The organism is Gardnerella bretellae (assembly GCF_048545135.1).
GTDB classification, from domain to species: domain Bacteria; phylum Actinomycetota; class Actinomycetes; order Actinomycetales; family Bifidobacteriaceae; genus Bifidobacterium; species Bifidobacterium greenwoodii.
On the sequence record NZ_JBKQXU010000005.1, the window covers coordinates 56,615 to 106,939 of the forward strand.

General features: G+C 45.9%; 26 protein-coding genes and 2 pseudogenes (1 of these 28 running past the window's edge). 20 read left to right on the forward strand and 8 right to left on the reverse strand.

Going from position 1 to position 50,325, the window contains the following annotated elements:
* Positions 1-496, forward strand: partial view of a bifunctional riboflavin kinase/FMN adenylyltransferase gene (ribF, locus tag ACJV7B_RS05105; RefSeq protein ID WP_180964335.1) — the 3' end only. The gene continues 749 nt to the left of window position 1, outside the view; the window shows 496 of its 1,245 coding nt (coding positions 750-1,245); its start codon lies beyond the left edge, outside the window; it ends in the stop codon at positions 494-496.
* A 25-nt stretch (positions 497-521) separates the two neighbouring features.
* Here the strand turns inward: ribF and radA are convergent, their stop codons facing one another.
* Positions 522-2,027 (reverse strand): DNA repair protein RadA, encoded by a 1,506-nt coding sequence (gene radA, locus ACJV7B_RS05110; protein WP_032841546.1) that lies wholly within the window; start codon positions 2,025-2,027, stop codon positions 522-524.
* A 117-nt stretch (positions 2,028-2,144) separates the two neighbouring features.
* Between radA and ACJV7B_RS05115 the strand changes: the two genes are divergently transcribed.
* Together ACJV7B_RS05115 and ACJV7B_RS05120 are read left to right on the forward strand one after the other, a co-directional pair.
* Complete coding sequence (locus tag ACJV7B_RS05115) at positions 2,145-2,747, forward strand: hypothetical protein (RefSeq protein WP_374043018.1); 603 nt, start codon at positions 2,145-2,147, stop codon at positions 2,745-2,747.
* Between the two features lie 104 nt (positions 2,748-2,851).
* On the forward strand, positions 2,852-2,941 hold the full coding sequence (locus ACJV7B_RS05120) for a 30S ribosomal protein bS22 (protein WP_004268639.1): 90 nt from the start codon (positions 2,852-2,854) through the stop codon (positions 2,939-2,941).
* Positions 2,942-3,496: 555 nt separating this feature from the next.
* Here ACJV7B_RS05120 and rpiA read toward each other — a convergent pair.
* From rpiA to ACJV7B_RS05140, 4 genes are all read right to left on the reverse strand, one after another.
* Positions 3,497-4,195 carry a ribose-5-phosphate isomerase RpiA gene (rpiA, locus tag ACJV7B_RS05125; RefSeq protein WP_004105437.1) on the reverse strand — a complete coding sequence of 233 codons (699 nt, stop codon included), beginning with the start codon at positions 4,193-4,195 and terminating at the stop codon, positions 3,497-3,499.
* Positions 4,196-4,583: 388 nt separating this feature from the next.
* Positions 4,584-5,621 (reverse strand): ribonuclease H family protein, encoded by a 1,038-nt coding sequence (locus tag ACJV7B_RS05130; RefSeq protein WP_410314572.1) that lies wholly within the window; start codon positions 5,619-5,621, stop codon positions 4,584-4,586.
* 100 nt (positions 5,622-5,721) lie between these two features.
* A complete protein-coding gene (gene pgm / locus ACJV7B_RS05135) occupies positions 5,722-7,395 on the reverse strand; it encodes a phosphoglucomutase (alpha-D-glucose-1,6-bisphosphate-dependent) (protein WP_419389115.1) in 1,674 nt (557 codons plus the stop codon).
* Positions 7,396-7,430: 35 nt separating this feature from the next.
* Entirely contained in the window at positions 7,431-8,555 is a 1,125-nt protein-coding gene (locus ACJV7B_RS05140) for a diacylglycerol/lipid kinase family protein (protein WP_419389116.1), read from the reverse strand.
* A gap of 112 nt (positions 8,556-8,667) precedes the next feature.
* On the opposite strand from ACJV7B_RS05140, the gene ACJV7B_RS05145 reads away from it, so the two are divergent.
* From ACJV7B_RS05145 to ACJV7B_RS05170, 6 genes are all read left to right on the forward strand, one after another.
* Positions 8,668-9,627 carry an alpha/beta fold hydrolase gene (locus tag ACJV7B_RS05145; protein WP_419389117.1) on the forward strand — a complete coding sequence of 320 codons (960 nt, stop codon included), beginning with the start codon at positions 8,668-8,670 and terminating at the stop codon, positions 9,625-9,627.
* Positions 9,628-9,698: 71 nt separating this feature from the next.
* The gene (locus tag ACJV7B_RS05150; RefSeq protein ID WP_419389118.1) at positions 9,699-11,543 is read left to right on the forward strand and encodes a L,D-transpeptidase; all 1,845 of its coding nucleotides are present in this window, start codon (positions 9,699-9,701) and stop codon (positions 11,541-11,543) included.
* Between the two features lie 10 nt (positions 11,544-11,553).
* Positions 11,554-13,014, forward strand: coding sequence for an App1 family protein (locus tag ACJV7B_RS05155; protein WP_419389127.1), 1,461 nt, complete (start codon positions 11,554-11,556; stop codon positions 13,012-13,014).
* A gap of 10 nt (positions 13,015-13,024) precedes the next feature.
* The gene (locus ACJV7B_RS05160; RefSeq protein WP_419389119.1) at positions 13,025-15,601 is read left to right on the forward strand and encodes a S9 family peptidase; all 2,577 of its coding nucleotides are present in this window, start codon (positions 13,025-13,027) and stop codon (positions 15,599-15,601) included.
* Between the two features lie 171 nt (positions 15,602-15,772).
* The gene (locus tag ACJV7B_RS05165; RefSeq protein ID WP_116794305.1) at positions 15,773-16,498 is read left to right on the forward strand and encodes a Crp/Fnr family transcriptional regulator; all 726 of its coding nucleotides are present in this window, start codon (positions 15,773-15,775) and stop codon (positions 16,496-16,498) included.
* A 36-nt stretch (positions 16,499-16,534) separates the two neighbouring features.
* The gene (locus tag ACJV7B_RS05170; RefSeq protein ID WP_308581679.1) at positions 16,535-18,862 is read left to right on the forward strand and encodes a transglycosylase domain-containing protein; all 2,328 of its coding nucleotides are present in this window, start codon (positions 16,535-16,537) and stop codon (positions 18,860-18,862) included.
* Positions 18,863-18,981: 119 nt separating this feature from the next.
* Here the strand turns inward: ACJV7B_RS05170 and ACJV7B_RS05175 are convergent, their stop codons facing one another.
* Positions 18,982-20,136, reverse strand: a complete 1,155-nt coding sequence (locus ACJV7B_RS05175) for a quinone-dependent dihydroorotate dehydrogenase (protein ID WP_419389120.1) — start codon at positions 20,134-20,136, stop codon at positions 18,982-18,984.
* Positions 20,137-20,311: 175 nt separating this feature from the next.
* Between ACJV7B_RS05175 and ACJV7B_RS05180 the strand changes: the two genes are divergently transcribed.
* A complete protein-coding gene (locus ACJV7B_RS05180; RefSeq protein ID WP_308581680.1) occupies positions 20,312-21,169 on the forward strand; it encodes a DeoR/GlpR family DNA-binding transcription regulator in 858 nt (285 codons plus the stop codon).
* Positions 21,170-21,258: 89 nt separating this feature from the next.
* Here ACJV7B_RS05180 and ACJV7B_RS05185 read toward each other — a convergent pair whose 3' ends face one another.
* Both ACJV7B_RS05185 and ACJV7B_RS05190 read right to left on the reverse strand, forming a co-directional pair.
* The gene (locus tag ACJV7B_RS05185) at positions 21,259-22,059 is read right to left on the reverse strand and encodes a peptide ABC transporter permease (RefSeq protein ID WP_410314637.1); all 801 of its coding nucleotides are present in this window, start codon (positions 22,057-22,059) and stop codon (positions 21,259-21,261) included.
* A 31-nt stretch (positions 22,060-22,090) separates the two neighbouring features.
* On the reverse strand, positions 22,091-22,780 hold the full coding sequence (locus ACJV7B_RS05190) for a tRNA (cytidine(34)-2'-O)-methyltransferase (RefSeq protein ID WP_419389121.1): 690 nt from the start codon (positions 22,778-22,780) through the stop codon (positions 22,091-22,093).
* Positions 22,781-23,453: 673 nt separating this feature from the next.
* On the opposite strand from ACJV7B_RS05190, the gene rpoB reads away from it, so the two are divergent.
* The 10 genes and pseudogenes from rpoB to ACJV7B_RS05240 form a co-directional block, all read left to right on the forward strand.
* Positions 23,454-27,002, forward strand: a complete 3,549-nt coding sequence (rpoB, locus tag ACJV7B_RS05195; protein WP_032841565.1) for a DNA-directed RNA polymerase subunit beta — start codon at positions 23,454-23,456, stop codon at positions 27,000-27,002.
* An 82-nt stretch (positions 27,003-27,084) separates the two neighbouring features.
* Positions 27,085-31,104, forward strand: a complete 4,020-nt coding sequence (locus tag ACJV7B_RS05200) for a DNA-directed RNA polymerase subunit beta' (RefSeq protein WP_116794299.1) — start codon at positions 27,085-27,087, stop codon at positions 31,102-31,104.
* Positions 31,105-31,538: 434 nt separating this feature from the next.
* A pseudogene (locus ACJV7B_RS05205) lies at positions 31,539-32,622 on the forward strand (ORF6N domain-containing protein).
* A gap of 256 nt (positions 32,623-32,878) precedes the next feature.
* Positions 32,879-32,995, forward strand: a pseudogene (locus ACJV7B_RS05210) (type II toxin-antitoxin system RelE/ParE family toxin); the annotation flags it as partial.
* The gene (locus ACJV7B_RS05215) at positions 32,995-33,354 is read left to right on the forward strand and encodes a helix-turn-helix domain-containing protein (RefSeq protein ID WP_419389122.1); all 360 of its coding nucleotides are present in this window, start codon (positions 32,995-32,997) and stop codon (positions 33,352-33,354) included. The pseudogene ACJV7B_RS05210 and the gene ACJV7B_RS05215, both read left to right, overlap by 1 nt.
* A gap of 595 nt (positions 33,355-33,949) precedes the next feature.
* A complete protein-coding gene (locus ACJV7B_RS05220) occupies positions 33,950-35,716 on the forward strand; it encodes a SpaH/EbpB family LPXTG-anchored major pilin (RefSeq protein WP_419389123.1) in 1,767 nt (588 codons plus the stop codon).
* Positions 35,717-36,560: 844 nt separating this feature from the next.
* Complete coding sequence (locus ACJV7B_RS05225) at positions 36,561-37,718, forward strand: class C sortase (RefSeq protein ID WP_419389128.1); 1,158 nt, start codon at positions 36,561-36,563, stop codon at positions 37,716-37,718.
* Positions 37,719-37,862: 144 nt separating this feature from the next.
* The gene (locus ACJV7B_RS05230) at positions 37,863-47,477 is read left to right on the forward strand and encodes a hypothetical protein (RefSeq protein ID WP_419389124.1); all 9,615 of its coding nucleotides are present in this window, start codon (positions 37,863-37,865) and stop codon (positions 47,475-47,477) included.
* A gap of 190 nt (positions 47,478-47,667) precedes the next feature.
* Complete coding sequence (thiD, locus tag ACJV7B_RS05235) at positions 47,668-48,666, forward strand: bifunctional hydroxymethylpyrimidine kinase/phosphomethylpyrimidine kinase (protein WP_230453929.1); 999 nt, start codon at positions 47,668-47,670, stop codon at positions 48,664-48,666.
* A 390-nt stretch (positions 48,667-49,056) separates the two neighbouring features.
* On the forward strand, positions 49,057-50,325 hold a 1,269-nt coding region (locus tag ACJV7B_RS05240), incomplete at its 3' end, for a hypothetical protein (protein WP_419389125.1).

A 50,325-nucleotide genomic window follows, 5' to 3' on the forward strand; every position in this document is an offset into this window, starting at 1 on the left:
ACCGCATCGCGTTGAAGGAACAGTGGTTCATGGAGATGAGCGCGGTCGTGAGATTGGTTTCCCAACAGTGAATCTTGGTGAAAAAATTGAAGGATATATTCCAGTTGATGGCGTATACGCTGGTTGGGTTGTTGATTTAGATTCAGATAATAAGAATGAAATGCGCCCAACAAAGAGCACTGTGCCGGATGTTAGCGTTTTGCGCCGAGATGAGCTTCATTTAGGCGTACATTCTCCATGGCGTTGGCCAGCTGCGATTTCAATCGGCACAAAGCCAACGTTTAATAAAGATGGTGAGGACGAAGCTGAGCGCACAGTTGAAGCTTACGGATTGTTCGACGATTGGAAGGATTTGTACGGACACCGCGTTTGCATTGAGTTTGCTAGTTTCTTGCGCCCACAGCAGGCTTTCGATTCTGTTGATGAGCTAAAAAATATGCTTAAAGCCAATGTTGAACAGGTGCGTGAAATTACCGACGCTGAGGCTGAAGACTAAGTTTACTTAACTTGTCTTACATCCTTTACAGCCCAAGCGCTTGCAACGCATCTCGAACGTTGCGCACTTCAACAATCTGCAATCCTGGAATATTAATTTTCTTTCGAAGCGGGCACACAACAGCGCGCTTGTATCCTATTCTGGCCGCTTCGCGCAAGCGCGGCTCCATTCTAGGAACAGGACGCACTTGACCAGTTAAGCTTATTTCGCCAATTGCGCACGTTTTTTTAGCTACAGCTTTTCCGCTTGCGGCGCTTGCCAAAGCAGCAACAATTGCAACATCGCACGAAGGCTCTTTTGCAAGCGCGCCGGCAATCGTAGAAACATACAAATCTTTTGCAAGTAAATTAACTCTTCCATGACGATACAAAACAGCCGTAAGCATTGCAATACGGTTTGCATCAACCCCAGAAACTGCGCGACGAGGTGTTGGGAGTGCAGATTGCGTTACAAGCGCCTGTATTTCAATTGGCAGGCTTCGGTGTCCTTCTAGCGTAAAAGTGACGCAAGTTCCGTCGTTTGTGCCATCTTGCGCATTTTTACCTTGATTATCGTTTTCTGTAGAAGACAAAAACAGTCCGGAAGGATCTGGCACTTCCTCAATTCCCTCGCCACTCATATCGAAGCAGCCAACTTCGTCAGTTGGTCCAAAACGATTCTTAACAGCTCTAAGCATGCGCAAAGCCGTCTGCGAATCTCCCTCAAACTGGCAGACTGTATCAACTAAATGCTCAAGAGTGCGAGGGCCTGCAATAGAGCCGTCTTTAGTAACATGACCAACCAGCATAACTGGAATATTATTCGTTTTAGCAACATCAATAAGCGCGCTCGCAACTTCGCGCACCTGAGTTGAGCCGCCGGTAATGCCTTCAACGTCTCGAGCAACGATTGTTTGCGCAGAATCGACAATGGCAAGCGTTGGCCTGTGAGCTTCAATAAGATCAAGAACAGTGTCTAAGTCTCCGGTTGTTGCAAGAAGCAAGTAGTCGTTTACAGCGTTAATTCTAGATGCGCGTAACTTTACTTGAGCAGCTGACTCTTCGCCGGAAATGTATAAAACAGGAGGATTTCCATTTAATTTCGCCTGTTTTGCAATATTTGACGCAGCTTCTAAAAGAAGAGTTGATTTTCCGATTCCAGGCTCACCTGCAATAAGAGTTACTGAACCCGGCACAAGACCGCCGCCTAAAACGCGATCAAATTCGCCAAAGCCTGTGTGAATACGAAGTGCATCGTCGGCTTCAATTTCGCTCATCGGTTGAGCTGATATTGATGAGTTTATTGCGTTTGCAAAGTTTGCTGAGTTTACTGAGTTTGCTGACAAGTATCCTGCGTTTGCTACCGTATTTCTAGCATTTCCTGCGCGCGTCATCCTCGAGGCGCGAGTGGTTTTTGAAAGCCCACTAACGCGCGCTTCTTTAAACTCGTTTACTGTGCCCCATTCGCCACATTCCGGGCAGCGTCCATACCATTTTGACCCGCTCCATCCGCATTCGGAGCATAAATAGTGCAGGGGAGATTTACTAGCCATATTTAGACGCTATATGTCTTTAGCGACAATGACGCGCTGTGCTTTATAAAGCCTCAAAAAAGCAGCGTTACAGACTTACGCGTCATCGTGCTGTGAGATAATGCAAGTATGTCGGATATGAATGTTTCAAATGCTAATGGATCAACACATCACAAGTTATTAGTTGTAGTTACGTCTGCAGCAGTAGTGGTTATTTTAGCGTTTCTTTCAGCTTTCGTGTGGCCGGGTTGGGCGCTTAATCACGATAATTCTGCAAATAAAAATCATGTTGCTGTGCCAAAAACACCATCTATACCAGCTAAAGCTTTGCCGGTTTCTTCAACAGCTTTGTTGAAGTCTATGCCGGATAGTGTTCTTGATTTTGCGCGAGTTGACGCAATTCCTAGCGCAACTTGGACTGAATCGTCGCCTTTGGAAGAATATAGCGTAAAGTATTCAACAGGTCAGAGCGATGGTGAGGTTTCGTTAACTGTTGCGCAATGGTCGAATCGTGATTCTGCAAATAAGCAATACGAAGCATTGCTCGACGGTCTTAAGGGTTCGGACGTTGCAAGCGGTAAGATTCAAGTTGCTGGTAAAACGGTTGGCAGCTACGTGCTTCGTGTTGATGAGAATGATAAAACTCAGGCGAGCGCATTATGGCAAAACGACACTGCTGTTTTTGAGGTAACTGGTTCGAAGCAGTCTGTAGAGCGTTTTTACCACAGCTTCCCAATGTAAATTTCTTCAAAAAGCACTGTTCTTTGTGACGGTACTGTCCAAAGTCGTCAAAACGGTGTAACATTAGGCAAGTTGCACACTTTAGATAGGAATGGAGGCTTCAGATGGGTTCTGTCATCAAGAAGCGCCGCAAGCGGATGAGCAAGAAGAAGCACCGCAAACTGCTGCGTAAGACTCGTCACCAGCGCAAGTAATTATGCTTATGCGTTGATGCGTGTCTGAACGTTTAGGCACGTAAATACTTTTTATAAAGCGTCGGTTTTTCCCGGCGCTTTTTTATTTATTTATATATTTCGCGGATTGTCTTGCAAATATTCGTGTGGTGAGATTTGAGATTTTTCGCACTGAGAAGACGATAAAAATAGATAGTTGCACCTACCCGCAGCTTAATTGCGATACTTTAGTTGCAATTAGTAAACCACGCACTTTACGTAACTTTCTGCACGAGTCTATGAGTTTTGTGTTGACGGTTAGTGTGTTGAGAGGCTGGAAAAATTGTGTTCAGCAATAAAAGAGGACTGAGGAAGCAACATTGTTAAAAATAGGCGAACACGGCAAAATACTTTAACAGTTAAAGCGACGAAGGACGGGGCTTGCGCAAACACAAATTTTCCAGCCTCGTCAAGAACCGAAGAACAAGAATACCAGTCAAAACTCATAGACGAAACGCAAGAATATCGCAAATAAAAACTCACAGTAATAAAAAAGTAGAGCCCGCGTTTGCGGACTCTACTTTGCGCTTAGTTTTGTTACTTATTTGGGTTTGTAAGTGTGCGAGGACCGTTTGGGTCGCCAACAATCACGGTGTCAACCATGTTCAAGAACAAGCCGTGTTCTACGACGCCGACGGTTTCAATCAAATCTTTAGCCAACTCCTGTGGATGCTCAATGCGCTCCATGTGCAAATCAACCACGAAGTTGTTCTCGTCGGTGCGCACTTCCTTGCCGTCCGCATCAAGACGCAAAACTGGCTTATATCCGCGCTTTTCGAACTTACGAATCACCTGTGCGGAACCAAACGGAATCACCTCAACTGGAAGTGGGAACTTGCCAATTGTGTCAACTACCTTGCTTGCGTCCACAATCCACACAATGCGGTCTGAGTTAATGGCCACAATCTTTTCCCAAAGAAGTGCCGCGCCGCCGCCTTTAATGCCGTTGAAGTTCTTATCGACTTCGTCGGAGCCGTCGATTGTAACGTCAATGTGGTCTACTTCGTTAATGTCGAGAATTTTAATGCCGTAGCCTTCTGCCTGCTCTTGAGTACGGCGTGAAGTGGTGACTCCCGTGAAGCTCAAGCCTTCTTCTTTAACTCTGCGGCCAAGCTCATCTACCAAAAAGCGCACGGTGGAGCCGGTGCCGAGGCCAACCATCATGCCATTTTTCACAATCTTTGCGGCTTCAATGCCGGCTGCTTTTTTAAGCGCGTCTTGTTGTGCTTTATCCATTATTCCTGCTTTCTTATGTTTTGTTATTCCCGAGTTCGTCGATGAACTTCCATCGCATTTGCGGGAGAGGCGTTTTACGCTTTATGCTGTTGCGCTTTTATGCGTGCCTCATTTTCGTACATTTCCATATTAGTCTGCGTGCAGATTTTTTGAATTGAATGAAGGACGCTCGCGCGCTCCAAATGTGAGATAGATTCCTCGCGTTTGGAGCGCCAGATACACAGAAACCCTCCAAATGTGAGAGAAGTTGCGCGCGTTTGGAGCGTTACGCAACGAATAGCCCTCCAAATGCGGGGAAAGTTGCGCGCGTTTGGAGCGTTACGCAACGAATAGCCCTCCAAATGCGGGGAAAGTTGCGCGCGTTTGGAGCGCCACATTAAAAAATAACCTATGAAAGGTAGAAGGCGGTTGGAGCAAAGTGCAAAGTGCCGTCGGGTTCAACGTATCCGCTTACGTTAATTGTGCCGGAAATAAAACGCGCCTGGCCGTTAAAAGTTGGGCTTGTGTTTGGTGGAGGAGTAAACTGCAGAACGCCAGAAACGCTTAATCCTTTAACTGGCTGCGGCTTTATTTGCGCCTTGTTTTCGGGATTGTTTTCGGGCTTATTTTCGGGATTTACTTCTGACTTGTGCGCCTCGTTTGATTCGTTTATTTTGTGCGCCTCGTTTGTTTCACCTGCTTCGTTTGTTTCACCTGCTTCGTTTGATTTTTGCGTAGAATCTTGCATATTTTCGGCAATTTTAGACGCGTCTTGAGTTTTTGCTTCGTCGCAATCGTTGCTATTTTTTACGAAATCTGGGTTTGTGTCTTCTCCAACTGCGCGCCCAATATGGTATTCCTCGCAAGAAATCTTATTTTCCATTAGCGCTTTTGCGTCTTGCGGAACGTCAGTTCCACTTGCGTATGGTGAAGAAAGTAGCGACTTCCAGCCTTCTAAAGGCAAGTATCCGCTTTTCACGCCGCTTCGGCAATCTTCTGCGTATGTGCGCGCTAATGTATCAACTTTTTCGTTTCCAGCGTTTCCAGCATGCCCTTTAACCCACACGAATTTTACAGCACCTTCGCGCTTAGTAAGTTCCGCGTCGATTGCGCGAATCAAATCTGCGTTTTTTACAGGCTCGTTTTTGGAATTTTTCCAACCGTTCTTTTTCCAGCCGTGAATCCACGTAGTTGAGCAGTTGATTGCATATTGTGAATCAGTTTCGATTGTGAGCGGCTCGCTTCCTGGGTGCGCTCGCAAAGCTTCTAAAACAGCGCATAATTCGCCGATTTGATTCGTGCCATTAGTTGCGCCTCCAGCGTCCGCGTTACCAGTGTGATGGTGCTCGCTAGTGCTACCAGCCTCGAAGCTGTGATCTGCCCATGCCCAACCCATTGAACCATTCGGATTTCCTAATGCGGAACCGTCTGTAGAAACAACTATCATGGCAAACCTTTCAAAAATGCGCCGGCTGCAAATTGCAACCAGCGCAATTAGTGTATTTTTTATTTACGCAAGATTATTACGTTACGCAAAGTCTTGCAGACTATGCTAAAGCCTTGTCGACTACGGCAGTGGCTTCTTCAAGCACTTTGTCAAGTGCTTCTGGAGAAACGAAGGATTCTGCGTAAACCTTGTAAATGTTTTCGGTACCAGATGGGCGAGCAGCGAACCAGTTGTTCTTGGTAGTCACCTTCAAGCCGCCAATCTTTGCGCCGTTTCCAGGAGCTTCCGTAAGCTTTGCGGTAATATCTTCGCCAGCAAGCTTGGTTGCTTCAACATCGTCGCCGCTCAAAGCTGCGAACTTCTGCTTCTGTTCAAGCGTGGTTGGGGTATCAACGCGCTTATACCAGCTTTCGCCAAAGCGAGCAACCTGATCCTGGTGAAGCTGAGCTGGGTTCTTGCCAGTCTTTGCAGTAATTTCAGCTGCGAGCAAGTCTGGAATCAAACCATCCTTATCGGTGGTCCACACGCGACCGTCCTTGCGCAAGAAGCTCATTCCGGAGCTTTCCTCGCCGCCGAAAGCAACTTCGCCGCTAAAGAGTGGGTCAACAAACCACTTGAAGCCAACCGGTACTTCCACAAGCTTTGCGTTAATAGAAGCAGCCACGCGGTCAATCAAGGAAGAAGACACAAGCGTCTTTCCGATTGCAGTATTCTTTGGCCAATCTGGGCGAGCGCCGCCGAACAAGTACTCAACGCACACTGCAATGTAGTGGTTCGGGTTCATAACACCCCAGTTAGGGCACACAATACCGTGGCGGTCGGCGTCCGGATCTGTGCCGCCAACCAAATCGTACTTATCCCAAGCGCCAGCGTTAAGCTGATCAACTAAGCCCTTCATTGCGTAAGGGGAGCTTGGATCCATACGAATCTTGCCATCGTGGTCAATAGTCATGAATCGCCAAGTTGGGTCAACTTCTGGACGCACAACGCCAATGTTCAGGCCGTACTTTTCGTTCATAAGTGGCCAGTAGTTTACGCTTGCGCCGCCGAGTGGGTCAATTCCCAAACGCACGCCGCTGGAACGAATCACGTCGAAGTCGATTACGTTTGCCAAGTCGCTTACGTAATGTTCGCGGTAATCGAAGCCTTCAACCAAATCAGACTTGATTGCTTCCTCGAAAGGCACGCGCTTTACGGACTTGTAGTTGTCGAGTAATTCGTTTGCGCGATTTGCAATCGCATTAGTCACGTCTGCAGGTGCAGGGCCGCCGGTTACAGGATCGTACTTAAAACCGCCGTCGGTTGGAGGATTGTGCGAAGGGGTGACAACAATGCCATCAGCCAAGCCGTCTCCGCTAAAACGCTGAGTGCCGTCGGATGCGCGATTATGAGTCAAAATAGCCTGAGAAACAACAGGAGTTGGCACGAAGTCGCCGCGAGAATCCACGCGAACGTGAACGCCGTTAGCAACCAAAACCTCAATAGCGGTTTTTTGAGCAGGCTCAGAAAGAGCGTGCGTATCGCGACCAATATAAAGAGGGCCAGTTACGCCAGCGCTCTTGCGATATTCAGCAATAGCTTGCGTAATTGCCACAATATGAGCTTCGTTAAACGAAGTTTTCAAAGCAGAACCACGGTGACCGGACGTGCCGAAAATCACGCGCTGTTCTGGAATGTTGGAATTTGGAACTTCATCATAGTAAGCGCCAACCAAAGCGTCGACGTCGACTAGATCTTCTGGGGTGGCGGGCATTCCCGCATTTTTTGCTACCATAATTTTTTATTTTGCCACGGCGCTTGTATTTTATATTATTCACTCACAGTAACGCTGGTTTTTACGCTTGCTGGCACGCGCACGCACAGTGCTTGTTTGTCAACAGTGAAGCGCAAATGCTTTGTGTAACCCAAAATGTCGCCGTCCACCTGCACTGGCGCCGCTTTTTCCAACTGCACTTCCGCGCTAAATCCTTGCGTTTGGTCAATTCTGGAGCCTGCGGATAGCGACTCCTGCTGCAGGGCGTGACCGGTTACGGTTTGGTGTACTACTCCTCGGAATAAATTAGCCCAGCCGATTAATCCGCCCGAAGTGTCAATAATTTCAAAGTCGAGTACGCCGTCGTCGTAAGCGGCTTCTGGCATTAGCGAGAACATAGGAATTTGCCCGCAGTTTCCTGCCATAAGTGTTCGGAAGGTGAGTCCTTTTAGCACGCTTTCGTCGCCGTTTGATCTTTGTAAGGTTACGGTTGCACGATACTTCGGCATAAACAAATGTTTAACTCCGGCCACAAAATAAGCAAGCCAACTAATATTTTTCTTTAGCTTCGGGTCTGTGTCGTCAATCATAAGCGCATCAAAGCCAATTCCGGCAATAATTAAAAACGCATGGCCGTGGTCCTCTTTCGGATTGTCCAGAATTGTTACTCGTCCAACATCAACCTGCCTAGATCCGTGCGAAGTAGCCACGCGCAATGCAGCTTCCACATCGTTTACAGGTATGCCCATGTTTCTTGCAAAAAGATTTCCGGTGCCAATAGGAATAATTCCCATAGCATGTCCTTTGCCGCTTACTGCGCTCGCAACTGTTCTAACTGTGCCGTCTCCGCCAACTGCCACAACAACGTTAGCTCCGTTGGAAAGTGCTTCTTGTGCGCATTCACGTCCGTCTTTGTCTAACTGCGTGTCGATTATTTCGTAAGTTAGTTTGCGCTTGTTGCAATAATTTTGAATACTTTCGCGGTAAGATTCTGCCTGCGGCTTTGAAGGATTTAGAATAAACGCGTAATGTACAGAGTCGCCGTGTCGTTTTGCGAGTTTTTTCGCTAAATGATGCCGTTTCATGGCGCGCGTAACAATCATGATGACGAATGGCGCAATAACTAGCGCAAAAACAATCACCATAAGTGCAATGGTTGCTTGGATAGGCATAATTGGCATACTCTCTATTCTTGCACATTATTTCTATTGCTACGATAAATTTTGCTTAATACTGTGAATATTTACGTTTTTTACACATTTGTTTATATGGCTAAGACTATTATTAGGCACTATGTGTGAAGCTTTTAACAACGCAAATAGTAAGTGCGATTCTTTTAAGGATTGCTCACTTTTTCAGTTGCACAATACGGTTTATAGAGATGTAAAAAATTCTGACGATTCAAACAATTCCAATATTGTTCCAATCGTTTTAATCCATGGTTTTCCGGTTGATCACCGCATGTGGGATGCTTGTGCAGATTCTTTGAACGCACAAATTGATGCCGCTCTTGAATCCGGATTGTTAAAGCATGACGTTCCTATTTTTGCTCCGGATATGGTCGGTGCCGGCTTGAGTGAGACTCCAAAAGCCGAGCGCTCTGAGTTTAACGAGGCTGATTACGCTCACGCTCTTGATGCTCTTAGTGCATCTTATGTAAAACTTATTAACGATTTGGGCTTTGAGCGCGCTGTATGGGTTGGTCTTTCGATGGGCGGCTATGTTGCTTTGGATGTTCAGCGTCTTCTTCCTAAAGCTGTTGCCGGCATTGCTTTATGCGATACTCGAGCCTGCGTTGATGCTCCTCAAGCACGCGCTAAGCGTCTTGAAATTGCAGACGTTTGTGAGCGCGACCAAACAGTTGAGCCTGTTATGCATTTTGCTCACGCAACCGAAAAAGATTCTACGGTTAAAAAGTCTCCTGAGTTTATTCAAACTTTTGAAAATTGGATTCATGACCAGAAGCCTGAAGGTTTGGCATGGCGTCAGCGCATGGCAGCCTGCCGTCCAGATATGGAAGACCAGCTGCCTTTGATTACAGCTCCGGCTGCGGTTATTAGCGGCACTTTGGATCCATCTAGTGCGCCTGAAATTATGCGTCCAATGGCTGACGCAATGAAATCTTCCTCGCACGTAGATTTTGTTGAGATTGAAGATTGTGGACATTTCAGCGCTACTGAGCATCCGTATGAGGTTGCTTCTGCCTTGGTTACTTTATTGTCTGCAGTGCAGCGTTTGCAGAGAAATCTGTAATTTCGTGCGTCGCTAGTGATAAACTGTACAAGCGTGTTTTTGCGTACAATTATTGAGCAGAGGTTATTAATATGACTGATATGCAGCACAATCCTGAAGGCGAAAATTCCTTCGATCAAATGCCGGGTCATACGCCTGATGACGCGAGCGACGATACAGTTGCTTTTGCGCAAGTCGAGCAGAATCAGGTGGATAATCAATCTGCCGATAATGATGAAAAAACTCTTGCCGAAAATCTTGGTGAAGTTGCAGACGAGTACGAAGATCAGGATTCTTTCGACAGTGGTCTTTCTGTACAAGAAATACTTATTAACAATTCTGCTGATTCTACAGCAACAGACACTTTTAAGGCTGTAACGCCTGATTCTCAATCAGCGTCCGAAAATGGCGGAAGCAGAAATGGTAAAGATGGCAATCGAGGCGGTCGTGGTGCTAACGGAGCGAAGGCAGGCTCAGCTAATCACGGCAATCGTTCTGCGCTCGCATTGCTTTATTCTCTTCTAGTTTTTGTTATTTTGATAGCTGTAGCATTCTTTGCACTACAGTGGTATTTCCACGATCGCGTATCTCCAGGCGTTAATTTTGGTGATGTTTCTGTTGCTCGTAATCTTACGGGTTATAAAGAGGATTCCGTAAAGCGCGTTGTAAGTGATGCCGTGGATGCTTCTTCTTTGGTTATTAAGGACGACCGTGGAAACAGTATTACTGCAGATTTGGGTGAGCTTGGTGTAAAAATCAATCAGCCGAATACTGTGCGAGCAATTATGCAAGCTAAGCATGATAATTTATTCACTCGCATTATGCCTTGGATTCAGCAGTCTGTTAGTTTGCAAGCTAAGGTTGATCATTCTGCAATGGATTCGTATGTGCTTACTAGGTTTGTTCGTGAGCGTGATCGTGCCGTTCCTTACAGCGCAAAATTCGACAAGAATTCCGAGTCTTACGTTGTAGAAGATGGTATTCCTGGACGCACTATTGAAACTTTGTCCGTGCGCGAAGCTGTGAAAAAAATACTGGCTCATCCTGGTAAAAGCTTAAAAGTTTCAGTTACTTCTCGCAAAACGCAAGCTCCTATTAAGCGCGATGCTGCACAGAAACTTGTTGACGAATTAAATAAGTTGCTGTCGAAAAAAATTGCGTTTAATAATGGCGACGGAAAAGATTTTACTGTTCCTAAAACAGTTCTTGCTTCTTGGATTACTGTAAAAGCTGATACTACGCGTCGTAAGCTTTCTTACACTATTGATACAGATAAAGCAGACGAGTTCTTGTCTCAGGCACTTCCTAAAGAGCTTAATCAGCAGAAAGTTAATCAGGAAGACGCAATCAATAAAGACGGAAAGTTTATTTTCACAACCATGAAGGGTTCTAATGGTGTTGAAATCACTTATGCAAAATCAGCTGCAGAAAAAGCAGTCGATGCTTTGCGTAAGGGTAATGATTTTAAGCTGACTCTTCCTACGAAAATCACTAAGTTTACGGTTGAGAAAAAGCTTGTGGAAATGCGCATTGTTGTTGATAAGTCAACTCAGACTGCGTCTGTTTATAGAAACGACGAGCTTGTGAAGACTTTCCCTGTTTGCACCGGTAGAACTGGCGCGGATGATTCAACTCCTGGCACGTTCTTCATTTACTTGCGTTACGCTTCTCAGGATATGCGCGGTAGAAATGGCGATGGTTCTTCTTACTTCTCGCCTAATGTGCGCTGGGTTAGCTATTATCACGCTGGAGAAGGATTCCACACTGCTTCTTGGAATTATGATGGTATTGCTACTGGCGATGCTGCAAATCACGGTTCTCACGGATGCATCAACATGTACGAGCAGGATGCGCGCTGGATTTATGAGAATTGCCCGCGCGGCACGATTGTTCAGATTGTAGGAACTACTCCGGATGGTCCTGTGCGCGAGAAATGAGCGTATGAGCATGTATGATGAAGGTTCTGAGGATGAAACTAGCTCATTCGATGAGAATGTAGCTACTTCTGCAGCGCCATCAAAGCATGCTGTTGCGCAAAAACCGGAAGCGCTGTTAAAACCGGCTGTACAATCGAAACCGGCAGCACCTTCGTTATCTCGTCGAATTAGCAGCACCCCAATTCCTGTACATGTTACAGCTACACTTTTTGACGCACCGTCTGAAGACGAAAAAATCAGCAATAAACCTTGGTTTGTGCGCGTAGTAAGACGTGTTATTACGTCTTGTGTTGGAATATGGATGCGATTTGCTTCTCGCATTGCTCGCCGGTCAGGGTGGTATCCAAGCGTAGAGCCGTATATTGGCTATGGAACGCATCGCTATGCTCGCTTAATTTGCCGCACAGTGTATGCTCCAAAGCGCGGGCACCGTTCAGTGTTAAAGCGCGGTATTTACGCCATGCTTGTGATTCCAGCCGTACGTGTTCGTGTTGCTCTATCAATAGACAATATTCCTGTAGAAACCGCGCAAGTCGGTGATTCTGAAGTTTATGACAAGCCGGAAGAGGCTCGTGGCTGTAGTGCTGAATATTGTATTTCTGATCGTGCAGGCTACTTGGATTTGATTACAGAACGCGCGCTTTTGCCGGGTCGTCATGTTGTTTCTTACACGCTTGAAAATCGTGAGCCGGTTAAAGCAAGCTTGTTTGCTATTGATGACAACGTGCCAATCGGAATTATTTCCGACGTTGACGACACTATTATGGTCACTCAAGCGCCTTCTCCAATTCGTGCCGCGTACAATCTGCTTATTATGAATCCGGCGCATCGTTCGCCTGTTGCTGGAATGTCGGAGTTTTTCCAGTCGCTGTCTAATTTGCGTAACGATATTCCATTTTTCTATCTTTCTACTTCTCCTTGGAATGTTGAGGCTTCAATTCGTCACTTTATTGAGCGCGAAAAGTTTCCTGAAGGCCCTCTTTTGCTCCGCGATTTAGATCCGCGTCCTAAGACTTTTATTCCAAACGGTCCGCAGCATAAGTTGGAGTTTGCCACCCAGCTTATGGATGATTTTCCAGGTATGCGTTTTGTGCTTATTGGTGACGACGGCCAAAAAGATCCAAGCACTTATGCGAATATTATTCGTCAGCATCCTGGCCGAGTGCTCGCTGTTGGCATTCGTCAGCTTCATAAGCGGGATACTGTAGACAATTTTCGACGTAAATTATCGCGTGACTTTGCGGTTGCTCTTAGTGCTTCTCGTCGTGCTTATATTTTTGCAGATGAAAGTATTCCGGAAATTCCTGAAACGGAACTTGAAAAACTTGACGATAATCTAAATGTTGTAGAAGCAAAAGGTGCTGCTGGAACATTGCAAGGAGTTCCATTTTTTGCAGCGCCTACAGGTCAAGGATTGTCGGAAGTAATGCTTCCGTTTATAAAAGAGGCTATTAAAAGCAGAGTAAGGTAAAAAAATATTTATGAGTGAAAAGATTTGCGAAACAAGCTGTAAAACAACTTCCCAAACAGTCTTTGAAAAACCTGCAGAAGCTAAGCGAATACCCTCAAAGCGCGAATTTCATGGCGATACTTATGTTGACGACTACGCTTGGATGAAAAATCGTAGCAGCAGTGAGCTTCTTGAATATATAAATTCTCAAAATGCGTACACTGCTAAGCGCGTTAAGCATTTAGAAAACTTGCGTTCTACCTTATTTAATGAATTGCGCTCTAGAGTTCAAGAAACAGACATGTCTATTCCTGTGCGAATGAATAATTACTGGTATTACGTTCGTACGCAAGAAGGAAAACAGTACGCTATTCAATGTCGTATGAAAGTTAGCGATGAAGCTAATTGGAATCCGCCTACTATAGATGAGTCTGCTGATCCGGGCGCAACTGTAGGTGAAGAAATACTGTTTGATGCAAACAAAGAAGCAGAGCTTGCTGGAAGCAAATTCTTCCGGCTTGGAGGCATGGATTTAAGCTCCGACGGATCTCGCATGCTTTACGGAGTTGATACTCAAGGCGACGAACGTTTTAGCTATTTTATGCGCGATTTTTCTTCCAGCACATGTTCTTGGTCTCCTTTGGAAGAGTCTTGGGAGAATCTTTCTTCTGCTTCACTTTCTCCGGACGGAAAATGGGTGTTTTATGTAAAAATAGACAGCGCATGGCGTCCTTACCAGGTTTGGCGGCACCGCGTTGGAACACCAACAAGCAGCGATGTAAAAGTGTTTGAAGAAAAAGACGAGCGCTTTTTTGTTGACGTTTACGAAAGCTTTGACGAACGCTACATGATGATTAGTAGCAGCTCTAAAACAACCTCTCGTGTGCTTATGCTTCCGCTAAGTACGCCTGAAGGTGATTTTCGCATGGTGATTGAGCCGTCTGAAGGCGTTGAATACGACATTTCCTTCGCATGCTTTGAAGGTGCTGGTAAAAATGGTGAGGATATTCCGGTTGCTATTGTTTGCCACAATGCTAAAAATCCTAATTTTGAGATTGATGTTATTGATATGCGAAATCTTCCAAGCGCAGATTTGGACGCAGATTCGGACGCAGATACAAGCGCAGGTGCGAACGCAGTCTCATCTAAAATTGCGACTTATAAACTAGGCGATGGCGTTTGCGTTGCTTCCGGTTCTCCTTACGGCTGTGAAAATGGAGATTTGTGGGAAGATTCGGCCAGCAAAAAGCCTATTTGCCAGCCGTATAATTGCGAACAAAATCCTGAAATATTGCGAAACTCAGTCGGCTTAAGTATAAGCGGATTGTCAATGTATAAAAATTATGTTGCGTTGGCGTATCGCGCTCAAGGATTGCCGCATCTGGCTGTAGTCAGCAAAAAGCGCGCTGCAGAAGACTTTTTAAGCGGAAAGCCGTGGCGTTTTTACGAAGTTCAGCCGCAAATTGTTTTAGATCACGAATCTACTTGCGTTAATGTTCAAAACGTAAGTATTTCGCGTGTTAATAATCTGGAATCTTGTATAACTAATCAAGCTAAATCTTCTTCGCGCGAATGTCTTTGCAAAATATCTAAAGAAGAAATCAAAAATAATCGCTTGTTCAGCATTTCTATGACTGGGAATCCTTCTTATGAAGCTCCTCGCATGCGTTACGCTTTTGGAAGTTACGCAACTTTAGGTCAGCTTCGTGAGCTTGATCCTTCAAGCGGCGAAGACTTGTTACTTAAGCGCGGGAAGATTCTTGGCGAGTTTGACGAGCATAATTACGCCGAAAAACGCATATGGATTACTGCTAGGGATGGCGAGCGTGTGCCGGTGTCTATTGTTTGGCGTCCGGATAAAATTTCGCAAAACGAATCAATGTTTATTACAGGATACGGCGCGTACGAAGTAAGTTCTGACCCTAGTTTTTCCGTTGGACGCTTGAGTTTGCTAGATCGCGGAGTGCTGTATGCTCAAGTGCATGTGCGCGGCGGCGGTGAAATGGGTCGCGCGTGGTATGAGCAGGGTAGGCGCGTTAATAAAAAGCACACTTTTGAAGATTTTGTTGACGCAACGCGCGCATTGCAGAATGCTGGTTTTGCTTCTGCTTGCCATACTGTTGCAAATGGCGGTTCTGCAGGCGGCTTGCTTATGGGTTCTATAGCAAATATGGCTCCGGAATGTTATGCGGGAATTGAAGCGGATGTGCCGTTCGTTGACGCACTTACTTCTATGCTTGATTCTTCTTTGCCGCTTACTGTAACCGAGTGGGATGAGTGGGGAAATCCGCTTAATAATGCTGAAGATTACGCTTATATGAAGTCGTATACTCCTTACGAAAACGTGCCTTGTACTGGTAGTGAAGATGGGCGCAAAAAATTAGCTGATTTCCCGAAAATCTTAATCACATCGTCTATTCACGATACTCGCGTACTTGTTACTGAACCTATGAAATGGCTCGCAAAATTGCAGGCTTCTGGGGTGGATGCTATTGCGCGTGTTGAAACTGACGGCGGCCACGGCGGTACTTCGGGCAGGTATAGGCAGTGGCAGGAGCTTGCGTATGAAAACGCCTGGTGTCTTGGTGCTATGGGCATAAACGAATAGTCTAAAACGACCGAAACTACTCAGCTGTGTGCTGTTTATGTCGCCTACGTGCCAGCATCCGTGATATTATAATTCGAAGTGATGTTCGTTTACGCACATACGTTTACGTTCATCTGTATGCGTAGGTAACTCAAAGGCGATATATCTACTTTGCTTGAGAAGGGTAAAGCAATGGTGATAAGCAAAACTAGTGCAGTGATTACAAATAGTGATAGATTGTCGCTGCAGCATACTGCATTGTTTAAGCAAGTTCCTGCGGATCAAATGAAGGAACTTTTGGTGCATCTTCAGGAGTCGATTTTTAACAAAGGTGAGTCGATTTTTAATGAGGGAGATACCGATCACAGAATGTACCTTCTTGAGCGCGGTCGCGTAAAATTAGTGCGTCATTCTAATGATAATCGTGTGCAATTGCTTAGTATTCATACTTCTGGTGAAATTTTGGGCGAAATTCCTGTTTTTGACCCAAAGGGCGGTCCTCGTACCGCTTCAGCAATCACCATTACAAGCAAAACAAAAGTTTTGTGGCTTGAAAACGATATTTTATTCGCCTGGCTAAATAATCATCCTCGAGTTGCTGTAGATATGCTGCAAGTTTTGGCTGCGAGACTGAGGGCTAATAATGAGAGAATTTCAGATTTAGTTTTTATGGATGTTCCAGCTCGTTTGGCAAAAACTCTGTTGAATTTGGCATCTAGATTTGGCGAGCCAATGAGTGACGGTTTGCTTGTGCCGCATGATTTAACTCAGGAGGAATTAGCTCAGTTGGTTGGTTCTTCTAGGGAAACTGTGAACAAGGCGCTTATGGATTTTGCAAATCGCGGGTGGATTATGCGAAAAGGACGTTCGATTATTATTTATAAGCCGGGAATGTTAATTCGAAGAGCAGGACGCTGATTATTCAAGTAGAGGCAAACCTTTAGAATAGTACGCATGCCGAAAAAGAATTCACTTACTGCTCGCCGTGTGCTAGCGCTGTTTCTTACCTACATCACTTTGTGTGTTGCTGGTGGTGTTGCTGCAAGTATTATGTTCGTTCCTGGCGTTATGAGTGTGAATAGCGTGGTGAAAACAGTTGTTCCTTCACTTCGCGTTGATGGCATCGATTTTGACGTAACTGCTTTGCCGCAAAAATCGCGACTTTATGCAGCTGATGGCAAAACAATTATCGCAACATTTTACGCGCAAAATCGCACTGTTGTGCCACTTAGACGTATTTCGCAATATATGCAGCAGGCAATGGTTGCTCGTGAAGATAGGCGATTCTTTGAGCATTCTGGCGTTGATGTTCAAGGCGTTATGCGCGCGTTTGTGAAAACATTCGTTAAAAAGTCAGATATGCAAGGCGGCTCTTCTTTAACTCAGCAGTATGTGAAAAATGTGCTTATGATTAAAGCGCGCGAAAATAACGATCCTTTGGCGGAATATCACGCTTCTGAAGGTACGATTGCGCGTAAGCTTCGCGAAATGCTCATAGCAATTCAAATGGAAAAAAAGTATTCAAAACTTGAGATTTTGCAAGGCTATCTTAATATTGCGCAATTTGGTAGCAATAATATTTACGGTGTAGAAACTGCAGCCCACCGCTACTTTAATACGAGCGCGGCAAAGCTTAATCTTGTGCAGGCTGCAACTATTGCTGCAATCACAAAAAATCCTTCTCATTACGATCCGTCTATTGAAGAAAATCAGCCAGAAGCGCAAAAGCAGCGCAATATTGTGCTTGATTTAATGCTTCGTCAAGGTTTTATAAATAAGAAGGAGCATGATTCTGCCGTAGCAATCCCGCTAAAAAATACTCTTAATGTTCAGCGAGAAGTGTCTAAGATTGGTTGCCAGGCTGCAGGTGACGCTGCATTCTTCTGCGATTACGTAACAAAGAGAATTTTGCACTCTCGCGAATTTGGAAAGACGGCTGTTGCGCGAGAAAAGCTTCTTACTGAAGGTGGTCTCGATATTTACACCACTATGGATTTGCGTGCAAGTAAGGCCGCAATGAAAGCTGCTCGTGACACGATTCCAGTAAACGATAAAAGCGGTTTTGAAGTTTCGATTGCCGCTATTAAGCCTGGAACTGGTGAGGTTTTGGCCTTTGGTAGCAATCGTATTTATGACGCGTCCGACGCTGCTAGGTCTGATCCAACTCATACTGCTCTTAACTACGCTGTTGACGAGCGAGATGGCGGTGGTCTTGGCTGGCAGATTGGTTCTACTTGGAAGCCTATTAATATGGTTGCGTGGATGCTTGCTGGAAAGTCAATCAACCAGCCTCTTCGCACGACTATTCGATACAATAATTCTGATTTTAACTGCAATAAGTTCCGCGGAGTCGGCTCATGGTTTGTGCAAAACTCCGGCGGTGGCACTGTTAGCCCAGAAACGCCTTTGCAAGGTCTTGTTCGTTCTCACAACACTACGCAGGCGTCTATGGCTCAGCAAATTAAGCTGTGCTCTATTGCAGACGCGGCTAAAATTCTTGGATACCATAATTCGCCTCTTGGTCAGGAAAGTGTGTATTCTGCTAATTCTTTGAACCCGCCAATGACCATTGGTTCTGTGCAGGCTTCTCCTTTAACTGTTGCTAATGTGTATGCAACTTTGGGCGCGGATGGTGTTGCTTGCGATCCTATTGCTATTAAGCGAGTTATTGATAAGAACGGCAAGCGTCTAAGAGTTCCTAGTGCGCATTGCCATCAGGCTATTCCAAAGGGTATTGCACAAACTGCCGCATATGCACTTAATCAGGGTGTTGTTCAACCTGGTGGTGAGGCTTCAACAACTCAGCTTGACGGCGGACGTAAAACCTTCGCAAAAACTGGTACTAACGAACAGTACTACATGACCACAGCAGGATTTGTGCCGTATCAGGTGGCTTCGTTTGTGGCCGTCGGCAATGCCGAATCGCAAAAGAGCTTCAACGGCATGACTATTAACGGTCGCACAATGGCAGCTTGGTATGGTATGTATATTGCAACGCCTGCCTGGAAGCAGTTTATGAACGACTATTTGAAGGCTGCTAATATTCCTGTTGATAACGATTACGGAAAGCCTGATCCAAAGTACACTGCCGGAGCTTCCTCAACGCACGACTCGCTTTATAAGAAGCCTGCCCAAACTGAGCAGGAAAAGCGAGATGAAGACGCTCGTCGTCAGGCCGCTAGAGAACAGCAGGAAGAGGCTAATAATCAGCAGCAGACGCAGGATCAGTATGGAACTGCTCGTCGCGATGATTACAACACTTCCACAGGAGATGCGTATTAAGTTTTAGATGATTAAAACAGCGCAAGCGGCATGCCTACTCAACGCTGCGCTGTTTTGGTTGGAATTACGCAAAAAAACGGCATAAACTACTCGCGACTGGGTAGTTTATGCCGTCACTTTTAGTCTAAATCTGCTCCAACAGCGTCGGAAACATGCTCGAATCCGTCTCGCTTCAAAAGATCCGCAAGTCCGCGCTTTAGTGTCGTAATCTGCTGCGGTCCTCTGTACATAAGAGACGTAATAAACATAACCAAATCCGCTCCAGCGCGAATCTTTTCGTATGCTTGCTTTGGTGTAAAGACGCCGCCAATTCCAGCAATAGCAAAACGATTACCAAAAGCTTTGCGCGTGCGACGAATAAGTTCGTTGCTTGCCTGGTAGGTAGGACCTCCAGAAAGTGCGCCTTGCCAATCTGCTGGAACGTCAAGTCCGGAGCGGTTCTTCTGCAAGTTCGCAATACTTACGCCATCAACCTTATGTTCGGCAAGAACATCTAGAAGCGACTTAAACTGCTCCCATCCTCCCGGCAAATTAAGCGGCATTTTAACAAGCGTTGGCTGAGGTCGCTTAATAGTATCAAGATCGCTAAAAAGTTTATCCAGCGCTTCCGGCTCTCTAAAAGGTTCACCTACGCGAGTATTTGGGCAGGAAATATTCACCTCAATAATCGAGCTACGTCCAGCCGCGCGCTCCATAGAAATGTGATAATCTTCAATGCCTTCGTTTAAGTCGCCAACTAAATCGTCGTTTGTGCGAGCAATTGAAATAGACATATTCATTGATTTAGCTTTAGTCCACGCTTTTTCTGCACGCGCAACAACCGCTTCGCTGCCGTCGTTTGCCAAACCTGCGTGTACCAAAATAGAGTCGTATTGCGGAAGACGATGATACCAAGGCTTCTGATTTCCTTCGCAAGGACGGCTTGTAGTTGAGCCAACTGTTTCAAAACCAAAGCCGGCATTGTCTAGCACGGTTGCCATTTGGCAGTTTTTATCTAATCCAGCGCTTAAGCCGAACGGGTTCGCAAAATCCAATCCCATAACATTAGTTTCAAGAACAGGATCCGTGTAGTTAAGCATTGTTCGAAGAAGCCACATAAGACCCGGCGTATTTTCGCTGAATTTGCAGAAGTCAATCATGCGTTCGTGAGCTTCGTCAGGCGGAATGTTGAACACAAAATGTGGTTTTATTACATGCTTGTAGGAGAAAGTGAACAAATCAGTCGTGGCTTTATTGACGACATTGTGCAATGAATTTTCAGAAACGTAATGCATATCTATATATTAAGGCATTATTTGTGCGTTTACCACCCTAATGCGCGTTCGTTTTTGTGCGATTTATTACAAAAATAAGATTTGAATGCGGGTAAATGTGCGTTCTTTTCGTTTTTACGCCCCAAAACGCTCAATTGCGTTTGTTTTTTGCGTATACTTGTGCGATAATGTTCGTATGATTTCTTCGCAGCGTCAACATTTGATTTTAAGCCGTCTTCGCACGCGTGGTGCAGTTCGTATTACCGCGCTATCTAAAGAGCTGAATGTTTCTGCAATGACAGTTCGCAGGGATATTGCCGAGCTTTCCGATCGAGGGCTTTTGAAGCGAGTTCACGGCGGCGCTGTAACTACTAACACTTTGCTTTCTGAGCCACTGTTTTCTGTGAAATCGCAGATGGATATTGGTTTGAAGGATGCTATTGCGCGCTTGGCTGTGGACTATGTTTCTCCGGGGGATGTTATTGCTATTGGCGGCGGCACAACGGCTTACGTGTTTGCGCAGCATTTGCTGGAGTCGCGTAGGGCTTCTGGAATTACGATTTTGACTAATTCGATTCCTGTTGCCGAGCTTGTGCAGGCGTTGGAGTCGAAGGATGTTGAGGTTATTGTAACCGGTGGCGTGATTACGCGCTCCAACTCGCTGGTTGGCCCTATTGCAGATAAAGTTGTGGCTTCGCTTCGAGTGAATACCGTGTTTCTTGGAACGCACTCTGTGTCTCTTCCTCGAGGATTCCTTATGCCGAACTCTTTGGAAGCGGCTACGGATATGGCTTTAATGGATATTGCTGACCGCACGATTATTTTGACGGATCACACTAAATGGAGCTGCACGTCGCTTTCGCTGTTTGCGCGTTTTGATCAGGTTGATACTGTTATTACTGACGATGGTTTGGATGCAGATTCGCAGCTTCGCACGCGAGAGCTTGTTAAGGATTTGGTTTTGGCTCCTGTTTGTGACGATCGTGAAATTCTTAATTCCGCTTCAGATTCTGCGGATTTTGATTTAGCACATAATTCTGTGGACGAAGACTGATGTGAATTATTGCGTGAAGTTTTGCGTGAAGCTGTAATACGCTTTTGCTTACCGCACGCTTTTTTCTTACTGCATGCTTGATGCAATACTTATCGCACGTTTACAAAAAGCGGTTCGCTATGCAATCCTGCAACGCGCTTATGCTCAACTCTAAGAACATAAGTTCCGCGATCTACCTTCGGCAAATCCTCGTCTGCAGTGCAGCCTTTTCCTGCATTCGTGTTGGTATTCCAGGTAATCTTCTTTTCAAAATGATCGCCCTTAGCCATAAGAAGCGGTTTTAAAGCAGTATCGCAAGTGTCTGAACGCCACACTGCGTTGGATAAGTAGTTGCTGCTATTTGCGTCTTTAGAGTCTTTTGCATCTTTACCATTTTTGCTATCTTTGCTATCTTTTGCGTCATCATTCGACTTACTAACAGCATCGCTACTGTTTACAGACAGCACAGAATTCATGTCGGAAGCATCAATAAGACACGAAGTATTTCCTTCATATACAAAACGCTCAGTAAGCTCAACGCTACCGCCCATCGGAACGTTTTGAGATTTCACAGAAAGCTCAATATTAATATCGTGCGCAGTGCATCGGGGAGTGAGACCAACCGGGCGCGGCTCAGGCACGGATTTTCTAGAAACATCAACTTCATGCCCTGCAATCGCTCCGCCAACTGCAGCAAGTCCCTTACCTAAGCTAATGACGCAAAATATTGCCAGCGACACAATCAAAAAAAGCACTACACACACAAAAACGCGTCTGCGAAAATACATTTTTTGCTGCGACGTGCTCATTTTTTTGCCGGATTTACGCAATTTACTGCGATTAAATATGGCGCTCGCTTTGCGCTGCACCTGTCGCTTTATTTTGCGCTGTATTCCGGATGGTGTGAACATATTATCCATTGTAATGCATAGTTTGATGTGCTTACTTGCCGCCGGCGAAACCGAGCTGTCTCCACGCTTCGTACACTGCAATAGAAGCGCAATTTGTAAGATTTAAGCTACGAAGCGAAGGTCGCATTGGAAGACGAACCTGCTCTGCCACATGCGGGCCTGCCATAACATCCATCGGATCCGGAATATCTCCAGGTTCTGGACCAAAAAGCAGAATATCGTTCGGCTTGTACTCAATTTCAGTGTAAAGTTTCGTAGCATTTGCGGTAAAAGCAATAATTCGCGAATTAGGCATCGACTCAACTAAATTCTCAAAATTCGGGTGCAAAACAACGTGAGCCATATCGTGATAATCCAAGCCTGCGCGACGCAATTTAGTATCGTGCAAATTAAAACCGAGCGGCTCAACCAAGTGCAATATAGTGCCAGTTACAGCGCAAAGACGAATTGCGGAACCGGTATTTCCTGGAATACGAGGGGAGTAGAAGCAAAGATGAGGCGTGTGCGTTTCTGCTCGCGCGGCATCGTCTGCGCTGAGCATGGCGTCCATAACGCTAATTGGATTTCCATGAGCGTCGGTTACAAGCTCGTCCGGACCGTAGTTTGACTTGCGGTATCCGTACTCGTACATTTGCTCTACGCGGCTTGCGGCGGCTTTGTGCGCGTCGGTTTGCTCTTCGGTTTTTGCCGCTGCTTCTTGCGTATTCTCGCTGTTATCCATTCTATTCCTTAGCTTTTAAGTATTCCTTACGTAACTTCGTAATCGTAACGTATTTAGTTTACTCGCAACTTGTATCGTTTGCCGTTGCGCGGGTTTTGTGTAATCCTACTTAATGTTGCGCGAGTTTTAGGGGATTTCTCTCCTCGCACGTCCCGTCCTTCGGGCGCTCTGGCTGTTAAAGACGTTTAGTGTGTTCGCCTTTCTTAAAGAATGTAGCTTCTCAGTCCTCTTTTAGTGCTCGTAAAGAAATCCCCCAAACTCTGCATGCTAATTCGTTAATAACCGTGCCAATCGCAGAGATTTTTCGATTTTTCTTCTTCGCTCGACGAATCAGCAGCCTTCGGCTCTGACGTTCGCCTCGCTCAGTGCGAAAAATCTCAAATCTCACCACACGAATATTCGTTCCACTGAAGTAGAGAATATTAAGCATCCAAAAAATTGCAAGCGCTAGAGCAGACTTTTTTATTAATAAGGAAGTCTGGAGCTTTCGCTAGAATAGACAGTCTGTGTAAGGTGTGTCATATAGCGGGCATGCTCATGGAACCGAAGAAGGCGCCCGCGAATCAAAATATGCTTAAATAAGCACCAAATTTGCCGCGATTTTCTTCAGTTTTCAAATATTGATATTAACTAGCGAGTGATAAAGGAACGTCCATTGGCTGCTGAACAAGCTATGACGAGCACCACGAAAGTCATCGCACGTGCTGACGAGCATGATATTAAACTGCACAAAGCGTCAGATCGTGTGAATTTTGGCTCCATTTGTGAGCCTATTGATGTGCCATACCTCCTCGGCGTGCAAACCGACAGCTTTGATTGGTTGATCGGCTCTGAGCGCTGGAAGAAGCGCGTCGCTGAAGACGAGGCAAACGGAACTCACACCGTGCCTCATGTTTCCGGTCTTGACGAAGTCTTCCAGGAGATTTCCCCAATCGAGAACTTTGCTGAGACAATGAGCCTCACATTCTCCGACCCATACTTTGAAGAGCCACGCCACACTGTGCTCGAGTGCAAGGAAAAGGATTACACCTATTCTGCTCCACTTTATGTGAACGCTGAGTTTGAAAACGGCGAAACTGGCGAAATTAAGAGCCAGACTGTTTTCATGGGTGATTTCCCACTTCAAACTCCTCACGGCACCTTCATTATTGGCGGAACCGAGCGAGTAATCGTTTCTCAGCTTGTGCGCTCCCCAGGCGTGTACTTCGACCGTGCGCAAGATCGCACTTCCGACAAGGATGTTTTCGGTGCGAAAATTATCCCAAGCCGAGGCGCATGGTTGGAATTTGAGATCGACAAGCGCGACGTTTTAGGCGTTCGCGTAGACCGAAAGCGTAAGCAGTCCGCAATCGTATTCCTTATGGCAATCGGCATGACGAAAGACGAAATTGCCGAAGCTTTCCAAGGATATCCTCTTGTTTTGGATGCGCTCGCAAAAGAGCCTATCGATACGCAAGACGATGCACTTACCGACTTGTATCGTAAGATTCGCCCGGCTGACACTGCAACTCCAGAAGCTGGCCGCAATCTTCTCGATTCCTTCTACTTCAACACAAAGCGTTACGATTTGGCTCGCGTTGGTCGCTATAAGATCAACCGCAAGCTTGGTCTCGAAGCAGACTACAGTGATCGCAGCTTGAACCGCGAAGATATTATCGCCACTATCAAGTATTTGGTAACCTTACACGCAGGCGAAAAAACCTTCCCAGGTAAGCGCGACGGTCAAGACGTGCAGTTGCGTGTTGACGTTGACGATATTGATCATTTCGGCAACCGTCGTATTCGTCAGGTTGGAGAGCTTGTGCAGAATCAGCTTCGTACCGGCTTAAGCCGCATGGAGCGCGTTGTGCGCGAACGTATGACAACTCAGGATGCGGAAGCAATTACTCCACAGTCCTTGATTAACATTCGTCCAGTAAACGCAACTATTAAGGAATTCTTCGGAACTTCCCAGCTCAGCCAGTTTATGGATCAAAACAATCCATTGGCAGGCGTTACGAACAAGCGTCGTCTTTCCGCACTCGGCCCTGGTGGTCTTTCTCGCGATCGCGCTTCCATGGAAGTTCGAGACGTGCACCCATCCCACTTCGGACGTATGTGCCCAATCGAATCCCCAGAAGGTCCAAACATCGGTCTTATCGGTTCTTTGGCAACCTTCGGACGCATCAACCCATTCGGCTTCATCGAAACCCCATACCGCAAGGTTGTTAACGGTCACGTAACTAACGAAGTCGAATACATGACTGCAGACCGTGAAGCTGAGCACGTTATTGCTCAGGCAAACCAGGAACTCGACGAAAACGGCAACTTCGTTGGCACTCAGGCACTTGCCCGCGTGGACGAAGAAGAAGCAGTCGATGTGCCTGTAAGCACTGTAGATTACATGGACGTTTCCCCACGCCAGATGGTTTCCCTCGGCGCTTCCTTGATTCCATTCTTGGAGCACGACGAAGGCCACCGTGCTTTGATGGGTACGAACATGCAGCGTCAGGCTGTGCCGCTTATTAAGTCCGAGCGACCACTTGTTGGTACTGGCTCTGAATGGCGTGCAGCAGTTGATTCTGGCGACGTAATCTTGGCAGAAAAGCCAGGTGTTGTAACCTACGTTTCTGCAGATATTATTCGCGTTATGAACGACGATGGAACTCAGTCCAGCTACAAGCTTTCTAAGTTCCAGCGTTCTAACCAGACTACTTGCTACAACCAGGTGCCACTTATTAAAGATGGCGAGCGTGTTGAAGCTGGTACTGTTTTGGCAGATGGTCCTGCAACCGAAAAGGGTGAACTTGCATTGGGTAAGAATTTGCTCGTTGCATTCATGCCTTGGAACGGTTACAACTACGAGGATGCTGTGATTATTTCCCAGCGTCTTGTGCAAGACGATACGCTTTCTTCTATTCATATTGAAGAATACGAAATCGATGCTCGCGAAACCAAGCTTGGTTCCGAAGAGATTACTCGCGATCTTCCAAACGTTGGCGAAGATGCGATTGCAAATCTCGACGAGCGTGGCATTATTCGCATCGGTGCTGAAGTTGAAGCCGGCGACATTTTGGTTGGTAAGGTAACTCCTAAGGGTGAAACCGAGCTTACTCCAGAAGAGCGTTTGCTCCGCGCAATCTTCGGCGAAAAGAGCCGCGAAGTGCGCGATACTTCTTTGCGCGTGCCACACGGCGAAACCGGTACTGTTATTGCAGTTAAGGAAATCACTCGTGAAGACGCTGAAGACGACGGCGACGAGCTTCCAAACGGCGTGAACCAAATGATTCGCGTCTACATCGCTCAGCATCGTAAGATTACGCAAGGCGATAAGCTTTCCGGCCGCCACGGCAACAAGGGTGTTATTTCCCGCATTTTGCCAGAAGAAGATATGCCATTCTTGGCTGATGGTACTCCAGTTGACATCATGCTTAACCCGTTGGGCGTGCCTTCTCGAATGAACTTGGGCCAGGTGCTCGAGCTTCACTTGGGTTGGATTGCTCACGCTGGCTGGGATATTAACTTGGATCCAGACCTTGAGGCTGCTTGGAAGAAGTACGTGCCGCAGGGCGCTGAGCATGGCGATCCATGCACTCCAGTTGCAACCCCAGTATTCGACGGCGTTCGCCCAGAAACTTTGAAGGGCTTGCTTTCTACAACGCTCGCAAATCGCGATGGTGAAAAGCTTGTTGGCTCTGACGGCAAAGCAACTTTGTTCGACGGTCGCACTGGCGAGCCATTCCCGAAGCCAATTTCTGTGGGCTACATGTACATTTTGAAGCTGCATCATTTGGTTGATGATAAGATTCACGCTCGTTCCACTGGTCCTTACTCCATGATTACCCAGCAGCCGTTGGGTGGTAAGGCTCAGTTCGGCGGCCAGCGCTTCGGCGAAATGGAAGTGTGGGCGCTCGAGGCTTACGGTGCTGCTTACACATTGCACGAAATGATGACCACGAAGTCTGATGACGTCGACGGTCGCGTGCGAGTGTATGGCGCTATTGTTAAGGGCGATAACCTCCCACCAGCAGGCATTCCTGAATCCTTCAAGGTGTTGCTTAAGGAAATGCAGTCGCTTTCCCTTAATGTTGAAGTGTTGAACGCTGAAGGCGTTGCAATCGACATGAAGGATGAAGAGGACGACCCAGTTTCATCTTCCGACGATCTTGGCTTCAATATTGGCGCTCGACCAGATTCGTCCGCCAAGGAAGACCAGATTGCTGTTGAACCTGAATACCAGTGATTCGGTAACCGATTCGGTAACGAACACACTTTAAGAAATTAAGAAACATTAGAAAACAATTTCATGAGACAGGACGATAAGAGTGCTGGACGTCAACGCATTTGACAAACTGAGGATTGGACTGGCCACCGCCGAAGATATCCGTAGCTGGAGCCACGGCGAAGTAAAGAAGCCAGAAACCATTAATTACCGTACCCTAAAGCCAGAGAAGGACGGTCTGTTCGGTGAGCAGATCTTCGGTCCAACTCGCGACTGGGAGTGCGCGTGCGGCAAGTATAAGCGCGTGCGCTTTAAGGGAATCGTGTGCGAGCGATGCGGTGTAGAAGTTACCCGCAGCCGCGTTCGCCGCGAACGCATGGGTCATATTGAGCTTGCAGCTCCGGTAACACACATTTGGTTCTTCAAAGGTGTGCCAAGCCGTTTGGGCTACTTGCTCGACATTGCACCTAAGGATCTTGAAAAAGTAATCTACTTCGCAGCCTACATGGTTACGAAAGTCGACGAAGAGCAGCGTCATCAAGATCTTCCAGATTTGCAAGACGAATTCGATACTGAAATCGGCAATCTTCGCAAGCGTCGCGATAACGAAATCGAAGCGCGCGCTAAGAAGGTTGAAGAAGACTTGCACGAGCTGGAAGAATCTGGCGACGGTAAGGGTGCTGCAAAATCTAAGTTGCGCGCTAGTGCAGAACGCGAAATGTCTGCTATTCGCACTCGCTACGACGAGCAGATTCAGCGTTTGAACGCCGTGTTTGACCGCTTCAAGGGCTTGCGTGCCGGAGACATGGAAGGCGACGTTGACTTGTGGCGCGAGATGGAAGATCGCTACGGCGACTACTTCGAAGGCTGCATGGGTGCTGAAGCTATTAAGAAGCGTTTGCAGGACTTCGATTTGAAGTCTGCCGCAGAAGAGCTTCGCGCAGAAATCGACAACGGAACCGGTCAGCGCAAGGCTCGCGCTTTGAAGCGACTGAAGGTTGTAAACGCATTCTTGACTACTGGAAACAAGCCAGAAGCTATGGTTTTGGACGTAATTCCAGTAATCCCACCAGATTTGCGACCAATGGTTCAGCTTGATGGTGGTCGTTTCGCAACTTCCGATTTGAACGATTTGTACCGTCGCGTAATCAACCGTAACAACCGTTTGAAGCGACTTATTGAGCTCGGCGCTCCTGAAATCATGCTTAATAACGAAAAGCGCATGCTTCAGGAAGCAGTCGACTCGCTCTTCGACAACGGTCGCCGCGGACGCCCAGTAACCGGCGCATCCAACCGACCATTAAAGTCGCTTTCCGACATGCTTAAGGGTAAGCAAGGCCGATTCCGCCAGAACTTGCTCGGTAAGCGTGTTGATTATTCCGGACGTTCCGTAATCGTCGTTGGCCCAAGCCTTCGCATGCATCAGTGCGGTTTGCCAAAGCCAATGGCATTGGAGCTTTTCAAGCCGTTCGTTATTAAGCGTTTGGTAGATCAGGGCTTCGCTCAGAATATGAAGAGCGCAAAGCGTTTGGTTGACCGCGGCGACTCCGAAGTTTGGGGCGTGCTTGAGGAAGTTATTTCCGAGCATCCTGTGCTTCTTAACCGCGCACCTACACTTCACCGCTTGGGTATTCAAGCATTCGAGCCAATTTTGGTTGAAGGTAAAGCAATCCACCTGCCACCACTTGCCTGCGCAGCATTCAACGCAGACTTCGATGGTGACCAGATGGCAGTGCATCTTCCGCTTTCTGCAGAAGCTCAGGCTGAAGCGCGCACTTTGATGATGGCTTCCGACAATATCTTGAAGCCAGCAGACGGTCACACCGTTACAATGCCTTCTCAGGATATGATTTTGGGTCTTTACTACTTGTCTACCGTAATTGAGGGAGCCAAGGGTCAAGGCCGAGTCTTCTCCTCGCTTGCTGAAGCTGAAATGGCTCTCGACAAGCATGAGATTGACATGCAAGCTAAGGTGCTGATTCGCGTTCCTGCAGACTTCGTTTTGCCAAAGAATTGGGAGCCTTCCGAGCTTAAGGTTGTTGATCCTGAGCCAGGCAGCCCAGACGTTGTGCGCGAAGAGCGTTTTAAGGACGGAACTGTACTGTTTGCAACTTCTTGTGGACGCATTTTGTTCAACGGAACTTTGCCAGTCGACTATCCGTTCGTAAACGAGCAGGTGCCGAAGGGCGTGCTTTCTAAGATTGTCGACGAAATCGCAACCCGCTATTCTACAGCTCAAGTTGCTGCAACACTCGACGCTTTGAAGGATCTCGGCTTTACTCGCGCTCCATGGTCTGGCGTAACAATGGCATTCTCCGACATTGTTCTTCCTCCAAATCGCGAGCAAATTGCGCAAGATTACGAGGATCAGGCTGCAAAAATCAACTCCCAGTACGATATGGGTCTTCTTACCGATGAAGAGCGTCGTCAAGAGTTGATTAACTTGTGGACTGAATGCACCGACAAGGTTGCAGACGCAATGCGCGAAAACTTCCACGACGACAACAACGTGAACATCATGGTTCAGTCTGGCGCACGTGGTAACTGGATGCAGATTCGTCAGATTGCTGGTATGCGAGGCCTCGTGGCAAACCCTAAGGGTGAGATTATTCCTCGACCTGTTAAGTCAAACTACCGCGATGGTCTGTCCGTGTTGGAGTACTTCATCTCCCAGCACGGCGCTCGTAAGGGTCTGGCAGATACCGCACTTCGTACGGCAGAATCTGGCTACTTGACTCGTCGTCTTGTGGACGTTTCGCAGGAAGTAATCGTGCGTGAAGAAGATTGCGGCACTAAGCGCGGTCTTATGATGAAGATTGCTGATCGCGACGAAAACGGCAATTTGACGCTTGTTAAGGCTGCTGACGGTGGTCCATACTCGCGCTTGCTTGCTGCAGATGTTCTCGATCCTGCCGACGGCACAACAGTTTTGGCAAAGTGTGGAGATGCGCTTTCTATGGACGTTTTGCGTGATTTGGTTGCGCATGGCGTTGAGGAAGTTAAGGCGCGTTCTGTGCTTACTTGCGAATCTAAGCGCGGCGTTTGCGCAAAGTGCTACGGCTGGTCCTTGGCTACGAGCCGACTCGTGGATGTTGGCGAGGCTGTTGGTATTGTGGCAGCACAGTCCATTGGTGAGCCTGGTACGCAGCTTACGCTTCGTTCCTTCCACTCTGGTGGTGTTGCTTCGGCTTCCGATATTACGCAGGGTCTTCCTCGTGTTACGGAGCTTTTCGAGGCTCGTACTCCTAAGGGTGAGGCTCCAATCGCTGAGTTCCCAGGCGTTGTGAAGGTTGAGGATACCGACCACGGCCGTCAGGTGACTTTGACTCCAGACGACACTACGGTTGAGCCAATCGTTTACCCTGTGACGCGTCGTGCGCCAATGCTTGTAAAGGATGGCGAGCATGTTGACGTTGGTACGCAGCTGATTGAAGGTTCTGTGGATCCTAAGAAGATTCTTCGAATCCTTGGTCCTCGTGCGGCTCAGGTGAATATTGTGGAAGAAGTTCACAACGTTTACCGTTCTCAGGGCGTTGATATTCACGACAAGCACATTGAAGTTATTGTGCACCAGATGCTTCGCCGTATTACGGTGATTGATTCTGGTGACACTGAGCTTCTTCCTGGTGAGCTTGTGGATCAGGCAAAGTTCCGCGAGGCAAACTTGGCTGCTGTTAAGAACGGTGGCAAGCCTGCTGCTGGTCGACCAGAGCTTATGGGTATTACCAAGGCTTCTTTGGCTACGGATTCTTGGCTTTCTGCCGCATCCTTCCAGGAGACTACGCGCGTGCTTACTGAGGCCGCCTTGAGCCAGAAGGAAGATGACCTTAAGGGCTTGAAGGAGAACGTTATTATCGGTAAGCTCATCCCAGCTGGTACTGGTTTGGCGCGTTATCGCAACGCTAACGTTGAGCCGGATCCTCAGGTGCGCGACTCCATTTACCCTAACTTCGGTTTGGGTGGTGCGGATAGCACGCCTTCGAACTTCGGTGAGAGCGATATGGGCGATGTTGACTTCTCCAACATTGATTTTGGCGACATGAAGCTCGGCGACGACTTTAATCCAGATGACTTCCTTGATGATCAAGGCGGTCAGGGCGATTATGGCGACGAAGCTGAGTGATTGCGATAATCTGATATAAATTGGGGCTTCAAGCTTTCGGGCTTGAAGCTCCTTTTTGTTACTGGCGCAGTTGGTGTTCTGCGCGCGTGTCTCTTGCGTAATCTTACGTAACTACTTATTTTCGTGCGTTCAATACCTTTTTCGTGCGCTCAATACCTTTTATCCACAATGCGTTAATCTGATTGCGAAATTATTGTCAAGTCGAATAACCTCAGTCGTATGATTGCAGCAAATACTAGTACTATCAGCATGGTTTCAAGCGCTGAACAAGAGCATCGATGCATCATACCTATTAATTCAGCTCAAAGACTAATAAATCTACGCACGATGTTGTTTATTTGTTACTGGCGCAGTTGATTTAAAAAAGTTACGCAGTAAAAGTTACGCAGTGCGTGGCGGATTGGAAAAGATATTTAGATAATGTTGGGGGCATTATGGCAGAAGAGAATAAAGAGATTGTTGTAATAGATGGAACTACGCTTAAAAGTAAGATTCACTATATAAGAAATCAAAAAGTTATGCTTGATTCGGATTTAGCTGAAATTTATGGTTATGAGACAAAAATGTTTAATAGACAGGTCAAAAGGAATATTGAAAAATTTGATGACGATTTTATGTTCCAATTAACCGATGAGGAAGTATCTGAACTTTCAAGGTACCATTTTGGCACCTTGAACGATGGGCAAGTATCTGAACTTTCAAGGTCGCATTTTGCGACCTTGAACAAAGCGCAAGGTAGAGGCAGTAATATTAAATACAAGCCCTACGCCTTTACAGAACAGGGAATCTATATGCTTATGACCGTATTAAGGGGAGAGCTGGCAGTTAAGCAAAGTAAGGCTTTAATACGAATGTTTAAGCAGATGAAAGATTTCATTATTGAAAATAGAGACTTTCTTAGCTCAAAAGAAATGGCGCAACTGTTATTGCAAACAAGTCAAAATACAAATTACATAATGCAGCATTCAAAAGAAATAGCAAATATAAATGATAAAATTAGCACCTTTGCAACAAAAGAAGATCTGAAAAAGGTAATGGATAATTTTATAGATAGTAACACCTACAAGCATTTTCTTTTGCTGAATGGAGATAAGATAGAAGCAGATGTTGCCTATACAAAAATATATAAGTCAGCAAAGAAAAGCATCTATGTTATAGATAATTATATAGGGCTTAAAACTTTGGAACTTTTAAGGGCTGCAAGAGATAACGTGCAAATCATAGTTTTTAGCGATAATGTAAGAAATAAAGATATGCTTACGAAAAATATTTTTAGATGATTTTAGAAAAGACTATCCTAATATAGATTTGAATTTGAAGATAGCTGATAAAAAATACCATGATAGATATATTGCAATAGACTTTGGGGCAGAAAATGAGGCCTTTTATCTTTGTGGAGCATCATCAAAGGATGCAGGAAATAAAATATCAAGTATTACCAGGATAGAAGAATCGTCGAAGGATATGTATCATACAATGTTTGCTGGAATGTTAAACAATAAGAATTTGAAAATTTAATACACAGAGAACAAAGTAGATAGTTGTATGAGCTTTAAGCAAGACGGTAGAAATAAAAATCTATCGTCTTTTTAATTACTGCAAATTAGAGAACGCGTGTGTTCTGCGTTAGTGGCTGATTTTGGTTGTTTTGGGACATGCGTGCAGATTGGCGACTGCGTTAGTAACGTATGGTTGCTTGTTTTGACAAGATGTATACAAGAGATTATGCTATATATAACATAAACAGGGGGTTGGGGAATCGTTTGATGCGAATAAAATTATTGTTGTCACCAATGGGTTTGTTAAAAAGCAGCAGAAAACTCCGCGTAGTGAAATATTGGTAGCTATGCAGAGAAGGGCTGAATATTTTAATAGAAAGATAGGCTTGTGATGAAAAAGCAAGAGTTGCAGGGAATGCAAGTAGGGCAGGGAACGAGTGCAGTACAGGAAACGCGAATGAATGATTTGCATGAACTTACGGACGAGCTTATGAAGGATCCTGAATTCAAGAAAGAGTATGATGCGCTTCAGCCGGAAAGAGACTTGACTATGTCGCTTGTGATGGCTAGGAAAAAGGCTGGTTTGACTCAGGCTGAGCTGTCGGAGAAGACGGGTATAAGTCAGTCTGATATTAGCAGGTTGGAAAATGGTTCGAGGAATCCGACTATTGCTCTTTTGAATCGTATTGCAAATGCTTTGAATGCGACTTGCAGGATTGAGTTTGTGCCGAATACGCGACTACATGCTTGAGCGTTGCGATTTAACATGTGAGTTACCTCGCATTTGTGGACTTAGTGCGTGCGTAACGCTCGCGCGGGTAACGCGCTCGCTACTGAGCTTGCGTGGAAAGCCCACTGGACTTTCCGCATTGAGCAAGCGCTACCGCATTAGTGTATCGAGAAGCGCGCTGTGCTGCTTCTCGATACTCTAATGCGACACGCCGTATTTGGTTTTGAGAAAAAAATAAAAACGCACAAAAAGCGACTGAGCTAGTAATTTGTCACCCCCAAACCCATTGATTTTTAACGATTTTTGTACCGGGGGGGGGGGTAGATGCTCAGAAATATAAACATTTGACTATGTTATACTTCACGTTATTTTTCGTCTAATTATCAGCTATTATTGTATTTACTCATGGTTGAGCGTTATCGCACAATTGCGAAAAATAGCTGAATGATGAAGGTTGAAGTTGTATTCTGCATTCGCATCGTGTGTTTACAGTCGTGCGTCTGCGTTGATGCAGTTGTTACAACATTATAATCTTTTTTGTTTGGTCTACGATCGGCCTTTTTGAGTCTAAATAAAGAGAATAAGACGATTAATTGATTTATTGAAGAGAGGGAATATGCGTCTAAAGACTTTAAAGTTAAAACGCGCTGTTGCCGTATTAGCCGCGACCTGCACACTCGGAACGTGCTGCGTTGCAGGCTCCATTGCCTGGGCTGCTGGTCCAGAGAGTACTCCTGCTGAAGGTGAAAACACAGCAAATATTAAATCTGGCCAAGCTACTTCTATTACCATTTACAAGTATGAAGGTCCTGAGAGTCAGACTAAGAATAATGGTAAAGAGCAGACTATTCCATCTAAGCAACTACCAATTTCAGGCGTGAAGTTCAAGCTCACTCGTGTTGTTAAAAATGATGGTTCTGCCATTGATTTGTCCAATACGGCTGGCTGGGAAGCAATTAAAAATCTTAATGTTGAGAATAAGACTGCTGCTCAGGCTTTGAAAGATGCAGGGTTGAAGGCTTCTGATACTTTCACAGAACAAACAACTTGTGCTAGTGGTGAGCAAGGTTGCGATAAGCCAGGTTCTACAACATTCAACCTTGACAAAACATACGGCTTGTACTTGGTAGAAGAAGACTTGGCTAATAGTGCGCCTAAGAAAGATGGCCAGCCTATTAAGGTTACTAAGCAAGTTAACCCATTCCTTGTAACGGTTCCTCTTCCAGATACGCAGACTCACACCTGGATTTACAATTTAAAGATTTATCCAAAGAATGATGTCAGCACCAACAAGGTAGAGAAGAAAGCTCAAGCTGCGCCAAATCAGCCGTTCATCGATGGCGCTAAGACAACAATGGGCTGGGATATTTCCATTCCACTTACTGCTATCAAAGATGGTGGCACAACTTATAACAATGTTTCCTTCACTGATCCAATTAACACAGACTTCTTGAACTATAACAGTGTTAAAGATCTTAAGGTTACTAATAAAGAGGGCAACGCCTCTGATACTTTAGTGGCGACGGATTATGAAGTTGAAGGATATTCTTCAATTGGTGATAATCCAACTAAGGTAGATTTAACTAAACCTGAGAACCTCAAGACCGTCAAGTGGATTCGTGTTAAGCTCACTGCATCCGGTCTGACTAAGGCTTCTGCCAAAGTTGGCGGTAAACTTACAGCAACAGTTGTAACAACAGTTATTGCTCCTGGAAATATTAAGAACTTTATAAACACTGATGTGGATGGAGTTGCAACCGGTGATGGAGATAAAACTCCAGGCTGTGTTCCAACTAAGGATCAGCCATGCGAAACTCCAGGTAATCCTACTCACGAAGGTGAAGACACCACTAATTTCGCTACTCTCAACATCAATAAGATTGGCTTGAGTGATAACGATAAGAAGGATAATGGTAAGCCTTTGGAAGGTGCAGTGTTCAAGGTTTATAAAGCTGCTGACGGTAAGAAGGTAGAAGAACTTAAAGGTAAGACAGTTGCTGATGCTGGCAATGGTTTAGTAAGCGATGAAAGCAAAGTTCGTACAATGGCTGCGACCGGTAAAGACGGTAAGGCTTCTGACTCCTTCTTCGTTGGTAATGGCGATAATATTTCGCACGTTTATTGCGCAGTTGAGACTAAAGCTCCAGATGGATTCAAACTTGATAATACGCTTCATTGCGTGAATCTCACTGCTGGAACTAATGCAAACAACACTTTGCAGATTGATAACGCTAGAGCCACCGAGCTTGACAAGATTCTTGGCAACTTGCCAATGACCGGTGCTCGCGGCTTGGTGATTTTGACGGTTTGCGGCATTGTTGGCATCGCTGGCACGCTCTTCTACATTGTGATGAAGCGTCGCAAGGAGCAGGAACAGGAATAAAACTCGATCGGCTGGCTGAGTGACTTAGTTGGCTGAGTGGCTTGAACAATTGTTCAGCTGATTTGCTCTGCCGGTTGCGCAGTTTGGTTTCGAAACAAGCTGCGCAACCGGTTTGAGCGGATTAGTTGTGCAGTTATTCAGTTGTGTGGATATTCGTGTGGTGAGATTTGAGGTTTTCGCACTGAGTGAGGGATGCTCGCGCGCTTTGACCGAGCTTGAAATCAATGGGATTTCAAGCTCCGTCAAAGCATGATTTGGCATTTAAAGCACACCATGCTTCACATGTTAAATCAGCCGAACGGCTATGCTGTGATGAATATGCGCGAAAGCAGGTCTGAGCGCAAACGCCGGAAATCTCCGTCAAATGTTTCCGAAGCTTTGCAGTTTTGCTCTGCTGACGTTGTTTCCGAAGCTTTGCACCAATGCTTCTGCGAAAAGTGGTTTTGTAGCTTTGCACCAATGCTCTGCAGACGCTGATTCTTGTTGATCAGCGAACACTAGCATTAGCGCTGCTGCACACACCACACCAAGCACACAAACCACGCACCCACCCGCAGCTTAGTTGCGCAACTTTAGTTGCACTTAGTAAGCCGCGCACTTTCGTAACAAACTTAACGAGTCTATTAGTTTTGTGTTGTTGTTTAGTATGTTGAGAGGCTGGAAAAATTGTGTTCAGCAATAAAAGAGGACTGAGGAAGCAACATTGTTAAAAATAGGCGAACACGGCAAAATACTTTAACAGTTAAAGCGACGAAGGACGGGGCTTGCGCAAACACAAATTTTCCAGCCTCGTCAAGCTCAAAGAACAAGAACATCAGTCAAAACTCATAGACGATACTCAAAAATATCGAAAATAAACTCGCGCAACAAAGCCAAAAAGTGGCACTTCTCTAAGTCCTGCATAATCCCCGCTTTGCTGTTGCTCGCGTCGTTTGCGTCGCTTATTTATCCGCATGCCGCCATGTGGCTGAGTCAGTATCACATGTCGGAGGTTGCGGCTGAGTACGCGAAGCTTATTACGCATGCGGTTCCTGCTCCGCACGAGCAGTTGCGCCGCGCGCGCGAGTACAATCAGAAGCTTTCGTCTGGCGCTATTTACGAAGCGAATACGAATATTCCAACTTCGCATGGAGAAACGTCGGATGCTAGTCAGGACTATTGGGATCAGTTAAAAGCTAACGATGATGGCCTTATGGCTCGTCTTCGTATTAAGAAGATTGATCTTGATTTGCCGGTTTATCACGGCACGGAGGATGCCACTCTTCTGAAGGGTCTTGGCCATTTGCGTGGAACTTCGCTTCCGGTTGGCGGCAAGGGCACGCGCTCGGTTATAACCGGCCACCGTGGTCTTGCTAGTGCGGAAATGTTCACGCGTCTTGACGAAATCGTTAAGGGTGACACTTTTACGATTGAGGTTTTCGACGAGATTCTTACCTATAAGGTAGTTGACAAAATCGTTGTGAACCCGGACGAGACGAAGAAGATTGCGGCTGTGCCTGGCAAGGATTTGGTGACGCTGATTACTTGCACGCCTCTAGGCATTAACACGCAGCGCATTTTGGTGACTGGTGAGCGAGTTGTGCCAACACCTGCGGCGGATAAGTCGCTTCGTGGCAAGAAGCCGGATGTTCCGCGATTCCCGTGGTGGGTTTTGGGCTGCTTTGGAAGCCTGTGCGTGGTGGGCGGCTACATTTGGTGGGCTGGTCTGCCGGTTAAGAAGAAAAAGAAGGAAGACGAAGAGGATAGCGAGAAAGATAAGAAGGAAGATAGTGCGAAGGATAGGGAAGAGGATAGTGCTGCAAGTAGCGCGAAAGATAACGCAAGTAGCGCAGTAACTAGCGCTGTACGCAGAGAAAATCTTGCGCGCGAGGAAGCTAGGGCGATTGCGAATCGGCCAAAAAAGAGGCCGAAGGTCAAAAAGTCTAGCTCGCGTAAGAAACGTAAGAGGGGCAGTCACGGCGAAAAGACGTTCGACTGGCTTATAAACATTCTCGGTTTATAAGCGATTGCGTATAGCAGCAAAACTGAACACTAAAACTTAAAAACTAAAGCTTAACAACAAAACTTAATATCAAAACTTAAAAACAAACTTACGTTGCCGCGAGGCTACGTAAAGCGCGTAAAACAATGTAAAACAGGTGGAATTATGAAGAGTATTTGGACGATTATGCTAAACGTTCTTGTTCGCATAGGTCAGTTGACCCAGTGCGCAACTCGTGCGGCTGTTCGTGCGGCTCAGCATGTGTATAGTGCGGTTAAACGTGCGGATAAGCATGTGTATCGTGCGTTCGTCAGCGCTTTCGCGAGAGTGCTTAAGACGGTGCTTAAGACGGTGCTGGTGTGCGCTATTTCTGTGGCTATGTGGCTGCCTGTTTGCTTGACTGCTGAAACTGCGGTTGCGGCGGATGGTGCTAATTCATCTTCTGAGACTTCCGCTAATACTGCTAACGAAGCTTCTAACAAAGCTGCTAACAAGCCTTCCGCAAATACTTCCGTAAATACTCCCGCAAGTCCAGATTCTCATTCTGGTTCTGAGCCGGTTTCTAATTCCGCCGATTCCGCTAATTCCGCCGCCTCTGCATCCTATCAATCGTTCTCCTCGTCTTCATACGCGTCCTCTGACCTTTCCTCATTACAGAGTTTCGGCAATCATCGAGTATTTGTAAACGAAAGCAATCCGTTCGCGCAAGATTTAAGCTTTGCAAGCGCAGATTCAAATTCCGCTTCTCAAAACATGTCACCTATTGAGCGCGCTGCCAAAGAAGCTCAAGCCCAAGCACAAAACCGCGACGCTAAGAATTACACAGCTCGTGAATCTTACGAAGTGTATCGCCCTGGATGCAACAAGGATTACGCTTTAGGTGCATGTATTACTACTGACGGCGACGGAGCTGGTTTGCGCGCCACTAACGGCCACGATTTGGATGTTAATAGTCTTGGATACAACTTGGAATCGGGTGACCAATTTGCTAGTGCAGCAACGAGACCTCGCGGCCACTACGAGAACGGTCCTGTGCCTGAAGATCCTTCCGGCACGGATCATTACGGCGCAACTTACTTCACTCCATACCCTAAGGGCACTTTTATTATGGGCCGTTTACGCAACATGGCCTTTAATTATAAGGGTTCCGGCGTCGACAGAATTAACTTGCCTATAGATGACACTGCAGATTTCGTGTTTGTAAAGCGTACTCCTAAGCTTTCCGGCGGCGGCTTCGTGTGGGATGTTATTTTTAACGCTGGCGGCCGTACTCAAGGCGCTGGTGCTGCTCTTGATTACTTTACGATTCCAAAAGGTCAGATCCTAGACAAGGGTAGTGAAGGCGGAAGGCAGTATATTCAGCGTGTTCTTTACAGTGGCAGGGAAGTTACTGCTTTGTATAAGAAGAAGCAAGGCAACAATAATCCTCCTCGCGAAACTTGCTCATTTTCTTGGGATAATCCTAACGGTTTATGCAGCATTAAAACTGACGGTAACGATTTTGATACTGGAGACGATTTAGTTGCAGCTTGGAATAAGATGCGTGGCACTGACGACAGTAAGAATGGCAATTATTCTAGGATTCTTCCGGATGCTGTAACAACTGAGGATTTGGGTAGTACTGAAGCTATTGGTTGGTGCCGTGATGGCACAGGTTTGGACTGCATTAGATCCAGTAGCTATGGTGCTTTGGATGAAGGCGATCTTAGAGTTGTTCCTAAAGTTGAAGGAAGCTATAGCAGAGGTTATAGTCCTGCTTATGTTGCTCTTGTGCAAAATCTTTATAGATCTATAAAAGATGACACGCAGCGCGTATTTAGTTTTGTGAATAATATTAAGCCTGGCGAAATTGCTTATACGTATAAGATTCACTTCACTACTACAACTTCTACGAATAAAAACGACGCATATTGCACTGCTAACAAGGGCGATGGCACGGGTTGTGAAAACTTTTCATTCTTCTACGCTGCAGGATCTTACTACGGTAAGAGACAGAGCAAAGGTTTTTATGGTGCCACTGATCCGTTTGGTGTTACTAAAGCCAGTAAATATTCCATGACTAATTTTGGTCGTGACGCTAACTTCTACATGTACACTGTAATGCATCAGCAGTGGTATGGTGCGCCGCGAATTATGGATATTCAGGCTCCTAGATACCACTTCCTTAAGGGTACTGGTTTGGGACCGTACAACAGTGACAGCGGTAATTATCTTAGGAACAGGCTTATTTCATTCTCTAGTGTGTTACTTGGAATAGTAAATCAGCCTTTGGGATCTTCAAGTCTTATGAACGAGAGTGAAGATATACGCTTATTGCCTGATTATTATTCTCCAAATAACGGCTATGCTAGAGGCAATCAGTGGTTCCGTAATCCTGGTATGAACGACCATAATACGAAGGATTCAACTCCTGGAAGGCATAAGCTTGAGCTTAGATATAACGATAGAACGTATCATATGAGCGAAACTCAGGATTTGTGGTATAGGGTTATTACGCAAGCAGACGTGTTTAAGCCTTTGCAAACTGAGGAATATGACGAAAATAACAAGACTCCTAAGTATTATTCTTACGATCAGCCGCTTCCTAATCCTCTTATTATTGATGATCGTGATAATAATGCTGGATTTGTGAATTTTGTTGGTAAACGTTCCGACTTGTATAAGCAGGTAATGGCTTTCGACCCTAACTTGTTCCCGCCTGTTAATAAGGATGAGTATGGTACAAGGCATAGGTATGGTTCCATAAAACAGAAGAAGGGTTCAAAGGCAAACGATTATCCGCTTGATGCGAGCTATTTGACTAGTAATCCGGATGGAGATTCTAATACTCCTCTTAAGAATCTTGCTGTTTATAAAGCTGAGTGGACGGATAAGTGGGGTGATGAGCCTCGCTCGAATACTCTTCAGGATGCTGATTTAAGCGTTGCTGCTAAAGTGCCTATTGTCAGCGTTGTAAATCCTTGCGGCCATTCTAAGATTCTTGACGAATACAAGGATAAAATTACCGGTCAGTCTAGGTCTTCTATTCAATTTAGATCCGTAGATAGTGACGATGCTTCCGCTGCAAACAACGATCGTGCAGCTATGGGTGAGGATCGTGAAGACAGCATGCCTGAATGCTGGCCTAAAGCGCAAAATGCTACTAAGCGTAATGTTTGGTTTGTAAGTAACGCTCCTAAGACTGGTGATGACGGTAAGGAGTTGAAGCCGGGCGATCCTGTAAAGCAAGAATTGCAGACGAAAGTCTTGGCTAAAATCAAGCGTATTTACAGAAACTGGATGCGAAACAAGTATAGTGCTCAGTTGCAGGATGGCAAGGATCCTAAAGTTTTGCCAAATTACGTGTTTGTAAAGTACGTAAAGATTACGTTCTGGGATAATTCGACTACTGTTATACCTGTTGTATTCCCGTACGTTGATTACGAGAAGCCAACGTTGGATGTAAAAGTGAGCGTGAATAATGGGGATCCTGTTGATGTTCCAGCTGATGGTTTGAAGATTCCTGTTAATAGCAAAATTAAGTTCTGGGTTAAAGGTCATGACGATAAGAGGATTTTGCTTGGTGTGAAGCCGAAGGAAGCTACTGACTACTTTACTAACGATAAAAATAAGAGATTCTTTGATGGTAAAAAAGTCGTTGTGCGCAATGATTTCGATATGATTACGACTAATCGTGATAAGAAGAATGATTGTGATAATCGTGGTTGCGGCGATTTTACTACTATAAGCTACGATCAGTTCATTCATAAAAATGGTGAATCTGATAGTCCGACGGATCAAGTTGGATGGGTTATTAACAGCAATAATTCTAAAGATGAGGGTTCTCCTACAGTATTAGTGGGCGATCAGAATAGAAATCACGGTGTGCATGATTTAATATTCCACGGTTGGGATGCTGCAGGTAATTCCGTAATAAAGAAACTTAGGCTGATTATTGTATCTCCTGGTTACGGTTTGCCAAACGTTTGGTGGGATAAGAAGCCGAATGGGCATTATGTTGGGCGAGTGAATCCTTGGGATGAAGATAAGCGCGTGCGTTCGATTATGGTACGCATTTGGGCGCGCGGTAAGGAAGCTCCTAAGAAGGATCATAACTACTTTACGATGTGCCCGAATGATGGCAGCTGCTACGGCATTGTTGTTCAGCGAGACGGTAATAAGAAGACTGATCTTTGGCATCAGGTTAATACGTATAACCACAATAATGATGCTGCAAGACCGGATGGGTCTAGGGCTGCTGAGGATAGGTCTGCTGAAGATAGGTCTGCTTTAGAGGACAGAGACGCGGCTGGCGATAAGGCAGCTGATGGCAAGTCGGCTGATGGCAAGGATAAAGATAAATCTAAAGCTGACGATAAGAATAAAGCTGGCGATAAGGCGAAAGTTGACAACAAGGCTAAAGCTGATAACGAAAAGACTGAAAATGCTAAACCTGGGGAGAACTCTACCCAAAATCAGCAGGGTAAGCAGGAACAAGGTCAGCAGCAGAAGTCGCAGAAGTCAGAAAATAAGCAGCAGGAGCAGCAGACTAATAAGTCTCAAACTAGCAACAAGCCTGCTTCTTTGAAGATTACTAAAGTGACTAAGAAGAACGCTAAGAAGAACGCTAAGAAGCGCAATGTTCCGGGAAGGCGCGGTAGTGTAAAGCTTGCAGTTCTAAACGAAAGCGATTCTTCTAAGAAAGAAAATACACAAAAATCTGAAGTAAATAACGGTAGCAAGCAGAGCGATGCTGCTAAAACGTCCGAAAATGGTAGCGCAAGCAAGGATGACAAAGGCAGTAAAGATAGCAAGTCTTCCGATAAAAATGACTCCAAGAACGCTGAAGATTCTAAAGATGCTAAGTCGGAAGAATCTAAGGGTCAGGATCGAGATGCTGAAGGCGAAGATCGTTCTGTTGGAATGAATAACGATCAATGGCGTGAAGAATTTAGTAAGCGTATTATTACAGCAAATCTTGGAGACCATATCAAGGGTTGCACAGCTAACGGCGGCGACAGGTGCGAAATAACTTTTGATCCTGTAACTGGAAATATTACGATTCCGGAATACTTTGCGGAAATTGGTTCCAGAATTTACGTAGACACTTACTCTGTGCCGGAAAATAATCCAGATTGGCGTCAAGATAAACTTTGGAAGCTTATGGAGCCAGGCAATCTTCAGGATTACGAAGAGTCCGACCCGCTTCCGCTCGATATTGCGTGGCCAAACGGCTTAGTGCAAGTGAACCCGTTTGAGCTTAATAATAACGAAATCGTGGCAATGCTTTCTTGGATGAGGCATGATAAGCGAAACGAGCGAATCTTCGGCTACCGCAAGGAAGAAATTGGCGTTAAAGGTGAAAATAAGTACGATACTTATGACCAATACGATAACGGTTTTAATCCTGCAAAAACTACAGCAAAGTATGCTTATGGTGAGAATAAGCCTCAATACTCATGCCAGTCTAAGACGGATCAGCAGTGGAAGCTGTGCTTAGGTGGTGTTACTGGTATTGGCAAGCTAGGAGAAATTTCCGAAAAGAAGTATGCCGAAAAGAAGCTTTCTTTCAAAAAGTTGGAAGCTGATGACGAGACTACGCTTAACCCGATTGACCATAAGGTGACGCGCTTCGTTGATATGCGTAAGGACTATACGTGGGGATTAGTAGACAACAACAAGAAAAGTGTTGACGGGCGAAACGATCCTGGATTTGACGGGCCGCAAAACGGATTGCATGGAAATCAGAAGTTTGGCACGCAATACTTTGTGTACAAGTGGAACATAAACTCATACCGCAAGGGCGGCAATGGTAAGCCGTTAAACCTTCAGGATGTGCTAAAGCTTGTAAAAGGTACGCCTAGTATCAATACGAAAGATGAAAATAATCCGCAGCCTTCTCTAACTCCTATGAGCGCGGCGGATAATAGGCAATTTGACGCATGGAATGGTTCGTACCCTATGGCAGTCGATAATGGATTAGGTTACGCTGTGCATGACAATACATGTGCTGCATCTATTGCTTCTCATAACGGTGTTGCGCAAGAAGGTACGTGCCAGTGGCGAAATAAGCTTAATTTAGTTAAGTATACGCCTAAAGAATTTATTATGGATCGTTCTTCATTCTCTTACAATGCTTCTGTAAATATGAAGAACGGAAGTGAAGTACATATTACAGATAGGCTTATTGAAAATAAGGGTAGTCAGCATGCTGGTGAAGATAAGTATGTTAGTGAATATGCTATTCACAAGGACTTCCTTATGCCTGGCGGTGAAGATCTGAACGGTCAAGCGGATGGCGAAAATATTGGCGACATTATAACTAAGAATATTGATGTTGACACTATGAACGACTACGACGCGTACGGTGAAGGTACTTCGAAGCCTGAGGGATACGCAAATAACAGGCCGTTTATGCATGCGCAACTTTATGTGAATAATGGTCAGGTTACGAACGATCTTCTGCTTCGTGAGCCTGGTAAGACGCCAGATAACACAACGAACGTGATAAACGTATGGTTTATGCCGGTTGATAATGAGAAGCCGACGATTAGTGCGAAGAGTTATCAGGAGTGGGACGGTAAGCCGTGGGATATTCACGGAAGATGCATGATTAACGGCGATGTGAATAACTGCAATACAATTGATGATGATGTTATTACTCTTGATAAGAAAATTTATGAAAATAATACGAAAGCTTGGTATGAAGCTGATAAGGCTACGATTAATTTGCCTTCAGCGTTAAAGCTAGACGATGATTTCAATGAGTACGAACCAGGCAAAGGTGATCGCAAGTGGGTGCAAGGCCGTGGTTTTAATAGGAAATACGTTACTTTATACCCGAATAGTATAAACAGTAAAGTGCTGGTTAATAATCTGAATGTGTATATTCAAGCGAATAATATTCAGGATTCTAGTGGTAAAACTTCTAGTCCAATGCTGAAGTTTGTTAGTAACGGCGTTACGAATAAACATTTGCTTAGAAGGTTTGTTGAAAAATACAGAAGCACAGATTTAGACAATCCAAGTGTAAATAAGCAAACTGTATTTACAATGTATGCTGAAACTACAGATAGTGCTGGAAAGCAAAGTGCAAAAACTGTTGTTGGATGCTTTAAGGCTACGTGGACAGACATGGTGAAACCATCTGTTGTTGCGTACGATGGTAAAAGTGATGAATTTGCAAAGTATGATAGCTGGCTCAGCAAAGATGGTTCTTCACAAAATCGCGATTATAAAGTTGTAGTTAAATCAGGCTATGGAGCTAAAAGAATGGTAGTTTACTATCACCCTGCTTCAGAGCTTGAAAAGCCTGTTGCTGTTAATGGTCTTTTTGGATCTGCTACAAGTTCAAATGAGCCTGACGTAGAAACCAGCATTGGTAAAACAATTTCCGTGTGCTGGGATAAATCGTGGAGTGTATGCGCTGGTACTTCCAAGCCGAATGAAGTAACGCTTAATCAAGATGATAAGGGTAATGCTGTTATAACATTCCCTAGTGGTTACCTAGCTCCAGGAAGCGTGGTTCGAGCACGCAGCCGTCTTGAAGTTGGCCCATGGACGTATATGCCTGGTGTTAGAAGCCCTGAAGATCTTTCCGATGATTCGCCTAATAGGGACGGAAATAAGACTGCAAGAAGCGGCGGAAGTAATCGAAGCGGCGGAAATAGCAGAAACAGCGGAAATACGCGTGCTGCAAAAGGTAAAAATGCAAAAGGTCGCGCTGCAAAAGATAAAAACTCCTACAAAGACGACGCTAGTTCAGAAGATACTCTTGACGTGCTGCCAATGGCTTACGCAAAAGAAAAGCCTAGCGAAGTATGCCGTCCGGATTACTGGAGCGCAGACAACTGGTCTGGTTTGAAGAAGCCGTCCGACTGCGTGTACTTCGGTGTTACTATGAAGCGTCAAATAGTGCAAATACACCCGATGCTTCTAAGTGGTCACGAGGAGCGCGCAATACGAATGGATTTGCGCAGCGAAAACAACTTTGCGGGCGAACCAAAGAAGGGAATTTGGCTTCAAAACGATAGCGAAATCGTTACGAATGAGGATCCAAGGCTAGATCCTGGTAGAACTATGGTGACTTTTAGGAAGTATGACTATAATGCTATGGACGATGACCATAAGCCTTTGAATCTTCCTGGCTATGGTGATCGTCAAGTAGGAAAGATACAAGACGTTGCTGTTATGACTCGAGGCTGGAGAAGCCGCGTACTTGTGCCAAATCCGAGAGAAAATAAGATTACGCGATTTGTGCGATTGCGTGCACCTCAAAACGTAGATAGTGAGCATGGTGGTGATAGTAACGGTGCTGCAGACTACTTATCTGATGCGCCTACTAGCTTCGACGAAACTAAGGGCGATAAGGCTCTGCGCGTAGATGGTCGTCCGTATGATCCAGGATTTGTTCTTTCGCAAGATAAGAAGTCTCTTCTGTATCTGTACAATGCTTCAACTAAGCGCAACTTTACGCTTAATGATTTGCAATCTGCGTTGAAGCTTAAGCGTAACAGTACTTTGCACCCAGAAAACGAGTGTGGAAACTATGTTGATGGAAGTGATTGGGCGTTTGCTGATTGCCAGCCATCCTTGCTTCCAGAAGTAAGAGGTAGCGATAAGGTTGATGGCGAGCACAATCGAAACGGCTTCAGCTTTGATGGGAGTACGCACTTCTATACGTATAATCCATCTGAAGACCATAGGTCTGGTGCTAACGGCGCTGATAACGACAATGGTGGTGCTGCTAAAGAAACTTGGTATGTAAACGTCATAGATATGATTTCAAAGGGCGGTACCGGCGGTGGATATTCTATTCCTAATAGCTCTGGCGTAACGTCTGAGAGTAGTAATACTGGTCTTTCGCTTACCAACTTCGCTAGGATTGGCGCATGGGGTAGGTCTGGCGCAATCAACAGTATCTTAATCGGCCATAAGATTCTTAAGAATCTAGATAATGGCTTATCGATTATTATGACATATGGCGATAGCTGGGTTGGTGATACTCATAAAACGCGAGGTAAAGACGGCGGCTGGAATAACGATGCCAATTACGAATTTGTAATGCCTGTGTATCTGATTCCTGTAGATAACGAGAAGCCAACTGTTGCAGCAACTGGAGGATCGCTTCTAAGTGGTCACACGAGTGCTAATAATCCTTATGTTGTAACAATGGAAGAGAAGGACTACGCTAATCTCACGGTTAAGGGTAATCCTGTGGAATACAAGGACGGAAAAGTTTCGAAGTCGGAAAGCAAGGAGAGTGGAAAGACTCTGTTTGCGGATGTCCACGACGATTACGACAGATTTGGCGATCTCAGCAACCTTAATTTGGTTGCATGCAAAGTCAAGAAGCTTGGCGGCGCAACTGATTTTAATAGCTGCACGTCGATAATGGGCAATGATGGCTCCGTGGATACTTCGGCGTTTAAGAGGCTAAAGACTGACGGCAGTGGAGTTGAGTACGCTTTGTATGGACGTGCAAAAGATAAGTCCGATAATGAGAGCGACGGCTTTGGTGACAACAATAACATAGGTCACTTAGTCGGATACTTTAGCTTCGGTTACTTAGTGCGTCCGGTTGCTCTGCCTTACAGCGGCGGTCAAGCTGCAATATGGTTCAGCTTCTTGTTCGGCGTGCTTCTTGCGCTGGCTATTTCCACCGGCGCGTTCGGAAGGCGCGGATGGCTTGGATCGGTGCTTAGCGGTTACGGATTCGGCGCGTTAACCGACAGCAAGCATTGCGACGCTTCTGCGGAAGCGATGCGCTGCGGAGGATTGTTTAAGTGGCTTCGGCTGTGATGAATAGGTGTGCGCGACGACCTGCTTGAGCGCAGCACAGCGCGCGCGAAAGCAACTCGGAGCGGAAACTCGCTTAGGTTGGAAGTCCAGTGGACTTCCAACGCGAGTTTCGTAAGCGAGCGCTTATAGCGCGAGCGTTGCAGTGGGTGTAAGTACACATTTGCGCGCGGCTGCGCAATATAATAAAATTATGACGCTAGTATCAAGCAAACAGCATGCGCAATCGTCCGCGCAGTCAATCGCGCAATCGTCCGCGCAGCCTGCCCAGCATGCGCAATCTCATACGCAGCAATCAAATCCAATCATCCCGCGCGTTTTAAGCGTGGCCGGCACAGACCCAACAGGCGGAGCCGGAATACAGGCGGATCTTAAATCAATCATGGCTGCGGGCGGCTACGGCATGTGCATACCAACTAATTTGGTTGCACAAAACACGTGCGAAGTGCGCGAAGTGTTTACGCCGCCGGTCAGCTTTTTCCGCACTCAACTTTCGTGCGTGTACGACGACGTTACGGTTGACGCGCTAAAAATCGGCATGCTTGGTTGCGTGGAATACATTGAAGCAATGCGCGATTGGATGCGTGATAATCCGGTTCCTGTAAGCGTGCTAGACCCTGTGATGATATCGACTTCCGGAAAGCGTTTGCTTGAGGCGAGTGCCGAAAATGCGATGCGCAAGTTTATAAGCTGCGTTGATGTTGTGACGCCAAACGTGCCGGAGTTGGCGGCTTTGTGTGAGTTGCCAGTTGCGGAAAACTTTGAGGAAGCTTGCAATCAGGCGCGTGAGTTGGCTGCAAAAAATAGCGTTGTTGTGATTGTAAAAGGTGGTCACTTAACTGGCGAAGACGTTGGAAATACTGCGGTTTTTCCGGATGGTGACGCGCGACACGTGCCAAGCGAGCGTGTTGAAACAAGCACAACTCACGGAACTGGCTGCTCGCTTTCTTCCGCAATTGCTACGAAAATTGGGCTTGCTTTGCGTGAAGGAAAGAATTTGAGCGATCATGATACTGTGATGCGCGCGCTTGAATGGTCAACGGCGTGGCTTCGAGAGGCGATTGCGGCCGGAAGTGTGTTGCATGTTGGTCGCGGAAGTGAGGGCGGCGGCGAGCGCGGGGGTGTGCGAGGCAATGTGTGCGGCCATGGACCTGTGAACCATTCCGTGCGAATCTTGCAGCAAACTGTGTGAATGCGGCAAACTACGAATGCAAACTGTGTGAATGTGGGCTGTGCCTGTAAAAGCGCGCGATTCTTTCGTAATAATGCAAACCTTAAAGAAACCTGAGAAAAGTATTAAAAAGTTCTGGTTACGGCGTGTCTTGTAACTTTTACACAAAATCCATATAAAAGCCGTAAATATTTCGCCTTTTTAACACAAAAACAGAAAATTTATCAAAAATTCGTTGCATTTGGGGGTATAAAAATTGAACACAGGTGTTGAGTTTTCTGAGAGTATGCTGTAAGTTATAACTCAGCTACCGGTGAAATCCCTAGTTCCACCGGTGCGCGCGGGAAACCGCAAATGGCAAATTTTTCTTCGCATACCCTAGTGCGAAGGAGAAGAAGAAAGGAAAATATTATGTTGAATAAGAAGGCTATCGCCGCATTCGCTGCTGGCGCCACACTTCTTTCCGGTATGGCATTCGCCGCTCCAGCTTTCGCTGCTGAGACAGAAGCTCCTAAGAAGGAAGAATGCAAGCCAGCTGATGCTGCTAAGCTCACTGAGCTTAAGCATGCTGTTACTGTTGCAGAGCGTAATGTTTCCAAGAAGGAAAATGCTCTTGCTGATGCTAAGGATGACCTTAATGCAAAGAAGGAAGCATACGCAGCTAAGAAGGCTGTAGCAGATGCTTACAACAATGCCCTTAAGGCTTACAATGATGCTAAGACTGGCGATAAGAAGGATGACACCACTCCAAAGCAGTTGGAAGCTCTTAAAGAAGCTTTTGCTAAGGCTGGTAAGGCTGCTAAGGCGTTTACTGCTGCAGATAAGACCAAGCCTTTTGAAGCTACTGCTAAGGAATCTGTAGACGATAATCCAACAGATTTGTCCGCTGGTGCTGATCCTTCTGAGCAAGGTGTGAAGGATGCTAAGCATGAGTTGCAGGATGCTAAGGATGAGTTGCAGGATGCCAAGGATGCTCTTGCTAAGGCTCAGTGCACGACTGCTGATCCAGAGCATAAGGATCCAGAGCATAAGGATCCAACCCCAACTCCAAAGGGCAAGGATGTTCAGCACACTCTCATCGACCAGGTTCGTTTTGCTAAGATGATGCTTGACGACGCTGATGATGCTTTGGCTCACGCAAAGGCAACTCTTAAGGATAAGACCGCTGCTCTTGCTGCTGCTACTGCAGAGCTTAAGGCTCGTGTCAACGATCTTGACAACGCTAAGTTGCGTCTTAACGAATTCTTGGCTTCTGGTGTAAACGATTCTGCTACCGAGACTCGTTTGCGTGACGCTGTGGCTCGCGCCGAAGCTCACGTAACTCGTGCAACCGCTGCTTTTGCTAAGGCTAATGCTGAGTATAATGATGCTTTGACCAAGGCTCTTGCTGCAGTTGACGCTTACAACAAGGCTTTGCTTGACTACAAGGCTGTTTACAACGAGGCTGTTGCCAACGGTGTAAACCCAGCTTTGCTCCCACCAGTTGTAACTTCTGACCCATTGTCCAAGAACTTCCCACAGGTTCCAGGCGCTAAGGCTCTCTACGACGAAGCTTTGTCTGGCAAGTTCGGCCAGGAAGTCAAGAAGATTCTTGAGGAAACTTCTTCTAAGAAGAACGATGCTAAGAAGGCTGATGCTAAGAAGTCTGCTGCTCCATTGGCTAAGACCGGTGCTGCTGTA

Excerpts from the sequence above, each read along its gene's own strand:
- ACJV7B_RS05190 (WP_419389121.1), bottom strand. The coding sequence starts at position 22,780 with ATGGATAACAGCGAGAATACGCAAGAAGCAGCGGCAAAAACCGAAGAG.
- ACJV7B_RS05130 (WP_410314572.1), bottom strand. The coding sequence starts at position 5,621 with ATGATAGTTGTTTCTACAGACGGTTCCGCATTAGGAAATCCGAATGGT.
- ACJV7B_RS05175 (WP_419389120.1), bottom strand. The coding sequence starts at position 20,136 with ATGCATTACGTTTCTGAAAATTCATTGCACAATGTCGTCAATAAAGCC.
- ACJV7B_RS05150 (WP_419389118.1), top strand. The coding sequence starts at position 9,699 with ATGACTGATATGCAGCACAATCCTGAAGGCGAAAATTCCTTCGATCAA.
- pgm (WP_419389115.1), bottom strand. The coding sequence starts at position 7,395 with ATGGTAGCAAAAAATGCGGGAATGCCCGCCACCCCAGAAGATCTAGTC.
- ACJV7B_RS05140 (WP_419389116.1), bottom strand. The coding sequence starts at position 8,555 with ATGCCAATTATGCCTATCCAAGCAACCATTGCACTTATGGTGATTGTT.
- radA (WP_032841546.1), bottom strand. The coding sequence starts at position 2,027 with ATGGCTAGTAAATCTCCCCTGCACTATTTATGCTCCGAATGCGGATGG.
- rpiA (WP_004105437.1), bottom strand. The coding sequence starts at position 4,195 with ATGGATAAAGCACAACAAGACGCGCTTAAAAAAGCAGCCGGCATTGAA.
- ACJV7B_RS05180 (WP_308581680.1), top strand. The coding sequence starts at position 20,312 with ATGATTTCTTCGCAGCGTCAACATTTGATTTTAAGCCGTCTTCGCACG.
- ACJV7B_RS05165 (WP_116794305.1), top strand. The coding sequence starts at position 15,773 with ATGGTGATAAGCAAAACTAGTGCAGTGATTACAAATAGTGATAGATTG.
- ACJV7B_RS05230 (WP_419389124.1), top strand. The coding sequence starts at position 37,863 with ATGAAGAGTATTTGGACGATTATGCTAAACGTTCTTGTTCGCATAGGT.
- ACJV7B_RS05220 (WP_419389123.1), top strand. The coding sequence starts at position 33,950 with ATGCGTCTAAAGACTTTAAAGTTAAAACGCGCTGTTGCCGTATTAGCC.
- ACJV7B_RS05115 (WP_374043018.1), top strand. The coding sequence starts at position 2,145 with ATGAATGTTTCAAATGCTAATGGATCAACACATCACAAGTTATTAGTT.
- ACJV7B_RS05120 (WP_004268639.1), top strand. The coding sequence starts at position 2,852 with ATGGGTTCTGTCATCAAGAAGCGCCGCAAGCGGATGAGCAAGAAGAAG.
- ACJV7B_RS05215 (WP_419389122.1), top strand. The coding sequence starts at position 32,995 with ATGAAAAAGCAAGAGTTGCAGGGAATGCAAGTAGGGCAGGGAACGAGT.
- thiD (WP_230453929.1), top strand. The coding sequence starts at position 47,668 with ATGACGCTAGTATCAAGCAAACAGCATGCGCAATCGTCCGCGCAGTCA.
- rpoB (WP_032841565.1), top strand. The coding sequence starts at position 23,454 with ATGACGAGCACCACGAAAGTCATCGCACGTGCTGACGAGCATGATATT.
- ACJV7B_RS05170 (WP_308581679.1), top strand. The coding sequence starts at position 16,535 with ATGCCGAAAAAGAATTCACTTACTGCTCGCCGTGTGCTAGCGCTGTTT.
- ACJV7B_RS05185 (WP_410314637.1), bottom strand. The coding sequence starts at position 22,059 with ATGTTCACACCATCCGGAATACAGCGCAAAATAAAGCGACAGGTGCAG.
- ACJV7B_RS05145 (WP_419389117.1), top strand. The coding sequence starts at position 8,668 with ATGTGTGAAGCTTTTAACAACGCAAATAGTAAGTGCGATTCTTTTAAG.
- ACJV7B_RS05160 (WP_419389119.1), top strand. The coding sequence starts at position 13,025 with ATGAGTGAAAAGATTTGCGAAACAAGCTGTAAAACAACTTCCCAAACA.
- ACJV7B_RS05155 (WP_419389127.1), top strand. The coding sequence starts at position 11,554 with ATGTATGATGAAGGTTCTGAGGATGAAACTAGCTCATTCGATGAGAAT.